General features: G+C 56.3%; 52 protein-coding genes (2 of these 52 running past the window's edge). 30 read left to right on the forward strand and 22 right to left on the reverse strand.

Features of this window, described 5'->3' with window-relative positions; all coding sequences use genetic code 11:
• Positions 1-504: the 5' portion of an ABC transporter ATP-binding protein gene (locus LBW89_RS10500; RefSeq protein WP_148453500.1), read on the reverse strand. The gene continues 552 nt to the left of window position 1, outside the view; the window shows 504 of its 1,056 coding nt (coding positions 1-504); its start codon is at positions 502-504; its stop codon lies beyond the left edge, outside the window.
• Positions 505-856: 352 nt separating this feature from the next.
• On the opposite strand from LBW89_RS10500, the gene LBW89_RS10505 reads away from it, so the two are divergent.
• Positions 857-1,618: a DeoR/GlpR family DNA-binding transcription regulator gene (locus LBW89_RS10505; protein ID WP_148453502.1), complete on the forward strand. Its 762-nt coding sequence runs from the start codon at positions 857-859 to the stop codon at positions 1,616-1,618.
• A gap of 406 nt (positions 1,619-2,024) precedes the next feature.
• Here the strand turns inward: LBW89_RS10505 and LBW89_RS10510 are convergent, their stop codons facing one another.
• Both LBW89_RS10510 and LBW89_RS10515 read right to left on the reverse strand, forming a co-directional pair.
• Positions 2,025-2,588, reverse strand: a complete 564-nt coding sequence (locus LBW89_RS10510) for a class I SAM-dependent methyltransferase (protein ID WP_225039130.1) — start codon at positions 2,586-2,588, stop codon at positions 2,025-2,027.
• Between the two features lie 1,033 nt (positions 2,589-3,621).
• Complete coding sequence (locus tag LBW89_RS10515; RefSeq protein ID WP_225039131.1) at positions 3,622-5,238, reverse strand: bifunctional metallophosphatase/5'-nucleotidase; 1,617 nt, start codon at positions 5,236-5,238, stop codon at positions 3,622-3,624.
• A 192-nt stretch (positions 5,239-5,430) separates the two neighbouring features.
• Between LBW89_RS10515 and LBW89_RS10520 the strand changes: the two genes are divergently transcribed.
• The 4 genes from LBW89_RS10520 to phnE (LBW89_RS10535) all read left to right on the forward strand — a co-directional run bounded on the left by LBW89_RS10520 (position 5,431) and on the right by phnE (LBW89_RS10535) (position 8,982).
• Complete coding sequence (locus LBW89_RS10520) at positions 5,431-6,432, forward strand: phosphate/phosphite/phosphonate ABC transporter substrate-binding protein (RefSeq protein WP_412066998.1); 1,002 nt, start codon at positions 5,431-5,433, stop codon at positions 6,430-6,432.
• A 131-nt stretch (positions 6,433-6,563) separates the two neighbouring features.
• Positions 6,564-7,367 (forward strand): phosphonate ABC transporter ATP-binding protein, encoded by an 804-nt coding sequence (gene phnC, locus LBW89_RS10525; RefSeq protein ID WP_225039132.1) that lies wholly within the window; start codon positions 6,564-6,566, stop codon positions 7,365-7,367.
• Positions 7,364-8,176: a phosphonate ABC transporter, permease protein PhnE gene (gene phnE / locus LBW89_RS10530; RefSeq protein ID WP_225039133.1), complete on the forward strand. Its 813-nt coding sequence runs from the start codon at positions 7,364-7,366 to the stop codon at positions 8,174-8,176. The genes phnC and phnE (LBW89_RS10530) overlap by 4 nt, the downstream gene beginning before the upstream one ends.
• 2 nt (positions 8,177-8,178) lie before the next feature.
• Positions 8,179-8,982, forward strand: a complete 804-nt coding sequence (gene phnE / locus LBW89_RS10535; protein WP_225039177.1) for a phosphonate ABC transporter, permease protein PhnE — start codon at positions 8,179-8,181, stop codon at positions 8,980-8,982.
• A 127-nt stretch (positions 8,983-9,109) separates the two neighbouring features.
• On the opposite strand, the gene LBW89_RS10540 is transcribed toward phnE (LBW89_RS10535), so the two are convergent.
• Entirely contained in the window at positions 9,110-9,586 is a 477-nt protein-coding gene (locus LBW89_RS10540) for a glutathione peroxidase (RefSeq protein WP_148453510.1), read from the reverse strand.
• A gap of 183 nt (positions 9,587-9,769) precedes the next feature.
• Here LBW89_RS10540 and LBW89_RS10545 point away from each other — a divergent pair, with 183 nt between their 5' ends.
• The 8 genes from LBW89_RS10545 (at position 9,770) to LBW89_RS10580 (ending at position 19,228) form a co-directional block, all read left to right on the forward strand.
• Positions 9,770-10,204, forward strand: a complete 435-nt coding sequence (locus LBW89_RS10545; RefSeq protein WP_148453512.1) for a MarR family winged helix-turn-helix transcriptional regulator — start codon at positions 9,770-9,772, stop codon at positions 10,202-10,204.
• Between the two features lie 63 nt (positions 10,205-10,267).
• On the forward strand, positions 10,268-10,450 hold the full coding sequence (locus LBW89_RS10550) for a DUF2524 domain-containing protein (RefSeq protein WP_148453514.1): 183 nt from the start codon (positions 10,268-10,270) through the stop codon (positions 10,448-10,450).
• 128 nt (positions 10,451-10,578) lie between these two features.
• A complete protein-coding gene (locus LBW89_RS10555) occupies positions 10,579-11,049 on the forward strand; it encodes a hypothetical protein (RefSeq protein ID WP_148453515.1) in 471 nt (156 codons plus the stop codon).
• Positions 11,027-11,428 carry a helix-turn-helix domain-containing protein gene (locus tag LBW89_RS10560; RefSeq protein ID WP_148453517.1) on the forward strand — a complete coding sequence of 134 codons (402 nt, stop codon included), beginning with the start codon at positions 11,027-11,029 and terminating at the stop codon, positions 11,426-11,428. The genes LBW89_RS10555 and LBW89_RS10560 overlap by 23 nt, the downstream gene beginning before the upstream one ends.
• A gap of 89 nt (positions 11,429-11,517) precedes the next feature.
• Positions 11,518-12,525: an ABC transporter substrate-binding protein gene (locus LBW89_RS10565; protein ID WP_225039134.1), complete on the forward strand. Its 1,008-nt coding sequence runs from the start codon at positions 11,518-11,520 to the stop codon at positions 12,523-12,525.
• Between the two features lie 211 nt (positions 12,526-12,736).
• A complete protein-coding gene (locus LBW89_RS10570) occupies positions 12,737-13,936 on the forward strand; it encodes an MFS transporter (protein WP_211373323.1) in 1,200 nt (399 codons plus the stop codon).
• A 671-nt stretch (positions 13,937-14,607) separates the two neighbouring features.
• Positions 14,608-18,729: an AAA family ATPase gene (locus LBW89_RS10575; RefSeq protein WP_148453521.1), complete on the forward strand. Its 4,122-nt coding sequence runs from the start codon at positions 14,608-14,610 to the stop codon at positions 18,727-18,729.
• A 121-nt stretch (positions 18,730-18,850) separates the two neighbouring features.
• Positions 18,851-19,228, forward strand: coding sequence for a DUF5684 domain-containing protein (locus LBW89_RS10580; RefSeq protein ID WP_225039135.1), 378 nt, complete (start codon positions 18,851-18,853; stop codon positions 19,226-19,228).
• Positions 19,229-19,295: 67 nt separating this feature from the next.
• Here the strand turns inward: LBW89_RS10580 and LBW89_RS10585 are convergent, their stop codons facing one another.
• The 10 genes from LBW89_RS10585 to LBW89_RS10630 all read right to left on the reverse strand — a co-directional run bounded on the left by LBW89_RS10585 (position 19,296) and on the right by LBW89_RS10630 (position 32,106).
• Positions 19,296-19,772, reverse strand: a complete 477-nt coding sequence (locus tag LBW89_RS10585; RefSeq protein WP_225039136.1) for a DUF2798 domain-containing protein — start codon at positions 19,770-19,772, stop codon at positions 19,296-19,298.
• A 158-nt stretch (positions 19,773-19,930) separates the two neighbouring features.
• Positions 19,931-22,255 (reverse strand): alpha-xylosidase, encoded by a 2,325-nt coding sequence (gene yicI / locus LBW89_RS10590; protein ID WP_225039137.1) that lies wholly within the window; start codon positions 22,253-22,255, stop codon positions 19,931-19,933.
• Between the two features lie 52 nt (positions 22,256-22,307).
• A complete protein-coding gene (locus LBW89_RS10595; protein ID WP_225039138.1) occupies positions 22,308-23,297 on the reverse strand; it encodes a 2-hydroxyacid dehydrogenase in 990 nt (329 codons plus the stop codon).
• 46 nt (positions 23,298-23,343) lie between these two features.
• A complete protein-coding gene (locus tag LBW89_RS10600; protein ID WP_148453532.1) occupies positions 23,344-24,177 on the reverse strand; it encodes a carbohydrate ABC transporter permease in 834 nt (277 codons plus the stop codon).
• Positions 24,177-25,106 (reverse strand): carbohydrate ABC transporter permease, encoded by a 930-nt coding sequence (locus LBW89_RS10605; RefSeq protein WP_148453534.1) that lies wholly within the window; start codon positions 25,104-25,106, stop codon positions 24,177-24,179. The genes LBW89_RS10600 and LBW89_RS10605 overlap by 1 nt, the downstream gene beginning before the upstream one ends.
• An 82-nt stretch (positions 25,107-25,188) precedes the next feature.
• A complete protein-coding gene (locus LBW89_RS10610; RefSeq protein ID WP_225039139.1) occupies positions 25,189-26,445 on the reverse strand; it encodes an ABC transporter substrate-binding protein in 1,257 nt (418 codons plus the stop codon).
• 215 nt (positions 26,446-26,660) lie between these two features.
• Complete coding sequence (locus LBW89_RS10615; protein WP_148453538.1) at positions 26,661-27,695, reverse strand: LacI family DNA-binding transcriptional regulator; 1,035 nt, start codon at positions 27,693-27,695, stop codon at positions 26,661-26,663.
• Positions 27,696-28,720: 1,025 nt separating this feature from the next.
• Entirely contained in the window at positions 28,721-29,788 is a 1,068-nt protein-coding gene (gene rlmN / locus LBW89_RS10620; protein ID WP_148453540.1) for a 23S rRNA (adenine(2503)-C(2))-methyltransferase RlmN, read from the reverse strand.
• A 156-nt stretch (positions 29,789-29,944) separates the two neighbouring features.
• The gene (locus LBW89_RS10625; RefSeq protein ID WP_148453542.1) at positions 29,945-31,426 is read right to left on the reverse strand and encodes a sensor histidine kinase; all 1,482 of its coding nucleotides are present in this window, start codon (positions 31,424-31,426) and stop codon (positions 29,945-29,947) included.
• Positions 31,417-32,106 carry a response regulator transcription factor gene (locus LBW89_RS10630; protein ID WP_148453545.1) on the reverse strand — a complete coding sequence of 230 codons (690 nt, stop codon included), beginning with the start codon at positions 32,104-32,106 and terminating at the stop codon, positions 31,417-31,419. Before LBW89_RS10630 ends, LBW89_RS10625 begins: the two co-directional genes overlap by 10 nt.
• Positions 32,107-32,256: 150 nt before the next feature.
• On the opposite strand from LBW89_RS10630, the gene LBW89_RS10635 reads away from it, so the two are divergent.
• Positions 32,257-32,607 (forward strand): heme oxygenase, encoded by a 351-nt coding sequence (locus tag LBW89_RS10635; protein WP_148453547.1) that lies wholly within the window; start codon positions 32,257-32,259, stop codon positions 32,605-32,607.
• A gap of 71 nt (positions 32,608-32,678) precedes the next feature.
• On the opposite strand, the gene LBW89_RS10640 is transcribed toward LBW89_RS10635, so the two are convergent.
• A complete protein-coding gene (locus tag LBW89_RS10640; protein ID WP_148453549.1) occupies positions 32,679-33,425 on the reverse strand; it encodes a Bax inhibitor-1/YccA family membrane protein in 747 nt (248 codons plus the stop codon).
• Positions 33,426-33,965: 540 nt separating this feature from the next.
• Here LBW89_RS10640 and LBW89_RS10645 point away from each other — a divergent pair.
• Positions 33,966-34,637, forward strand: coding sequence for a DUF559 domain-containing protein (locus tag LBW89_RS10645; protein WP_148453551.1), 672 nt, complete (start codon positions 33,966-33,968; stop codon positions 34,635-34,637).
• A gap of 305 nt (positions 34,638-34,942) precedes the next feature.
• Here LBW89_RS10645 and LBW89_RS10650 read toward each other — a convergent pair whose 3' ends face one another.
• Positions 34,943-36,394 carry a hypothetical protein gene (locus tag LBW89_RS10650; protein WP_225039140.1) on the reverse strand — a complete coding sequence of 484 codons (1,452 nt, stop codon included), beginning with the start codon at positions 36,392-36,394 and terminating at the stop codon, positions 34,943-34,945.
• Between the two features lie 218 nt (positions 36,395-36,612).
• Between LBW89_RS10650 and LBW89_RS10655 the strand changes: the two genes are divergently transcribed.
• The 6 genes from LBW89_RS10655 to LBW89_RS10680 all read left to right on the forward strand — a co-directional run bounded on the left by LBW89_RS10655 (position 36,613) and on the right by LBW89_RS10680 (position 43,563).
• Positions 36,613-38,754: an S-layer homology domain-containing protein gene (locus LBW89_RS10655; RefSeq protein WP_225039141.1), complete on the forward strand. Its 2,142-nt coding sequence runs from the start codon at positions 36,613-36,615 to the stop codon at positions 38,752-38,754.
• A gap of 144 nt (positions 38,755-38,898) precedes the next feature.
• A complete protein-coding gene (locus LBW89_RS10660) occupies positions 38,899-39,267 on the forward strand; it encodes a GntR family transcriptional regulator (protein ID WP_148453557.1) in 369 nt (122 codons plus the stop codon).
• A gap of 5 nt (positions 39,268-39,272) precedes the next feature.
• Positions 39,273-40,175: an ATP-binding cassette domain-containing protein gene (locus tag LBW89_RS10665; RefSeq protein WP_225039142.1), complete on the forward strand. Its 903-nt coding sequence runs from the start codon at positions 39,273-39,275 to the stop codon at positions 40,173-40,175.
• On the forward strand, positions 40,150-40,857 hold the full coding sequence (locus LBW89_RS10670) for a hypothetical protein (RefSeq protein WP_213507115.1): 708 nt from the start codon (positions 40,150-40,152) through the stop codon (positions 40,855-40,857). The genes LBW89_RS10665 and LBW89_RS10670 overlap by 26 nt, the downstream gene beginning before the upstream one ends.
• Positions 40,858-40,935: 78 nt before the next feature.
• Entirely contained in the window at positions 40,936-42,330 is a 1,395-nt protein-coding gene (gene thrC, locus LBW89_RS10675) for a threonine synthase (RefSeq protein ID WP_148453563.1), read from the forward strand.
• A 651-nt stretch (positions 42,331-42,981) separates the two neighbouring features.
• Entirely contained in the window at positions 42,982-43,563 is a 582-nt protein-coding gene (locus LBW89_RS10680; protein ID WP_225039143.1) for a DNA-3-methyladenine glycosylase I, read from the forward strand.
• An 84-nt stretch (positions 43,564-43,647) separates the two neighbouring features.
• Here the strand turns inward: LBW89_RS10680 and LBW89_RS10685 are convergent, their stop codons facing one another.
• Together LBW89_RS10685 and LBW89_RS10690 are read right to left on the reverse strand one after the other, a co-directional pair.
• Positions 43,648-44,430 (reverse strand): DODA-type extradiol aromatic ring-opening family dioxygenase, encoded by a 783-nt coding sequence (locus tag LBW89_RS10685; RefSeq protein WP_225039144.1) that lies wholly within the window; start codon positions 44,428-44,430, stop codon positions 43,648-43,650.
• The gene (locus tag LBW89_RS10690; protein WP_225039145.1) at positions 44,427-44,819 is read right to left on the reverse strand and encodes a DoxX family protein; all 393 of its coding nucleotides are present in this window, start codon (positions 44,817-44,819) and stop codon (positions 44,427-44,429) included. Before LBW89_RS10690 ends, LBW89_RS10685 begins: the two co-directional genes overlap by 4 nt.
• Positions 44,820-45,009: 190 nt before the next feature.
• Here LBW89_RS10690 and LBW89_RS10695 point away from each other — a divergent pair, with 190 nt between their 5' ends.
• The gene (locus LBW89_RS10695; protein WP_225039146.1) at positions 45,010-45,564 is read left to right on the forward strand and encodes a helix-turn-helix domain-containing protein; all 555 of its coding nucleotides are present in this window, start codon (positions 45,010-45,012) and stop codon (positions 45,562-45,564) included.
• 167 nt (positions 45,565-45,731) lie between these two features.
• A complete protein-coding gene (locus tag LBW89_RS10700; RefSeq protein WP_412066999.1) occupies positions 45,732-46,310 on the forward strand; it encodes a hypothetical protein in 579 nt (192 codons plus the stop codon).
• A 72-nt stretch (positions 46,311-46,382) separates the two neighbouring features.
• On the opposite strand, the gene LBW89_RS10705 is transcribed toward LBW89_RS10700, so the two are convergent.
• Positions 46,383-46,667, reverse strand: coding sequence for an alpha/beta-type small acid-soluble spore protein (locus LBW89_RS10705; protein ID WP_225039148.1), 285 nt, complete (start codon positions 46,665-46,667; stop codon positions 46,383-46,385).
• A gap of 390 nt (positions 46,668-47,057) precedes the next feature.
• The gene (locus LBW89_RS10710) at positions 47,058-47,993 is read right to left on the reverse strand and encodes a helix-turn-helix transcriptional regulator (RefSeq protein WP_225039149.1); all 936 of its coding nucleotides are present in this window, start codon (positions 47,991-47,993) and stop codon (positions 47,058-47,060) included.
• A 127-nt stretch (positions 47,994-48,120) separates the two neighbouring features.
• Between LBW89_RS10710 and LBW89_RS10715 the strand changes: the two genes are divergently transcribed.
• From LBW89_RS10715 to LBW89_RS10735, 5 genes are all read left to right on the forward strand, one after another.
• Positions 48,121-49,008 carry a sugar phosphate isomerase/epimerase family protein gene (locus LBW89_RS10715; RefSeq protein WP_225039150.1) on the forward strand — a complete coding sequence of 296 codons (888 nt, stop codon included), beginning with the start codon at positions 48,121-48,123 and terminating at the stop codon, positions 49,006-49,008.
• Positions 49,009-49,027: 19 nt separating this feature from the next.
• Complete coding sequence (locus LBW89_RS10720; RefSeq protein WP_225039151.1) at positions 49,028-50,086, forward strand: Gfo/Idh/MocA family protein; 1,059 nt, start codon at positions 49,028-49,030, stop codon at positions 50,084-50,086.
• 403 nt (positions 50,087-50,489) lie between these two features.
• Positions 50,490-51,557, forward strand: a complete 1,068-nt coding sequence (locus LBW89_RS10725; protein WP_148453579.1) for a stalk domain-containing protein — start codon at positions 50,490-50,492, stop codon at positions 51,555-51,557.
• Between the two features lie 1,453 nt (positions 51,558-53,010).
• Positions 53,011-53,541 carry a DsrE/DsrF/DrsH-like family protein gene (locus tag LBW89_RS10730; RefSeq protein ID WP_225039178.1) on the forward strand — a complete coding sequence of 177 codons (531 nt, stop codon included), beginning with the start codon at positions 53,011-53,013 and terminating at the stop codon, positions 53,539-53,541.
• A gap of 90 nt (positions 53,542-53,631) precedes the next feature.
• A complete protein-coding gene (locus LBW89_RS10735) occupies positions 53,632-55,122 on the forward strand; it encodes an aminotransferase class V-fold PLP-dependent enzyme (protein WP_225039152.1) in 1,491 nt (496 codons plus the stop codon).
• Here LBW89_RS10735 and LBW89_RS10740 read toward each other — a convergent pair.
• Positions 55,103-55,693 carry an NAD(P)H-dependent oxidoreductase gene (locus LBW89_RS10740; protein WP_148453585.1) on the reverse strand — a complete coding sequence of 197 codons (591 nt, stop codon included), beginning with the start codon at positions 55,691-55,693 and terminating at the stop codon, positions 55,103-55,105. The genes LBW89_RS10735 and LBW89_RS10740 overlap by 20 nt on opposite strands.
• A gap of 119 nt (positions 55,694-55,812) precedes the next feature.
• Between LBW89_RS10740 and LBW89_RS10745 the strand changes: the two genes are divergently transcribed.
• Complete coding sequence (locus LBW89_RS10745) at positions 55,813-56,241, forward strand: MarR family winged helix-turn-helix transcriptional regulator (RefSeq protein WP_225039153.1); 429 nt, start codon at positions 55,813-55,815, stop codon at positions 56,239-56,241.
• Between the two features lie 67 nt (positions 56,242-56,308).
• On the opposite strand, the gene LBW89_RS10750 is transcribed toward LBW89_RS10745, so the two are convergent.
• A complete protein-coding gene (locus LBW89_RS10750; RefSeq protein ID WP_148453590.1) occupies positions 56,309-56,668 on the reverse strand; it encodes a winged helix-turn-helix transcriptional regulator in 360 nt (119 codons plus the stop codon).
• Positions 56,669-56,813: 145 nt separating this feature from the next.
• Between LBW89_RS10750 and LBW89_RS10755 the strand changes: the two genes are divergently transcribed.
• On the forward strand, positions 56,814-57,671 hold the 5' portion of the coding sequence (locus LBW89_RS10755) for an MFS transporter (RefSeq protein ID WP_225039154.1). It continues 390 nt past the right edge of the window; 858 of the gene's 1,248 nt are visible here — the first part of the coding sequence; the start codon lies at positions 56,814-56,816; its stop codon lies off the right edge, out of view.

Below are 57,671 nucleotides of genomic sequence, written 5' to 3' on the forward strand. Positions count from 1 at the left end.
CAGCTTCGCATCCAGGTTGGACAGCGGCTCGTCCATCAGAAAGACGGACGGCTTCTTGACCATGGCGCGGGCCAAGGCGACGCGCTGACGCTGGCCGCCGGACAAATCCGACGGTTTGCGGTCCAGATATTCGGCCAGCCCGACGGTTTCGCAAATACTTTCGATGAGGCGTTTCCGCTCGGCTTTGGGCACCTTGTTGTTCTTCAGGCCGAATTCGATATTTTCCCGGACCGACATCGTCGGGTAGATCGCATAGTTCTGAAACACCATCGCCACTCCGCGCTGGCCGGGAGGAATCCGCGAAACATCTTTTCCATCGATCAGGACCCGGCCCGACGTGTGGGGGCCGATCCCCGCGATCATGCGGAGCAGCGTCGTTTTGCCGCAGCCGGACGGCCCCACGAGCACCGTAAACTTGCCGTCCTCAATCGTCAGGTTCAGGTCGCGGATCACGGCCTGTTTATCAAACGTCTTCGATACGTCCACAAATTGTATGGATGCCAAGTTCCATCCCCCTCATTGATAACTTCATTCCAAATGCGCACAAAATGAACAATTATTGATCATTTTTGCTCATTTGCATTTAATTCGATTGTAATTCCGGTTCATTTGCGTAGTATTAGCCGGATATCAAGCGGATGTAATGATTTCCCGGGAAAACTTTGCCTGGAGAGCGGTCCATTTAACACCCGCTTGATGTTCTTCCTTTACTATAATGAAGGAGAATGTAAACGACTCGCCCTGGGACCGACTGGCGCAGAATGGACTTAACTCAAGCCCCCCATGAGCAGAATTGCGCAGGGATACGCATCTTGAATTTCTAATGCGCCATTCCTGCCCGAAAGGATGAACCAGCGTGCTGGCAGCGGAAAGAAAAAAACGAATTGTGGAGTATGTCCGGCAATACCGAACGGCGACCGTGGCCGATCTGGCCAAGGAATTTCAGGTTCATGGAGCCACTATCCGCCGGGACCTGGCGGAGATCGAACAGGAAGGACTGCTCAAGCGGACGCATGGCGGGGTCATCATGGAGCAGTGGACGCGCGATGAGCCTTCTTTTCACGAACGGACCCACCAGCATCTGGAGGAAAAAATGCGCATCGGCAAAATGGCCGCTTCCCTCATCGAGGACGGGGAAAATATCATCATCGATTCGGGGACGACCACCCTGCATATTGCGACTCATCTGGTGAACCGGACCGATATTACCGTCATCACCAACGATATGAACGTAGCGGTCCAGCTTCGGGACGCCTCGGGCGTTAAGGTCATCCTCTCCGGAGGCGAGCTGTACCCTTCCAGCTACATGCTGAACGGGATGTTCACCGATCATGTGCTTAAGTCCCTGCATGTGGAAAAGGCCTTTATCGGCACGCCGGCCCTGCATCCCCAATATGGCCTGATGCATCCCGAGGCGCTGCTGGTCCCGGCCAAGCAAGGGATGATCGCCGCGGCGGGGGAAATCATCGTCGTCACCGATCACAGCAAAATCGGCAAATTGTCGCTGCATACCGTCGCGCCGAACAGCGCGATTCATACGCTCATTACCGGAACCGAAGCTTCCGAATACGACGTCAAGCCGTTTAAGGATCGGGGGATCACGGTGTATCAGGTATGAGGGAGCTAGGCGAGCGAGAGCGGGGGAAGCGAGAGGGAGTAAGGATGAGGAAAGGGGTAGCACGAAGACTGATCAAGCTTTGAGATTTGAGAATTCTTGCAAATCCGCAGGCTTCTGCGGCGGGAATCGCGATTTGCCCGCAATGCGGGATAAATACCTGCACGTATGCATCCTTTTGCCGGGATGGGCCCTGCACGGCCTAAAATACCTGCACTTTTGCATGTATTTTGGCTAGGTAGCCTCCTCTTGCGGTTAAATGGCAAATAAGGGCCTTCCCGCCGCGGCATCAAATGCCGTATTGGAAAAGCCCTATCCTGGACCCGCTTCTTTACTTTTTTTAATTCACCGGATATGTCTCGGATCACGGATCAGCCCTAACATTAATCTCGGCGACTTCCCGGTCATTTCAATAATTTTTGGAACGGTACACGTATATTTTCGTCCGGTACAGATCCCCGCAGGTGACCACCCGTTCCGGCGTCCAGCCGGGAAGAGCAAAACAAATACTGATAATCCGAGCTCCCGGTTTCACCCCTTGGCGAAAAATTTCGTCCAGCCGGGTCATGGCACCGGGATACAGATAACAGACCACAACATCGGCTTCCCCGTACGGATGCGTATAAAGATCCTTTTTATGAAACATTACATTCCGAAAAGAACCCCAACGCGCCAAGCAACGAGACACCGCCCAAGGCAGGGGAGAATTCTCGATCCCGATGACCTGCAGGTCAGGCCGGCTCCTGGCCGCCTCCAAAGCCAGCGTTCCCCAACCCGACCCGGCCTCGATCATCACCTTGGCCGCCGGGATCCGCTGCAGCTCGGCGACTACCTGCCGCCGCACCGCCGGAGATGTCGGCATCGGCGAAATTCCGTTCCGCCAGCTGGAATAAACAATGGAGCCGGCGGCCAGCAGGAACAGCACGATAAAAGCAGCGGATAAAATGGAGTTCATGGTTGCCGTGGTTGTCATCCTCTTTTAGTCTCCTTTGCTCCATTTTACAAGGAATGCAAAGGAAGCGGAAGGAGAGAAAACATGCCCGCTCCCTGCCGACGACGGCAGCTTTCCGGCACACGTCGGCCGCCGTCGTGATAGTGGCCTTTTTGGAAGCTATTGTGGCCCGATTCGGCTTCGCAGGAGAAATAGATGCCGGAATGAGCCTTATTTCGCCAGGGGAGAGGTCAGATAGCTCGTTCACCAGGAGACGCCCTTGGTCTAATATAACCGCATCTGGCCCCGATTTTGACTTGGCCGAGCCCGTCCAAGCACAAGCTTGCTTCAACTTCCTACCGTATCTAAATACCGCAGGCCAATCATCATATTACTCAACTAACTTATCCTTCAACTGAGTTGCTTCGAACTTCCGGAGCGGAGCGTGCTGTTCTGTCCGGTGGTTCCCTCAAATTAACGGGATTTCCTCCCGTTAATTTCGCTCACCCGGCGGTGCCTCGCCCAATTACCTGGAATTTCTCCCGCTAATTAAGCTCATTTCGGCCAATCCGGCCCGATTTTGACAAATTAGCGGTACTTTTTCCAGGTATTTCTCGCCCATGGCCACTCGCGAGTGAATTAACGGGAAGTTTTCCCGTTAATTCACCGCCCAGGAGAAGTGTGTGTGGTTCGGTCCGGTCGTTCATCCTTCACCTGAGTGCTTCGAACTCTGGAGCATGCTGTACGGTCCGGTCATTCCCTCAAATTAACGGGATTTCCTCCCGTTAATTTCGCTCGCCCGGCGGGCCTTCGCCCAATTACCTGGAATTCCTCCCGCTAATTCTGCTCATTTCGGCCAATCCGGCCCGAATTTGGAAAATTAGCGGTACTTTTTCCGGGTATTTCTCGCCTCTGGCCACGCGAGGGTCGATTAACGGGAGATTTTCCCGTTAATTCACCGCCCAGGAGACGCCCTTCGCTCAACTATGGCCGTGCGCCCGCACATTTTGGGCTTAATGGCGCCTCTTTTCGCCGCTACCGCTATTCATCCCCTCGGCAGGTGCGCGGTTTTACTTCACCCCTCCACAATCACCTTCCAATTATGATTGCAGACCGTCGAAATCGTCCCCCGCTCCGTAATATACGCCTCGATTAAATCCGCCGTGTCGATTTGGATTTCGCGGACGACCTCTTTGCCCTTGAACATGTCGTAGTCTCCGCCGCCCCCGGCCCGGTAGTTGTTCATCACCACATCGAGCACCAGATCGTCCGGCAGATCCTCCCCCCTGTATCGTAAAAACCTGACCCGACTGCCAGCCGACTTGGCGATATTCAGGACGTATTCGATCCCTTCCCACATGTCATAGTTGTAATGCTGCGCCTTCGGCTCAAGATAGGCCGGGTTAACGGCCGGCTGTCCGTCCGGACCGACGATAAAATAATGCGCCGTCTGCTCCAGCGCGGCCCGGATATCCGCCCCCGTCAGCCGGAGTACGGCCAGCGTGTTCGGGTACATGAAGTTGGTGAGCACGTCCCGTCGCGTGATCACCTCGCCGAATCCGGCGGAGGCTTCGTTCAACAATGCCGTGCAGGACACGGAAGCGCCGGCGGCTTCCATCTGGACGCGGTTGACGAACTCGATGAACGGATGCTCCGCCAGCCGGCAGGCCAGCGGGCTGCTCAGCCGCAGGCCGCCGTCCGTGCGGCCGATCGGCTCATCGAGCCACCGCTGCGTCCGCTCCTCCAGCGTCCGGCATAGCGCCAGCACCGCGGCATCCGGCGCTGTTTCCGCCTCCGGCTTCAGCAGCTCGGCGCGCTTGCCGCGGATCGCCCAACGGCGGCCGGCCTCATCACGCTCCAGCTCCAGCTCCAGCGTGATTTTCCCCAGGGCCTGCCCGTTGCAGCCCGGCTGGACGATCGCCACGCCGTTCACCTCGCTTGCCTCCAGCCGGTGCTGATGCCCCGTGATCAGCACGTCGATGCCCTCCACCTCCGCGCACATGGCGTAGGCCTGATTCTCTCCGGTCAGTCGCTCGGCCGGTTCGCCGGTCGCCAGGTCCCGCTCGAATCCCCCATGGTAGGCGACGATCAGCACATCCGGCCGCACATCCGCCCGGATGCGCGGCACCCACCGCTTCACGGTCTCCAGCGCATCGCCGAACACCCAGTCCCGAATATGCGCGGGGTTTTCCCAATGGGGAATATAATGCGTGGTCACGCCCAGGACCGCCACCTTAACCTCCCCTATCTTTTTTACGATATAAGGAACTCCGAACGCCGGTTCCCCCGCTTTGTCCGTAATTCCGGCCGACAGCCAGGGGAACGCGGATTCATTCATCACCCGACGCAGCAGGTCCGGCCCATAGTTAAACTCATGGTTGCCCGGCACGGCCGCGTCGTAGCCCAGTTCATTCAGCGCCGCCACGGCGGGGTGCGCCCCCTCCCCCCGCTTGACCGCGTATGCCGCGAGCGGTGAACCCTGGATCAGATCTCCATTATCCAGCAGCAGCAAATCGGGATCGCCCAGACGTTCCTTGCGGATCAGCGTCGCCAGCTTGGCCAGACCGAGCGGGCGCTCCTCTTTGCTCCGGTAATCGGTAGGGTAAATATAGCCGTGGATATCGCTTGTCGCCAGGATCGTCATCGTTTGGCGCCGCTTTTCCTCTTGCCTCATATCCATATTCATTTCCATTTCGTCGTAATCCCCTTTGATGGCATGCTTAATCTATTGTTCCTCCATCGATTCTAGCAGCCAATCTTCAGAGCCATATTAAATTTCCACCCGTTTACAAAAAATTATCATTTCTCTAACCGCCCGTTAATAGTCCCTCCTTATAGTGGAACAAGTAACGATAAACTATTAAATATTTGGAGGTCATCCCGTTTGAAAAAGCTTACGAAATTGTTTATGCCCTTGTTCCTGTCCATCGCCGTCATCAGCGGCTGCGGATCCAATGAGGCCGCCACGAATACCGGAAGCAAGGCCGCGGCCAATTCCGGCCAGCAAAACGCGTCGCAGGGCGATGCCGCCAAGACCGATCCGGCGCCGGAGAATACCGGCTATGTGCCCGAGAAGCTGACCGTCCAATTCGTTCCTTCGCAAAACGCGGATACGCTGGAAGCTAAAGCTAAACCACTCGAAAAACTGCTGTCCGACAAGATCGGCATCCCGGTTGAAGTCAGCGTATCCACCGACTATAACGTCATCGTCGAAGCGATGGCATCCAAGCAAGTGGATGTAGGCTTCCTGCCTCCAACCGCTTACGTCCTGGCCAAAGAAAAAGGAGCCGCCGAGGTGATCCTTCAGGCTCAACGCTATGGCGTAAAAGACGAAACCGGCGAACCGACAGAGGAGCTGGTCGACTTCTACAAAGCGATGATTATCGTAAAAAAAGACTCCCCGATTCAATCGGTGGCCGACTTGAAAGGGAAGAAAATCGCTTATCAAAACGTGACTTCCTCGGCAGGATACGTATGGCCGGCGGCCTCCCTCATGGATGCCGGACTCGATCCGCTGAAAGATGTGCAGCCGATCACCCTGAAAGGCCATGACCAAGCGGTTCTGGCTGTCCTGAACGGCGACGTTGACGCCGCGGCGATTTTCCAGGATGCACGCAACGTAGTAAAGGGCGACTACCCGACGGTGTTCCAAGATACGCGCGTGCTGACCTACACGGAGAAAATCCCGAACGACACGATCAGCGTACGTTCCGATATGAGCAAGGAATGGATCGAGAAACTGCAGAACGCGTTTATTGAAATCGGGAAGGACGAAGAAGGACACAAGATCATTTCCGAGATCTACACGCACGAAGGCTACGTTAAATCCCAGGACAGCAATTTCGACGTTGTCCGCGAATACGGCGAAAAGGTAAAAACCGAGTAGTCCGACATTTCGCAACTCGGCCCCTCTTTCCAGCCAGATCGGCAAGACACGATGCAAGCCAGTCGGAGTGCCCCGCACCCGGCTGGCTATGCGTTTTTTTACGATAAACTTTCAAAAAGGATGATCTCTACGTGATAGAACTGCGCAATGTATCCAAAACCTATCCCAACGGTACCAAAGGGCTGGACGGCATAAATCTGAAGATTGAAAAGGGCGAATTCGTGGCCATCGTCGGCCTGTCGGGCGCCGGCAAGTCGACCCTGCTCCGCTCGATGAACCGCCTCCACGATATTACCGACGGCGACATCCTCATCGACGGCAAATCGATTACCCAGGCCGCAGGCAAAGAGCTCCGCACGATCCGCAGGGACATCGGCATGATCTTCCAGAGCTTCAACCTCGTCAAGCGGTCCTCCGTGCTGCGCAACGTCTTGGCCGGCCGCGTAGGGTATCATTCCACGCTGCGTACGCTGTTCGGGGCGTTTCCGAAAGAGGATGTCGAGCTGGCGTTCCAGGCGCTGGACCGGGTCAATATCGTCGAAAAAGCCTACGCCCGGGCCGACGAGCTGTCCGGCGGCCAGCAGCAGCGGGTCGCCATTGCCCGGGTGCTGGCGCAGGAAGCCAAAATCGTATTGGCCGACGAGCCGGTCGCCTCGCTCGATCCATTGACGACCAAGCAGGTCATGGACGATCTCAAGCGGATTAACCAGGAACTCGACATTACGACCATCGTCAACCTGCACTTCATCGATCTGGCCCGGGAATACGCCACACGGATTATCGGGCTGCGGGCCGGCCAAGTGGTGTTTGACGGCCCCGTGTCGGAAGCGACGGACGAACGGTTCGCCGAAATTTACGGACGGCCGATCGATCAGGACGAGCTGCTGGAGGCCCGGCTGGCCGACATCGCGGCCGCAAAGGAGCCGGTCCGATGAACCTGAACGCCAAACCCGATCTACAGCCCCAGCCGTTGAACCGTCCCAAACCTCCGGGCAAGCTAAAACACTATCTTACGGCGGCGTTCATCCTGATCCTGGTCTGGGGCAGCGCCGTCCAATCGAAGGCCGATTGGGGAAAACTGATCAAGGGAGCCCCCAATATGCTCGAACTTCTCAAAGAGATGTTTCCGCCGAACTGGGGCTACTTCGACAACATCGTCGCTGCGATGCTGGAAACGATCCGCATGGCCTTGATCGGCACGACCTTCGGCGCCATCCTGGCCGTTCCCGTGGCGCTGCTCTGCGCCAGCAACCTCAGCCGGACCGCCTGGATCTACCAGCCGTTCCGCTTCGTGCTGAACCTGGTGCGCACGATTCCGGACCTGCTGCTGGCGGCCATCTTTGTCGCCGTCTTCGGGTTGGGGCCGCTGCCCGGAATGCTAGCACTATCGATCTTCTCCTTCGGGCTGATCGGCAAACTGACGTATGAGGCCCTGGAGACGATCGATCATGGCCCGCTGGAGGCGATGACTTCGGTCGGGGCGAATTCCGGCCAGCGCGTTATTTTCGGCGTGATTCCGCAAATCCAGGCGCATTTTATGTCCTATGTGCTGTATACCTTCGAGATCAATGTGCGGGCGGCCGCGGTGCTCGGTCTGGTCGGCGCCGGCGGGATCGGCCACTATTACGAAGTGACGCTCGGATTTTTTGAATATGACAAGACCTGCATGATTATTCTGTTTACCCTGGCGGTGGTCCTGATCATCGACTACTTGAGCACAAAGCTGCGGGAGAGACTACTATGAGCATGACCCATTCATGGCAAGACAAGGTGAAAAAACCGAAGAAAAACCGTTATCGCCCCCTGATTTATGTCCTGCTCGCGCTGGTATACGTTTGGGCCTTTGCCGGCATCCCGTTCGAGGGCATCAAAGAAACGGCAGGACAAGTGACGAAGGCGATTTTCAGCGGCATTTTCTCCCCGGATTGGGACTACGTCTATCTGCCCGAAGGCGAGGATTTGCTGCGGGGATTATTGGATACCCTGGCCATTTCGATCCTGGGCACTGTGGTTTCGACCGTGCTCTGCGTCCCGTTCGCCTTCTGGGCGGCGGTGAACATGAGCCGGTCGCGGTGGATTTCCGGGTCGGGCAAAATGCTGCTGAGCTTCATCCGCACCTTCCCGGAAATCGTTATGGCCCTCCTGTTCATCAAGGCCGTCGGCCCGGGTTCTTTTGCGGGCGTGCTGGCGCTCGGCCTGCACTCCATCGGCATGCTCGGCAAACTGTTTGCCGACGAAGTGGAGAACATGGACACCGGCCCGACGGAAGCGCTCATCGCAGCGGGAGCCACCCGGCTGCAGATTCTGTGGTTCGCCGTGCTGCCGCAAGTGCTGCCGGGCTTCCTTTCCTACACCCTGTACCGGTTCGAGATCAATCTGCGCTCCGCCAGCATCCTGGGGATCATCGGCGCCGGCGGGATCGGGACACCGCTTATTTTTGCGCTCAGCTCGCGAAACTGGGACCGGGTCGGCATCATTCTGCTCGGCATCATCGTCATGATCACCCTCATCGATCTGATTTCCGGCGCGATTCGCAAGAAATTGGTGTAATGATGGGAGACTACGCTGGTTTGGTCCGCTATTTCATATCAATGGGCCAAATTCAACAAAAACGCGCCTAAAAAAGGCCCCTATTCTCCTTCCTGCCAAGGGAGGGAATAGGGGCTTTTAATTGCTCTCAGAGCAGCTTCCGAACATGCTCCTCGATTTTCGCCGGCTCTTCGGTCGGCGCGAAGCGTTTGACCACGCGTCCATCACGGTCCACAAGGAACTTTGTGAAGTTCCATTTTATTTGCTTGGAGCCCAGTATGCCGGGCGCTTCCTTGGCGAGCAGTTGAAACAGCGGATGAGCTTTTTTGCCGTTAACGTCGATCTTCGCAAAGAGCGGGAAATTGACTCCGAAGTTCAACTCGCAGGCCTGAGCGACCTCTTCATCCGTCCCCGGCTCCTGATTGGCAAATTGCCCGCAGGGGAAGCCGAGCACCGCGAATCCCTGCTCCTTGTAAGTATCATGAAGCTGCTGCAGACCTTTGAACTGCGGGGCGAAGCCGCACTTGGTCGCCGTATTCACAATCAGCATCACCTGCCCGCGGTAAGGCTCCAACGTCTGCATTTCGCCCTTAATCGTTTTGACTTCCATATCATAGATGGACATATGTAACGCCTCCATATTTCGCATTAATAGTATATAATTAAATTGTATACAATTTAATTCGACGTGTCAAACTTGGTATGCGAAACGGCCGCTCTTCGTCTTTTGACGCGCAAATCCAGCCAGTGCTATAATTACCGAACAAGTCTAAACAAATTGTATACAATTTCATGGCAGGTGACCGATATGCAGCCTCAAGAATATATGAAACTGGATAACCAGCTTTGCTTTGCTTTTTATACCTGCTCACGGGAAATGATGAAGCTGTACCGCCCGCTGCTGTCTCCGCTCGGGCTGACTTATACGCAGTACATCACGCTGCTCTCCCTCTGGGAGCAGGACGGCGTAACCGTCAAAGAGCTCGGCTCCAAGCTGTTTCTGGATTCGGGCACGCTGACCCCGCTGCTGAAGAAGCTGGAGAATATGAACCTTATTACCCGAACGCGGGATAAGGCGGACGAACGCAGCGTCTTGATTACCCTGACCGACCGGGGCCGGGAACTGCAGGAACAAGCCGCCGAGGTGCCGCTCAAGCTGTACGGCGAGACCCGGGTTACCAAGGAAGATATCGCGGCTTTGCACAAGCATATCCAGGCTTTTTTAAGTAAAATCGCGGAATAAATCCAGCCAAAATCTCCATAATAGGGAAGGTACATCCCAGACCTATGGAGGCGATTTTCGAATATGCTGGACCATCTGGAAAGCAATTACGACTGTGCCCGGGCCGGCGACGATCTGCATCAGCTCAAGCAGGAGCTTGCCGCTTTACGGGGACAAGGAAAGGAAGACCCCCAAACCCAAGAGCACATCCATCGTTTGGAAAACCAGATCTCTTTTATTATGAACAAATGCGACATTAACAACTAGTTGACGCGAAAAATCAAAACACCCGATCCGTTCCATATATAAGGTCCGGCGGGTGTTTTGCGTTGTCCGCCGTTCGGGCTCCGGTTACAATGGTACTGTTCCTGTTTCCATCACCATGAAGAGAGCGGGTGATTCCCATCCTAGACCTTAATGAATTAGCCAGACAAATGTCCGTCGGGGCCGTCGACATCCATGGCGTCTATCTCACCAGCCTGTGCCCCGGCCGCTATTTTGGCCACACGCCTTCCCAGCCGACACCGTATGCCGGGTTTGTGTTCGCCCTACGGGGACAAGCCGTGTTCACCTTTAACGGTACGCCTTACGAGCTGACCCCCGGCCTCGTCGCTCACGGAGCCAAGGGGATGACGCTGCGGGTCGATGTCGGGTCGTCCGGTTTCGATTACGCGTTGGTCCATTACACGTTGAGCGCTCCACCAGAAGAACCGGAAGGCTACACAGGGGCGCATTTCGTGCTGGAGACCGGAATAAATCCGAGCATCACCGAACTGCTTCATATGCTGGAGAGCTCGGTCACGACACCCGGGCACCTGCAGGCGGGCTGTCCGCACCAAGGAATTGTTTTACAGCACGATCTATGAAACGTTCAGCTGCGCCCGCAACCGGATGAACCGCGAAAGCCGAAACGCGGTGGAGCATGTGCTTGATTATATACATACTCACTACACGGAGCCGCTGAACCTGGAGAAACTGGCCGGCCTGGCGGGAATGGACATCAAAAAGTTTGCTTACGCGTTTCATAAATACGCGGGCGTCTACCCGATCGATTACCTGATCCAACACCGGATGAGCCGTGCCCGTGTATTGCTGGCCACCAGCAGCGCCGCCGTAAAGAATATCGCGGAGAGCATCGGCTATGGAGACGCTCATTATTTCAGCAGGCTTTTTAAAAAATACACCGGGTGCAACCCCAGCGAATTTCGCACACGAAACGGAAATAATCCACCTCTCATTGAATAATTGTCTATTCTCAATCCCAGCCCTCCATCGCTATAATTTAACTTGAAAATGAAAATCATTATCAACTAATCGAAGCGAGGGATAGACAAGTGCAAACAACGTTCAAAACATGGGGGATCCTTCCCTTCATCGTTATTTTGCTGTTGATCACGGCGGCCTGCGGAAATGCGACGGCGGGCAACCCGTCCGGGAATGGGAGCAACAAACCGACAGCCGAATCCCAAACGGCGCCGAATTCATCCGGAAACTCCGCCGGAGACGCCGATAACGCGGCCAAATTCCCGATCACCATCCAGCACGCCAAAGGGGAAACCGTCATTCAAGAGAAGCCGAAAAAGGTCGCGGTCACCTACTTCCCATATGCGGATCACCTTTTTGCCATCGGGGAACAGGACGTTGTAGCGGGTGTGGTGGGCCTGAAGTCTTTACAAAACTTCCCGGTCTACGACACGTTCACGAAGCAGGGCCGGATCGCCGATCTGGGCGACACCCTAAATTTGGAGAGCATTCTGGCGCTGGAGCCCGACGTGATTATCGCTTGGGAGGATGATGTGAAGAATTACGACCAGTTGGCCAAAATCGCCGATACGATCGTCATTCCGCAGTCAGAAAACTGGCAGGACACGATTACCAAGGTAGCCTCGGTTCTCGGCGAGGAAGCCAAGGCGGAGCAATATATCGCCGATTACAACGCGAAGCTGGACAAGCTGGCCGGGAAAATGGACCAAACCGGGGCCAAGGGCAAAACCGCCATTTTCATGATGACCTGGGGTAAAGGCTTCAACTACTATGGAGGCGTCCGGATGGAGCCTTACTATGACCGCCTGGGCTTCGCCAAATTCCCCGACATGAAGGATTGGAGCGAGATCAGCCTGGAAGGCGTGGCCGACATCGACCCGGACTATATTTTCCTGGGAGAGGATTTCACCAATTCGGCGGAGTTGACCTTGGAGGAGCTTGGCAAAAGACCCGTCTGGAACAATCTGAAGGCCGTCAAGGGCGGCAACCTCCACGTGATCGATACCGAAATCGTCGGGCCTCTGGCCATGGGCCAGTCGAAAGGGCTGGATGTCATCGAGGAAATTCTGCAAAAGTAAATCTGGCGGAAGGCTCATAAAACCGGTTTAAACAAGGGATGGCTGCACCTGGAAAAGTATGTTACGATCGTTTTGTTCGTTGTATCTTTACGCATCACTCAAGATCATTCCACCAGGAGGGCATCCCTTGAAAGCTCAGTCGCAAACCGCAGCGGAACAGACGGGATCTTCCGTCGGCCGTCCGGCTTCCGCCAAACGATACTTACTGCCTATGGCTACCGTTTTTATCGGTTTTTTGATATTTGGCTTTTCCGAAAATGTGAAGGGGCCGGCCATTCCCCGCATCCAGACCGACTTCCTTCTGAACGAGATGCAGATCGGAACCCTGCTGTCCCTGAATTCGCTAGGCTACTTGCTGGCCTGCTCCTTTACGGCGTTTCTCGTCCGCAAATGGGGGGTCAAATGGGTCAGCCTTCTTTCTTTTGGACTGATGGCCCTTACGGGCGTCTTGATCTTCTATTCCCGGACGTACCCTGCGCTGTCGGGGTCCTATTTCCTGATGAACATCGGCAACGGGATGCTGGAAATCGCCCTGGCGGTGCTGGGGGCGCAGATTTTCACGCGGAATACCGGCACGATGATGAATCTGGCCCATTTTTTCTACGGGCTCAGTTCCACGGTCGCCCCTATGCTCGCCGCGGGCCTGATGACGGTGTCCGTCGGGGGTCATGTACTGGACTGGCGCGGCATGTACATGGTCGTACTGCTGCTGTCGGTGATCCCGATGATCCCCGCCTTCCTCGGCAAGTTCCCGGAGAAGGCGCTGGCGGACGAAGAACGTATCCCGGTCAAAACGCTGATGCGCGACCCGGTCATCTGGCTGGTCGTGATCGTTCTGGCCTTCGGCGTGATTTCGGAGATGGCGGTCGGGGGCTGGCTCGTAAATTTCCTGGAAAAAGCCTACGGCTGGACCAACAGCTCTGCGTCCGGCATGCTGTCCGCCTTCTTCCTGTGCTTCACGTTCGCCCGGCTCGTCGCCGGCCCGATTACGGATAAGATTGGCTACACGCTTTCCTTGATCCTGTTTGCCGGCTTTACCGGGGTCTGCACGTTCGCGGCGATTCTGGCCGGCGAGCCGGGAGCGGCCCTCTTCGCCGTCGCGGGAATCGGCATCGCGCCCGTTTACCCGACCGTCATGGCGCTGATCGCCGACCGGTACCGCCAAAACAGCGACACCGCCATCAGCTTCATCGTCACGCTGATCGGCGTTGGCACCGTGGCCGGCAATTATCTGATCGGCGTCATCACCGACGGGATCAAGCGGGTTTTCCTCGCCAGCCAAGGGCCGGAAACCGGCCTGCTGCGCGGGCTGCAAGCGGGCTACGGCTTCATCGGCTTCTGCGCGGTCATCTGCTCCCTCGCCAGTCTGGCGCTGTACGTTTATTTGAAGAAACGCAAGGAACTGCTTTAAGTTATTAATGCGAACCGCTGAGGAATATCCCTCGGCGGTTCGCATCCTGCACCTAGCCCTGCCACCTTACTAACAGCGCCCCAAAAGGCCCTAATCCGGCCCATTGGAGAAATGGCAGGACACCGCCCCCGTCCGGCCCATCATCAATGAGGGTATTCTCTGCGGCATTTCCCGAGGGCCCCCCTATCCCCGCCGCCCTCCTTTTTCCGAATCTCGTCCATGGTCAATCCGACCTAGCCGAACGGCTCTATCTTGCCGGCGAAAACCGCAAAAAACGATTCCCGACACCACTCATATGTTCCCTCAAATTCCACGGCCATCAAGGTGCCTTGCACACTTCCCCCCCCCCTTCCAACTCAAAAAGATGCAAATCTGCAGGTATTTCGGCCGAATCCCGAGTGGATGCGAAAAAAGATGCAAATCTGCAGGTATTTCTAGCGATTTTAGAGAAGCGAGCCGGTTTCGTCGGAAATTCCTGCAGAATCGCAGGAATTTTCAAATTTTGCCCTCCGCACAAGAAAAAACATGCAGATTTGCAGGAATTCTTATGCTAACAAGGTTGTCTGATAGGGCCCAAAATTCATATTGTCATTTCTAACCAGCGGCCCTATATTTGAGATATCTATTCTATCTCGGGATACAAGAACCCCCGGAGTAAGCGAGGTTTGGTCATGATTCAAACGATCGAGGTAACCAGTTATGTACCGGAGCTGCTGCTGCGGAAGTGGAACGCGCCCGAATGGGACCGCCTTTCCCCCGTAGAAGACGTTCATTCCGGCGCGGTGCTGTTTGTCGACATATCCGGCTTTACACTGCTGAGCCAAAAGCTTGCCCACCAAGGGACGATCGGCCTTGAACAGGTTACGGGCATCCTCAATGCCTGTTTTGACACCATGATCGACCGGATCTCCCGGGCCGGCGGCAAGGTCGTCAGCTTCGCCGGCGACGCCCTGCTGGCGACATGGAGCGAAGGAAGCTGGCAAGCCACCGAGGAAGGCCGCCAGCGCCTGATCCGCCAGGCTGCCGCCTGCGGCCTGGACCTCCAGCGGGAATTGCATCAACGGGAGATCATGGACGGCGTAAACCTGTCGCTGCGGGTCTTTGTAGGCGGAGGCGGCTACACCGTCAGCTATGTCGGCGGTACGGGCGGGCGCTGGGAGCTTGTTTTGCGAGGAGACGCGATCCTGCAGTTAAAGGAATTCGCGGACTCCGCCGAAGTCGGCAAGGTTCTGCTGTCTCCGCAGGCTTTTGCGCAAATCGAAGCGTATGCGGCCGGCCTGGAAACTCCGCTGGAGAACGGGGCGGTGTTTATCTCTTCCTTGCTGCCCGAGGCTTATCCGTCTTCCCCCGGAATCACTCCGGGCGAAGGCGATTCGCCAACCGGACTGGACCCCTCGATGCTCCCGTATCTTCCCCCCGCCCTGCTTGCTTCCGCAGCGGCCGGGGATCATGACTGGTCCGCCGAGCTCCGGCGGATTACCGTAATGTTCATTCATCTTCCGGAGGTGCTGGGGAAGAGCAGCCTGGAGCAGCTCCACCGGATCACGGAACGGATTCAGGCGAGTGTGCAAGCCTACCAAACGGCCATCAACAAGGTGAATCTTGACGAAAAAGGCATCTCCGTCATCGCGGCCGCCGGCCTGCCTTCCCTGACCTACGAGAATGACGCGGCGCGCGCCTTAAAGACGGCGCTGCGCATTCAGGCGGAGCTGCGGGAAGCCGGCATTCCGCACGCGATCGGCGTCGCTACGGGCACGGTGTACTGCGGGTCCGTCGGCAGTGCCTTGCGCCGGGAATACACGATGATCGGCGACACGATGAACCTGGCGGCCCGGCTCATGCAAGCGGCCGAAGACGGCGCGATCTTGTGCGACGAAGCCACCTATGCGGCGGCTTCGGGGGCCATCCGGTTCCAGGCCGGGGAACCGAGGCAGTTCCGCGGCTTCGCCGGCGCCCGCGCGGTCTACGAGGCGCTGGGCATCGGCGCCGCCGAGCGCTCCCCTGCGGGCCGGCGCCGGGGCCGGGCGCAGCAGCCGCAAGCGCTGTTCGGCCGTGACGCTGAACACGGCGCGCTGCGCAGCCACGTCCTGCGCCTGCTCGAGGGCGGCAGCGGCTGCGTCTTCCTCCGGGGCGAAGCCGGTATGGGAAAGACCAGCTTGCTGGGCGAGCTGCAGCAAGAAATTCTCGGCTACGGCCTCCCCTTGTACAACGGTGCCGGGGAAGCCATCGAGCAGCAAACGCCGTATTACCCCTGGCGTAGCATTTTTTGGAACCTGCTGGGGTTGGACCATGTCCCCGCTGCCGAAGCGGACCGGCGTGCGCATGTCCAGCGGATTATTCAGGAGCAGCTGCCGTCCTGGCAGCATCTGTTCCCGCTGCTGCAGCCAGTCGTGCCTTTGGAGATCGCTGACAACGAGTGGACGGCCTCCATGTCGGGCCGGATTCGGGCGGAGAACACCCAGGCGATCTGCCTGGAGCTGCTGCAAAGCCTGATCGGAGGGCAGCGGACCGCCCTGTTTATCGACGACGCCCACTGGATCGACCCCTCCTCCTGGGCGCTGCTGCTCAGCCTTACCGAGCGGCTGCCTTCCGTGCTTATTGTCGCGGCTTTGCGTCCGGATGAAATTTCGCAGCCGACGGAGTCCCGCCAGCTGCAGGATCGCCCCGGCACGGAAACGGTCGACTTGTCGATGCTGGACGGCGGAGAAACGCTTCAACTGATTCAGGATCGGCTCGGGGTGACCTCGCTCCCCAAATCGGTGGTCAACCTGATTTTGGACAAATCGGAAGGCCATCCCTTCTATTGTGAAGAACTGGCCTATACCCTCCGCGATTACGGGTATATCGGCATCGAAAACGGGGAATGCCGTCTTTTGAAGCCGGAGCATGAATTCATGAAGCTTGATTTCCCTCACTCGATCCACGGCATTATCGCCAGCCGCATCGACCGGCTGCCTGCGGAGGAACAGCTCGTTCTAAAAGTGGCCAGCGTGATCGGCAGACATTTCACCTATTCCGCGCTCCAGGGGATTTTGCCGGTGCCGACCGCGGACAACGCGCTATACGGCCGGCTTGATACGCTGGAACAGGTCAACCTGACTCTGCTGGAAAGCAGGGAGCCCGAATTAATGTATATTTTCAAGCATATTATCACGCAGGAAGTTACTTACAATCTGCTCCTGCACGCCCAGCGCCGCCAGCTTCACCGTGAACTGGCCCTGTGGTACGAACAGCAGTATCCGGACGCCCCGGCTTATTACAGCGTGCTGGCTTATCACTGGTCAAGAGCCGAGGACACGGCAAGAAGCATGCACTACCTGGAAAAGGTCGGACGCCTGGCCCTGCAGAGCGGTGCTTACCAAGAAGCGGTTCACGTCCTGTCCGAGCTTGTGGCCAAGGCCGAAGCCGCCGATACGCCGAAAGCGGACCGGGCCAAATACCGGCGCCTGCTCGGCGACGCTTATATGGGGGTCGGAGACATGGAGCAGGCGGTCCCTTGTCTGGAGGAAACGCTCGATTTGCTCGACATGCACTCCGCCAAGTACACCGAACGCATCAAAAAGCAAATGTCCCGCCAAATGGTGGTTCAAGTATGGCACCGCCTAAAGCGGTCGGTGGGATTCACCCCCACCTCGAAGCCTACGCCCGCCGTGGCCGAAGCGGTTCATTGCTATCACTGTCTGGCGGAGATCGCGTTTTTTAACAATCAGAACGTGCGGAACCTGTACTATTCGCTCCATGGACTGAATCTGGCCGAGACGTTCGGCGCTTCCAAGGAACTGGCTATCATTACGGGGAATATGTGCGTCACCGCGGGAATCATGGGTTGGCGAAGACTGGCCCGCTCTTATGCCAAGCAGGCGCTGGACGCGGCCGAAGCGCTCGACGATCTCTCCACCAAAGCCTGGGTCTACATGGACATCTCGCTGAACAACATCGGCAGTGGAGTATGGGAGACAGCCGGCGACTTGGCGCAACGGGCCATGGCGATTTACGAGAAACTCGGGGACCGCCGTTACTGGGAGGCCTCTTCCTACCTCTATGTAAAAACACTCGCTTATCATTTTTCCGATTACGACGCCAGTATGGCCCTGGCCTCCGATATCTATGAGTCCGGGGTGCAAAGCGGGAATGCCCAAGCGAAATCATGGGGACTCATGGCTCTTTCCGAAGGGCTGCTGTATTGCGGCCGCATTCCGGAGGCTGTCGAAAGGCTGGAAGAAGCCGTGTCCCTCATTCCGGTCAACATCGGCATGACCGAGGAGCTTCGCGTCTACGGTCTGATGGCGTTAGCCCGACTCAAGGAGGGGCGGCCGGAGGAGGCGCTAACTTATGCGGAAAAAGCGCTCGCCCTCATCCGGCAGTCCTCGCCCGCTGCATACTACTCCTTCGACAGTTATGCGGCTGTGACGGAAGCATTGCTGACGCTGTGGGAGAAGAAACTGGGGGGAGGCATTGATCTCGGCCGGGAAGCCTGGAAACTGCAAAGTCTGGCGGAAGAAGCCTTGAAAGGACTTCAGGCTTTCGCCGGCGTCTTCCCGGTCGCCAAACCGCGCGCCGAATTGCTTACGGGGGTCTACCAGCGGCTGAAGGGCTTCCCGCAAGTCGCCTTCCGCTGCTGGAGTCGCGGCATCAAGGAGGCCAAGCGGCTCAAGATGCCTTACGAAGAGGCGCTGGTCCAGTTGGCGATGGCCCGGGCTCTCGCGCCCGATTCGCAGCAAGGTGCGGATTGCGCCGCCGCGGCCCGGCAATTATACAGCAAGATGGGAATTCCTTATCCGGAGGAGCAGTGACGGCGGGATTCCACACTCTGGGGTGCTTGCAATGAAGCAAGCAAGCGAGCAAGCAGGAATAACAGGTCCATCTGTCGAATAACAGAGGGGAATAATCTACTTCTAAGGGGGATGCAACAACATGCTTTTTGTTTTTCTATTCGCCGCGGCCATGTATGTTCTGTTCGCGGGGGCCTACTTCTCGCTGGCCAAAAAAGCGGGGCTGGACGATATCGCCTGGTTTGCCTTTGTCCCGATTCTGAGCAACATTCTGCAGTTGAAAATGATTAAAGAAAGCGGCTGGTGGGTCTTGATGTACCTCGTGCCGATCGCCAATCTGGTATTCACCATCATCTGGCAGGTTCGACTGCTTAACGCTTTCGGCAAAAACGGCGCCTACGTTCTTTTCGGTATTTTCCTTTCGCCGGTGTACGCCATTTTGTGGCTCGTCTGGGGATATTCCAGCAAAACGATGTATGTGCTCGATTATCGGGTTCCACCGCAAGGTTATATGGCTTAAAATAGGCCGCAGCATATCAAAAGACCGGGGCTATTCTGGCGTCCCCGGTCTTTTTGTTGTTGTTGATTTAAGATACCGCTTGAGCTTTCACAAACTTGGTGAACAACCCCCGCACCAACGGTCCCATCACCAGCAGTTGCAAAGGATAGGCCATCACGAAATTCTGGCAGAACGTTCTGAGGTAACTCATGACCAGAGAACCTTCTCCCGGACTGCCAACGAGATTGGACATCACCAGCCCGAACAGAGACATGAAAAACACCATGCCGATCACCATGCAGGACGAAACGGCAAGGATGACCTGCACCTTCTTGGTCTTATTGATCGGCAGCTTGAACGCCGCCTTTCTGGCAAAGGGACCTACGATGAACATTTCCAAAGCCATCGCGACCACAAACCCGGCTAAATACTGAATGATCATGTCGGCAAAGCTTAAGTTTCCGATCATGTCATGAATCAGCAAATTATAAGTTGTCATGCATACAACCATCCCGAAACACATCATCAAACCAAAGTACAGCGCTTCTCTCTTTGTAGTTGGCACTCCGCTCCACCTCTCTTTTTATTCGGCTTGATCAGTATATCGATTTCAAACTTTGTCTCGTAAGTGAACAAATTGTGAACTTTCTTTGACACACACTAAAATAGGGGGTCTCCGATCGAATCGGAAATCCCCTTTTGGAGTTCAGTGCAGTTCAGTGCTTACAGCTCAATCGTCATCTGCCGAATGGACGGGTGCGCAGCCACCCGCACGCCCTGCGGGCCTTCCTGCGGGTCCCCGCCTTCGACGGAGGCGATTCTGCTGATGCCGCGAAGCACCAGCTCCCATGGTTTACCCACCGTCCCCTCGACGATGACGGCAAGCCGCTTGCCCGTCCGCTCCACCCGTACCTGCAGCTCGGTTCGGCCTTTGTCATTGCATACCGATACGGTAGCCGTACGTCCCTCGTCCAGTTCAAACAGATGCAGGGCCACGCCGTCCGCGTAATCGTAGTCCGGCCGCAGGTTGTTGGCTCCCACCGCGATCAGGCTGCCCGGGCGCGCCATCAGCGGCAGGCTGAAGTAATCGTGCCGCTCCTGCACCCATCTTCCCCCTTCGATCACATCGCCGCTCAGGAAGTTCGTCCAGCGCCCTTCCGGCAAGTAATATTTGGCCGTTCCTTCGCCGTTGAAAATCGGTGCGACCAGGAAGGCGTCGCCGAGCATATATTGACGGTCCAGCGTTTCGCAGGCCGGATCTTCCGGGAATTCCAGAACCATCGCGCGCATCACCGGCACGCCCGTATGGGTCGCCTCTACGGAAGTGCTGTACAAATACGGCATCAGCGTCGATTTCAGCTTGGTGAAAAACCGCAGCACATCGCTCGCTTCCTCGTCAAACAGCCAAGGCACCCGGTAGGACTGGCTGCCGTGCAGGCGGCTGTGCGACGACAATAGTCCGAAAGCGGCCCAACGTTTGTAAAGGTCCGGGGTCGCCGTATTTTCAAACCCGCCGATATCATGACTCCAGAAGCTGAACCCCGACAGCCCCAGCGATAATCCGCCGCGAAGCGTCTCCGCCATCGAAACGTAGGTCGCCGAGCAATCGCCGCCCCAATGCACCGGATACTGCTGGCCGCCGGCCGTGGCCGAACGGGCGAAGACCATCGCTTCGTTTTTCCCCTTCGCCTCCTCCAGCACCTCAAACACCGCCTTGTTGTACAGATGCGTGTAGTAGTTGTGCATTTTTACCGGGTCCGATCCGTCATAATAGACGACATCCGTCGGAATACGCTCGCCGAAATCGGTTTTGAAGCAATCGACGCCCATGTCGATCAACGCCCTAAGCTTATCCTGATACCATTTCACCGCGGCGGGGTTGGTAAAGTCCACGAGCCCCATGCCCCCTTGCCAGCGGTCCCACTGCCAGACGTCGCCGTCCTTCGTTTTGACCAGATACCCGTTGGCCTTCCCCTCATCAAAGAGATACGATTGCTGGGCGATATAGGAGTTGATCCAGACCGAGATGTTCAAGCCCTTGCTTTTCAGCCGGTTCAGCATGCCCTGCGGATCGGGAAACACCTCCGCGTCCCATTGAAAATCGCACCAGTGGAATTCCTTCATCCAAAAGCAGTCGAAATGGAACACATGCAAAGGAATGTCGCGTTCGAGCATCCCGTCAATGAAGCTGTTGACCGTCTCTTCATCGTAGCTGGTCGTAAACGAGGTGGTGAGCCACAGCCCGTAGGACCAAGCCGGAGGCAGCGCCGGTTTCCCCGTCAGCTTCGTGTAATTATTCAGCACTTCCTTCAGGCTGGACCCGCCGATAATGTAGTATTTCAACGATTCGCCGGGGACGCTGAATTGGACCTTGGACACGACTTCGGAAGCCACCTCGTACGAAACGCGTTCCGGGTGGTCCACAAACACGCCGTAGCCGTAGCTCGACAAATAGAACGGCACGTTTTTGTAAGCCTGCTCGCTGCAGGTTCCGCCGTCTTCGTTCCATAGGTCCACGACCTGGCCGTTTTTGACAAACGGCGTAAATCTTTCGCCGAGCCCGTAAATGTATTCCCCGACGCCGAGATCCAGCTGTTCCCGCATGTACGTGGACTGGTCGGGCATTTTAAGGTGTCCCGGACTCTTGTAGCCGCTGCCGGTCAATCTTTTGCCGTTGTACATAAAATGCGTGCCCCAGCCCTCGTTCTTGCGCACTTCCACGCTGAGCCTTCCGCTGGTCAAGCTGGCAATCTCCTCGCCGTTCTCGATTTGAACCTCCACCGCTTCGTCGACATGCTTGGCGAATTCCGGCCCCTTCGGCAGCCTTCCGCCGTGATGGACCAGTTCCACCGCTATTACGTCGGGCATCGGCGAAGTGTAGTTGACTGTCAAAACCGCGGTGTTGAGCGTGTCGCCGCGGGTGATGATTTTTTTGCAAGAGGCCAGTATGGTCAGCTTCTCCGGCGCGGTTCGCACGCCGCGTACCTCCACCGGATAGTTCAAGGTTACTCCAGGTCTTACGTGCCAATATCCATCCGTAAATTTCATCCCTGTTCCTCCACCTGTCTATATTTATATTTTTTATCTTGTATCGCTCTTTCTACTGTCCAGCGTCCAGCCTACCGCCCAGCTCCGGCACGACATCGGTCGGCCCCCGGCCCGTCAAGGCGTTCACCAGATTGGTGACGGCGGACATCGCCATCCGGTTCCGGGTTTCGGCGGTGGCCGAACCGATATGCGGCAGCGTGACCACGTTGTCCATGCCCAAAAACGGGTGCCCCGCTCCGATCGGTTCCTGCTCATACACATCCAGCCCCGCGCCGGCGATCAACCTGCCTTCCAACGCGCGGATCAAGGCCTCCTCCTGAACGGTTTCGCCACGGGAGACATTGACGAAAACCGCGCTCCGCTTCATAAGCTTAAACCGCTCTTCATTCATCAAATGCCGGGTTTCGGGGGTGAGCGGGGTCAGGAGCACCACGTAATCGGACGTTCGAAGCAGTTCCTCCAGTGAGGAGTAGCCTACACCGAGCTGTTGCTCGACCTCCGGCTTGCGACTGCGGCTGTAATAGACGACGTCCATTTCAAAGCCGAGGCGGGCCCGCCGGGCCACCGCTTCGCCGATCCGGCCCATGCCGATGATGCCGAGCCGCTTATGGTGCACATCCAAGCCGAACAACTGCTCATCCATTCCCGATACCCAGCGGCCTTCCTTGACCAGCCGATCCAGCTCGGCCACCCGGCGGGCCGACGAAAGAATCAGCGCCATGGCGAGGTCGGCCACCGTGTTGTCCAACACGTAAGGGGTGTGCGTGGCTAAAATGCCCCGTTCTCGGAAAGCCCGCAGATCCAGATTGTTGTAGCCTGCCGACAAGTTGCTGACGACCCGCAAGGCCGGGCCTGCCTTGAGTACGCTCCCGTCGATCGGCGTCCCTGTCACGAGGAGACCCTCCGCGTCTCCGATCCGCTCCGCCAGCGTATCGGCGTCGATCTCACCCGGGCCCCGCCAATAGGAACATCGGCAATGCCGTTCCAGAAAAGCGGCCGCCGGTTCGGGCAAGCTTCTTGCAATGTATACCTTCGGTTTCATCAGGCGTTTCCCGCCTCCTTTACTTGCCGAAGAATCGGCTATACGATTAGTCCTTCATCGCACCCGCGGTCACGCCGCCTACGACGTACTTCTGCATCGAAACGAAAATCACGATGATCGGCAGCGCCGCCAGCGTAGCGACGGCCATCAGATTGTTCCACTCGGTGCCGTATTGCCCGATAAAGCGGTAGAGTCCGAGCGTCAGCGGGCGGACTTCATTGCTCGACGTCAAGGTCAAGGCAAAGATGAAATCTCCCCAGCCGAACAGGAAGCAGAACGCGCCGACCGTCATAAGCCCCGGCTTTACCAGCGGCAGAATAATTTTCGTGAACGAAGTGAATTTGTTGCAGCCGTCGATTTTGGCCGCCTCCTCCAACCCGCCGGGCAAGGCGAGGAAAAAGGGACGGAGCGTAATGATGGCAAAAGGCAGCGAGTGGATCAGATCGGCGAAGATGAGTCCCGCAAAGTTGTCGATCAGCTGCACCTTCGAGAACATCATGTAGAGCGGCATCGCCATCATAATCCCCGGCAGCATCTGAATGGACAGCACCGAGATCATGATCAGCGCCTTCCCTTTGATCGACAGCCGGGCCAGCGCATAAGCCGCCGGGATCGAGAGGAGCAGCGAGAGCACCATCGTGCCGGTCGCGATAATAAAGCTGTTGCCGATATAACCGATCATGTCCTGATTGCGGACAAAATTGTTGATGTAGGACTCCAACGTTGCGCCCACCGGCAAAATATGCGGCGGATTATGATACAGCTCGGTCACCGGGGTCAAGGACGTTTTGACCATCCAATACACCGGAAAAAGAAACACGATCATGATGACGACGCTGATGAGAGTCGCACCGGCCAAACGCCATTTTTGGCTGCGCATTAGTGCACCTCCTCCTTACTGGACATTCTCAGGTACACGATCGAAATGACGACCAGGATCAGGAACATGATCATCGATACCGATGCGCCCTGGCTGAACTCCAAAGTCGTAAACGACAGCTGGTACGCATAGATCGGCAATACGGTCGAAGAAGTCACCGGTCCGCCCTGCGTCATAATAAAGATCAAATCGAAGACCTTGAAGGTGTTGATAATGCCCAAAATCAGCAGCACGAGAATGGTCGGACGCATCAGCGGCAGCGTAATATGCCGGAATTGGACAAGCCGGTTGGCGCCATCCAGTTTGGCCGCTTCGTACAGATGATCGGGCAGCCCCTGCAGCCCCGACAAAAGAATGATCATATTGAACGGAATCCCGATCCAGATGTTGGCGACTACCGTGCCGAGCAAGGCCGTGCTTCCCTCGCTAAGCCAGTTGATCGGCCGATCGATGATTCCCAGCGTTTGCAAGAAGTAATTGATGACCCCGAAGTCCCCCGACATCATCCACTGAAACACGGTACCGCTGATGACCACGGGCATCATCCAGGCCAGCAGCATTAGAGAACGGAACAGATTGCGTCCCGGGAATTTCAAATTGAAAAATAAAGCCAAAGCAAAGCCGATCGTAAATTGGAAAAAGATACTCACCACGGTAAACACCGCGGAATTCTGCAAGGCCGTATAGAAAACCGGGTCCTTCAACGATTTGATATAGTTGGAAAAACCGACGAAATCATGCTCACCGCTCAAGTTATAGACGTTCACGTTTTGAAAGCTCAGCAGCAGATTGTAAATCAGCGGAAATCCGATAAAAATGACCATAAACACGAGCGCCGGCAAAACGAACAAATAGTTGTTCCATGACGAGAACCATTTTGCCCGGCGGGATAAGGCGTAGCTCCCGTTCGCTCCGGATTTGTGGGACATGACTTCTCCCCCTGTTTCTTTGGAATGGGGGATGCCGGCTCGGCATCCCCGGTGACAAACTAAACTTTGGTGGTTCTTATTCTTATTTCTTCACCAGCGGATCGATTTTGCCGGCCGCTTCCTGGACGGCTTGCTCAGGCGCTTTGCTGCCCGTGATGACTTGCTGCAGCATAATTTGAACAGCCTCGGACATTTTCGGATATTCCGGACCGTAGGCTCTCGCTTTGGCCACTTCCATCGCATCCGCAAACACTTTCAAGTCCTTGTCGTCCTGCCAGAATGGATCCTGCAGCAGGTCGGAGCGGCTCGGGAGCCGTCCCGCCGCCTGTACAAACGCTTTCAAACGATCGGGCTCGTTGGCGAATTTGATAATGTCGAAGGCGATGTCTTTGTTTTTGGAGGCGTTGGTAATCGCCCAGTTTTCGCCGCCGAGAATCGTTCCGCCCTGCTTGTTGACCGGCAGCTCGACGACGCCCCAATTAACTTTTCCTTCTTTTTTGAGCAAAGGAATCTGCCAGGTGCCGTTCATCATCATCGCTACCTTGCCGGTGGAGAACTGAACGACGGTGTCGGACTGCTTCTGGTTGATGACTTCCTTGGACATATAACCGTTCTTGACCATATCGGAGACCAGGGTCGCCGCTTCGATCGTGCCCGGGCTATTGAAGTTCGTCAGGTCGGACCCGGCCTGGTACATCAGTGGAAGAAATTGGAATGTGCCTTCTTCCGTTTTGACCGCGGTCATCGCAAAACCATAAACATCCTTGGTGGTGAGCTGTTTGGCCGCTTCCTTCAGCTCTTCCCAATTGGCGGGAGGCGTCAGGCCTTTCGCTTCAAACATATCCTTGTTGTAATAGAGCGCCAGATTGTTGCTGCCGATCGGCACGCCATAGTTTTTGCCTTCATAAACGGTAGAAGACCAAGGACCTTCGAAGTACTTATCCGCCTGGCCCCACTCCTTGATCGGCACGGTCAGGTCCGCGAGAATGCCGGCCGCGGCAAAAGCCTGGTGGTCCGGGTTATCGATCCAGACGATGTCCGGCATGTCGTTACCGACGGAACCGAGGAGCAGCTTGTTCTTGATATCCGCAAAAGAGATGTAGGTGCGTTCGATTTTGACGTTCGGATGGGCCGCCTCATACTCGGAAATGATCGTTTTGATGGCGCCTTGGGTGGCGTCGCTGGTCATGGAATCCCACCACTTAATGACGACCTTGTCGCCCTCTTGGCCGGAGCCGCCGGACCCGCCCGAACCCGACTCCGTTTTTGGAGCGCACGCGGACAATACGACGAGAGCAGCCACCATTAACATCATGAGAGCCCTTACATTTTTGAACATTGCCTTTCCCCCTAGTCTTCTTGGTTTGTAAGTTTGTATTTGCATGCACTGCCGTTTTCGTTTTGGAGTTGCTCTAGTTTAAAAACGGAGGCAGTAATACCGATTGTGGGTGAGTCGAAGTGAAGGCATCAAATTAAAGCTACTTATTTCATCATAAAATGATGTACGTACATCATTTTTGCGGTAAAAAACTGCGTTATTACGCAGGGCGTGGTTTAGATGTAATAACGCGCGTTTTCCTTGGTCACCAATTCCAGCTTGGTGATGTTTTCTTTCAACCCGACTTTGTGGCCGGAAACCAGGTGGTCGAACATCGCCTTGACCGTCAGGTAGCCCTGATTGACCGGATCCTGGCAAATCGTCGCGGTGACGATCCCCCGCTTCATGTATTGGTAGGTTTCCTCCGTCATATCATGGCCGATGAGAACCGGGCGGTGTTCCAGTTCAAGCTCCTCCAAATGCTTGGCGACTACATCCAGGCGGGCGCTGGACACGTAAATTCCGTCCACTTCCCGGAAGTAATCGGCAAACGCGTCGGGCGAGTCGTAATCTTCCTGCCGGAGCTTGAGCGGACCGACCATTTCAATGTGATCGTACTCGCTCACCACTTCGCGGAACCCGGTAATCTTCTGCTGCATTTGAAAGTTGGTGTATGACATCACCAGCCCTACCCTCGTCTTCCCGCCGAGGAACTTGCACAGCGCGTCCGCCGCCAGACGGCCGGCAATCCGGTAGTCGCAGCCGACGTAGAACAGCCGCTTGCTCAGCGGCGAATCGCTGTTAAACGTACAGACCGCCACCCCCTGATCCATGCCATGGTCGATCAAATCGGCCATTTCCTGAGGATCGTTCGGCGACAGCGCGATGGCGTCGTAATTCCCCGAATCGATCAGTTCCTGTACAATCTTCTTCTGCGGCTCCAGTTCGTATTTCTCGGAACGGATGATGCTGACGTGAAGCCCGTAATCGCGAAACTCATCGATGGCGATCTGCACGCCTTTCTCCACCTGTGTCCAAAAATACTCTGGAAGCTCCGGGAATACCATCGCCATATGATAATCATTCTTCCGCGACAGAAAGCTCGCCGATTTGTTCGGCATGTAGTTCAATTCCTTGATCTTCTCCATCACTTTGTCATAAGTCTGGCGCTTCACATTTCCCCGGTTGTTCAACACCCGGTCCAGCGTAGCCGCGGATACCCCGATCTGCTTCGCCAGTTCTTTCAGCGTCAATCGTCTCTCTTGTCCCATACTCTATCCTCTGCCATTTCTTTTTTTCTTGGCTTTTATGGTCCCATCATATCAACCGAACATTTTTATGTCAACGCTTTCATGATATTTGTTTGACTTTTTTTGATTTACGTACATCATTTATTTATTTGGCGAGACGCCGGGCAAGTTCCAACGGGCGTAGGCCCCGTAGCGCCTAGAGCCAGTTTAACAACTGGTACTGGTATGGGGTGCCGTTGGCGGTGCTGTACTCGTCAGCACCACATTGGGCTTTTGCGGCGTGCTGCAAACTTATCGGCAGTCCGGGGCGCTCAGGAAAGATAAGGGCCAAATGAGGCGCTATTTTGTCGAATTTGCCTCTTCGGCGTGAAATAGCGGTCATTTGAGGCCTTATTTTAGAGGAATAGGGCAAAAAAAACGATTTTCGAGCCCGTACCGGGAAAATAAGCCCCCTTTTGACCGCTATTTTCCCCGAAAAAGCGAATCTGGCCGAAATAACGGCCCGAAACGCCGCTATTATAACGGGCGGCAAGAGGGATAGCGGATAGGCCGCACCCTGTCGGGGGTTTAGTGCAACGACAGTCCGGGCCGCAAGGCCGCTAACTTCAGGCCGTGGGCCGGATTTGGCCGGCTCCTTCCTGCTGTAGCTCCGGATTTAAATGCTTCTTCCTGCTATAGCTCCGGATTTAAATGCTTCTTCCTGCTATAGCTCCGGATTTGAATGCTCTTTCCTGCTAATTCTGATTTAGCCAGCCCCAGCCTGCTATAGCCGGATTTTAGCCTTCCTCATCCTGCTATCTCCGTTCCACCCAAGCGCCGCTTTCCCGATTTCGGCTGAACTAGCGTAAAGTTTTCCGCCGATTTCCGAAGTTTTCCGCCGATTTCCGAAGTTTTCCGCAGTTTTCCGGTTTCCCGCGATCCCCCCTTTGCTTCCGGGCAGCTTCCTCACGAACAGGACGGGGGGTGGGGTAAATCCCCGCTAACTCGCGCCAAAAAAACCGCCCAAAAAGCGCGCGATAAAGCTCGCGCTTCCGGGCGGTTCACGATCAAGCGTGCTCCAGCCGCTTAATCTGCTTGCTGCGCAGCTGGCCGCAGGCGGCATCGATGTCGGTGCCGTGCTCGAGGCGGATGCTGCAGCTGACGTTTTGCTTCTTCAGCGCATCGTAGAAGGCCAGCACGGCTTCCTGATCGCTGCGCTGATATTGGCTGTGCTCATCGACGGGGTTGTACGGAATGAGGTTCACATTCACGTACGGCCTCCGGTCCCCGATGAGCTCCGCGAGCTCCAGCGCCTGCTCCCGCTGGTCGTTCACTTCGCGCAGCAAAATATACTCCAGCGTAATCCGCTGATTCGTTTTCTCCAGGTAGTAATCGATAGCCTGCATCAGCGTTTCGATCGGAATCGCGCGGTTGATCTTCATGATCCGCGTGCGCAGCTCATTGTTCGGCGCATGCAGCGATACCGCCAGGTTGACGCGCAGGTTCAGATCCGCGAACTCCCGGATCTTGTCCGCCAGGCCGCTCGTCGAAACGGTGATATGTCTCGGTCCGATCGCCAGCCCTTTCGGATCCATCACCGTCCGCAGGAAATTCACCAGATGCGTGAAGTTATCGAACGGCTCGCCGATGCCCATCACCACGATGTGGCTGACGAGCTCCCCTTGTCCCGATTCGTCCAGGAACAGCTGGACCTTCATGATCTGCTCCGCGATCTCGCCGGAGGTCAGATCCCGGCTTTTCTTAAGCAATCCGCTGGCGCAGAAGCTGCAGCCGATATTGCAGCCGACCTGCGTGGTCACGCAGACGGACAAGCCGAACTTGTGCCGCATCAGCACCGTCTCGATCAGGTTGCCGTCGGCCAGCCGCAGCAGGAACTTAACGGTCCCGTCCGCGGACTGCTGCTTCGTATGCACTTCCAGCGTTTGCAACGAAAAATGCGCCTCCAGCAGCTCGAGCGTCTCCGGCCTAACCTCGCTCATTTCCCCGAAATTTCTGGCCCGCTGCCGATAAAGCCCTTCCCATACCTGCAAGGCGCGCGATTTCTTCTGCCCATGCTCCTCCAGCCAGGTACCGAGCTGCTCTAAAGTCAATCCATAAATGGATGGTTTATTCATAGTTCTGCCTCTTTCTATGCGCAAACTCTGCAATGGTTCAATCTGTTCTATTGTCCCAAATTTTCAATATGAACACAAGCAAGTTTCACGTGGCAGATTCTATAAGTTAAACTATTGATTTACTCGTAAGCCAGCCGTGTGAAATGTTCTTTCCGATCACTGCCTGCCCGCGCCTGCGGCCGTTTCGTCTTTCCGGCCCTCTCCCATCGGAAGCGTCACCGTGACGACCGCGCCGCCGTCCTCACCCCGGCTGGCCGCGATCTCCCCGCCATGTTTGTCGACGATGGTTTTGGCAATATAGAGGCCAAGGCCCGCATGTCCCTTGCGCCGGCTCACGCCCGTTCCGCCCTGGTAAAAGGCCTGGAACACCTCCGCCTCCTTACCCGGCTCAAATCCGGGGCCATTGTCGGCCAGTACCAGCTCCAACCGCTCCCCGCCGATCCGCGCGGTCAGCCGGATCTCTCCCCGCTCCGCAAACCGGAGGCTGTTGGAGACCAGATTGTCCAGCACCTGCGAGAGGCGGTCCGGATCGGCAAGCAGTTTGGGGCTTTCCGGAGTTTCCCTGGCATCGGTCATCCGGCATACGAACCGGACGCCTTCTTTTTCGCACCAGGATTCATATTCACCGGCCTTCTCCTCCAAGTACTCCGCGGGATCGAACGCCACCTTGCCGAGTTGAAAAGAGTCCTGCTCCAGCACCGCCGTCTGGTTCAAATCCCGCACCAGCTTGACCGCCCGATCGACATTCGCCTTGATGACATGCAGGTATCGGTCGAACCGGTCGATATTCCGCCGCCTCGCTTCCTCCAACCCTTCCACGTGCCCCTGAATCACAGTCAGCGGTGTGCGGATATCATGGGCCAGGGCCGCGATCATCTCTTTGCGATCCTTCTGCAGCTTCCACTCCCGGTGAAGTGAATCCGCCAGCTCCTTCCGCATTCGCTCGAACGCTCCGGTCAAGTCGCGGATCTCCGTAATCGTCCCGCCCTGCGTCAACGTAAATTGCAAATCCTGCTGCCGGATGTGGCCCGTTGCGGTGATCAGCTGATCGAGCGGCCCCTTGATTTCCCGGTCAAAACGGCGCACGAACAGAATCGTAAACAGAACGATATAAACGAAAGGAATGCAAAGGAAGAGGGGAACTCCCGCTTTGACCAACAGGGAATCCGAAGCGCGGATCGGCGTGACTTTCAGCTTGTAGGACAACAGGAGGGCCCCGCCCATTTGATCATGCCCGTCAAGCAGCGGGACATATTGGATATAGTCGTGTTCCGATCCCCGCGCGACCTTGTTTAAACGTTCCATAAGCTTCGCCGGCGGCACATCCGACCGATCCGGGTAAGTACCGTAGAGAAACTCCCCCGATTTGTCGACCACTTTATATTTGAACCCCTCCGGCGGAATCACGGCATCCAGCTCGGAAGCCGCCGCGGGATCGAGCACACGTCCCCCCTCCTCCCATAAGCGTTCCTGGATGCCGGGAATCATCCGCTCGTAATAATTCTCGCTATTGACTCTCGATTGCCCGATCAAGAGCATGACGCACCAGGTCAGCAGCGTGCAGACGAGGCTTAACGTCAAAATCCAGACGATCATCCGGTGCAGCCGGGTACGAATCGATACGGGCTTCATTTCCATTTGTAACCGACTCCCCACACGGTCTGAATGTAATTATCATCCGGCGAAACGGCCTGAAGCCGCGCCCGGATTTTTTTGATATGCTCCGTTACCGTCGAGTCGTCCCCGTCGGCTTCCAGGCCCCATACCCGTTCATAAATATGCTCCCTGGAAAAAACATGCCCCCGATTCAACGCCAGCAGCCAGACGATCTCGAACATCTTCGCGGTCAACTCGACTTCCTCGCCCCGAATCCGCACCGTACGCCGGTTATAGTCGATCGTAAGATCGCCGAACCGGAGAATTTCCTCCTCGCGGGATTCCGATTGGCGGCGCTCCCGGCGCAGATGGGCGTGAACGCGGGCTTTCAGCTCGGACAGGCTGAAGGGCTTAACGAGGTAGTCGTCCCCTCCGACCACCAGACCCTTAATGCGGTCCGCTTCCTCCTGGCAGGCGCTCAGAAAAATAATCGGCCCATGCACCGCAGACCTGATCCGCTCGCACACCTCAAAGCCGTTCATGCCGTCCATCATGACGTCGAGCAGCACGAGCTGCGGTCCTTTTTCGGCCTGGCGAACCGCCTCTTCTCCGTTCCGTGCCGTCAACACCTCATAACCTTCATCCTCCAGCGCATCGCGTAAAAAGGACACGATGTCCGCTTCGTCATCTACAATCAACACCGTTGTGTCCGGCATGTCCATCACCTTTTTCTTCTAATCGTATCGTTTAATTCTAACAAAATCATAACCCGTCGGTTACGAACTTTTCTTCGCGCCGCAAAAATTTTATACTGGTCCTAAAGCATCGCCTGTCCCACAAAGTAGAATCCCAAGCAAAGGAGCTGTTCAAACATGGTCGTAGTAACCAACCGCATCCGCGTCAAAAAAGGCATGGCCGCCGCCATGGCTCCCCGGTTTACCGCCCCCGGTCCCCTGGATACGTCCAAAGGGATCGTCAAGGTGGAGGTGCTGCTGACGCAGAACCTGAGCGATTACGATGAGTTGAACGTCAATACGTATTGGGAAACGCTCGGAGATTTTGAAGCCTGGAAGAATAGCGACGCCTTTAAGGCCGCGCACCAGCGGCCCGCGTCCGGGGCATCCGGCGCATCTGGCTCAGGAGAGGACGCGAAAAAAGAATCGCCGATTCTGGGCAGCGAACTGATCATCTATGAAGTGGCTTCGGTCAAGGAAATCGGCTAGACGCACGTGAAAAAGGCTGACGGGAAAAGTTCCCGTCAGCCTTTTGTTGTTGTTTAAGCAGGCGTTCCGTATTAATCCCGGCTGGCCGCCAGCTTGGCAAGCAAGCGGATAATCTCCAGATACAGCCATACCAGCGTGACCATCAGGCCGAACGCGCCGTACCACTCCATATATTTTGGAGCGCCTTGCGCTGCGCCGTTCTCGATAAAGTCGAAGTCCAGCACGAGGTTCAGCGCGGCGATGATCACGATCACGACCGAGATACCGATGCCGATCCAGCTGCTTTCATGCAGGAACGGAACCTGCATCCCGAAGAATCCCAGGATGAAGTTGATCAGATACACCAGCGCGATGCCGCCGGTAGCCGCAACGACACCCAGCTTGAAGTTCTCCGTCGCCTTGATCAATCTCGTCTTGTAGGCGATCAGCAGGGCGAAGAACACCCCCATCGTCAGAAGGATGGCGTTCAGCGTAATACCCGGTTCGATCCTTTGTTCAAACTGAGCCGAGATGGCCCCCAGGAACATCCCTTCCGCAACCGCGTAAACCGGCACCAGGAACGGCGCGGCCTTTGGCGCGAAGCTAACGATCAAGGCCAGAATCAGCCCGACCAGGGCACCGCCGATCGCCATTGGGACCACATTGTAGCCGTCAAAATACAGCATCCATGTGCTAAATGCGCTGCCGAGAAGGATGATCAGCGTAATAAACGCCTTGTTGACGGTTCCTTCAATCGTCATCGCGTTCATTCCGGAGAACGTCCCCGCTCTCTCGAATGTACTTTCTTTCAAAGTAGGATTACCACTGCGTCCGATCAAGCAAAAATCACCTCATTTATGTATTTGTAATCATAATACCACAATTTAGGAAGATAATTAGAACTGATTTTGGGACAACGCAAATATCGGCCGGGAGGGGAGAACGCCTTAGGTAGCTGAGTTCCGGCATGGCCGTTTTGTAACAGGCGGAACCCCGGGAGGCGCTGCAAAGGTGGCCAAGTTCCCTCTCGGTTCGCTCATTAGCGGGAAAAACTCCTGTTAATTTGGCGATTTCGGCTGGATTCCAGCATTTAGCTGGAAAAAAAGGAGCTAATTTTGCGCGCAAGGCCAGTTTGACGGGAGGGCGACTAAAATAACGGGAGATTTTCCAGCTAATTTTCCGCTCTAGCCATTCTATTCAAAATTAGCGGGAGGTTTTCCTGTTATTTTTAGGGGAAGGAAGGCCGAACCGAAAATGGATGTGGTCAGCACCGCCAAATTCGCATATACTTGTTTCATAAGAGACGAAGAACGTCCCGTTTTACTCCACAGGAGTGAGGCGGGGCGTTTTTATTTTTTTGCGAAAGGATGTATGAAAATATGGATTTCGAGGAGAGTCACGCGTCATGGCTGGGGCACCACTTATCGGCTAGAAGCGGCGAGCGCAGGGGGCGGCTGGAAAGAGGCCATCTTCATGCGGAAAAACGCTTCCTGCAGCAGGTATGGTGGCCGCTTCGGGGGAATCTTGATCAGCTTCATCCCGAGTATGAGGTGCCCGATTGGCGGGGGAGGTCGTATTTTGCCGATTTCGCCTGGCTGCCGGGCTATGTCAAGTTGATTATCGAGGTTAAAGGTTACGGCCCGCACGTCAGGGAGATGGACCGGCTAAAATACTGCCACGAGCTGAACCGGGAAACCTTCCTCTACGCAATGGGCTATCATGTGCTTTCGTTTGCCTACGATGATGTGGATCAGCGCCCCGACGTATGCCTGACCCTGCTGCGAATGGTAATAGCCCGGCTGCAACCCGTCCAAGAACCTGCCAAGCGTGCTCTATTCGCCGAAAAAGAGTTGATCCGCCTGGCGGTGCATTTGGACGGCGAGATTCGGCCGAAGGACGTGGAGCGCCACTTCACCGTGGATCACAAAACCGCGGTACGCATGCTCCGCAAGCTGTGCGACAAAGGCTGGCTACATCCCTGCGCCCGCGGAACCGGCCAACGGCTGGTGCGGTACGGCCTCGTACGCGGGATGCTGGAATACCTGGATTAGGTATTGCGCGAAGGGGCACACCGCAATTAGCGGGACAAAATCCCGCTAATTTACCCCTCAGGCGCCCTCGTGGGCCAATTAGCTGGAATTTCTCCAGCTAAATTTTCCTCAAAGGAGCGCCTGGGCTGATGGCGGGCTTAAATAACGGGAGATTTTCCCGTTATTTGAGCCCGCAACAGCTTATGCGTGAAATTAACGGGAGGAAATTCCGTTAATTTCGCTGCCGACAAGAGCTGCGCGGGGCGGGCGGGCTTCTCCCGCGCAGCATCCGGTGCCGCACGGGCGGGCGGCCAGGCCGGACGCGGTCAGAGCAGGAAGATGGCGACCAACGTGGTCGCCGCCAGCCCGGTCAGCACCGGCACCAGGTTGCGCCGGGCGAGCTCGAACGGGCTGACGCCGCAGATCGCGGCGGCCGGGATCAGCGCCCACGGGATCAGCGTGCCGCCGCCGACCCAGATGGCGGCGATCTGGCCGAGCGCGGTCAGCGTGGCGGCGTCGGTTTGCGTCGCGACCGCGAACAGCTGCGCGACCGACCCGGCCAGGGAGATGCCGGAGAAGCCGGAGCCGTCGAGGCCGGTGATCGCCCCGACCGCCGCCAGGGTGACGGCGCCGACGGCGCCGTTCAGGGGGACGCTCCCCGCCAGCGCGGCCCCCAGGTCGTTGACGATCCCGTGCGAGCCCGCCGGGAGCGTCTCCCCGAACAGGTCCGTAAACGCGGAATCGCCGAGATAAAAAAACGCGGCGATCGGGATGACCGGACCAAACACCTTAAAACCGAAGACGAAGCCGTCGATGAGGTAGGACGTCGTCTTTTCAAGCCCCCTGCCGCGGTGCGCCAACAGGGCGACCGCGATCAGGATCAGCACGGCGGTGCCGCCGACAAGCGCCGTGGCCTGCCCGCCCTGCAGATCCAGCCAAAACATCGCCGCCACATCGGCGAGAAAAAGAAGCGGGATCAGCAGGGCGAGCGTTTTTTTCACGGGTCCCGAAAGCGAGACCCGCTCCTGCTCCGCCTCCTGCCGTTGCCCGCGCCCTCCCTCCTCGCTCCCGGCTTCTCCGCCGCTCAGGACGCCTGCCGCCCCGGGCTCCGCGATCCGTCCGTCGCGCCACGTCCCCCGCTTCTGGTCGCGGCGCATCAGCCAGTAGGCCATGACCGTGGTCACCACGCCCATCACCGCCACCAGCGGCACGCTCGCCGCCATGACCTCGCCGGCCGACAGTCCCGCCGCGTCCGCCGTCAGCTTCGGGGCCCCCTGAATGATGTAGTCCCCCGACAGCGCGATGCCGTGGCCGAACAGGTTCATCGCCACCGCGGCCCCCAGCGCGGGTAAGCCGACCCGCAGCGCAACCGGCAGCAGCACGGCCCCGATCAAGGCAACCGCCGGGGATGGCCAGAAGAAGAACGAAGTGATCATCATAATTAGGCCAATTCCCCAGAACGCGACGGCGGGCGTGCGGATGAAGCGCATCAAGGGCCCCAGCATCGTTTCGTTAATCCCCGTCAGAATCAGCACCCGGCTCATGGCTACCACGATCGAGATAATCATGATCGTTCCCATCAATTCTTTTGTCGCATAAATGAAAGCATCAAAGATCCCGGAAACCGAACCGCCCAGCTTCCCCGTCGCCAACAGCCCCAAGAGGAAAATCCCGGCCACACAGATGATCGTCGTATCTCTTCGCCGAATCAACAGGGCCAATATGCCGGCAATACAAGCCAAATATACGTAGTGAATCGCCGTGAGCTGAATCCCCATCCCGAACCCCATCCCTTCCCGCTCGTCGACTGGTTTTATATGCTATGCAATGGCCCGTTGGCGGGTTCGAAACGCCCGCGACAACGCCTTAAATTTTCTTATTTAATTTTTAAAGAAAAATAATTACAAACCCAAGGTCATCCATTATGATATAAGTAAATTTTTTCGGAGTTATAGCCGGAGAGATCATTCGATGTATAAGGGGAATGGGACAAGGGATGAAAAAGAAATCACTTACCAAGGTCATGACCACCGCCGCTCTGATGAGCGCGCTGTCGCTTCCGGCCTCCGCGGCGGCCGCCACGTTGAGCGACATTAACGGCTCCTTCGCCAAAGATGCGATTTTGGAGCTGGCGGAGAAAGGGATTATCAACGGAAAGGGGGACGGGAAATTCGATCCTACCGGCAACATATCACGCCAGGATTTCGCGATCATTCTCGCCAAAGCCATGAACCTTGATCTGAGCACCGCTCCCGCCACGGCTACCTTCAGCGATGTTCCAAGCTCTCATTACGCCTTTGCGGCCGTGGAAGCCGCAGTCAAAGCCGGATTAATCAAAGGTACGGGCAACGGGGAGTTCGGATTCGGACAGAACCTTTCGCGCCAGGACATGGCGGTTCTTTTCGTTCGGGCCTTGGGCCAGGAAGCCTTCGCAGCGGGGAAAGGATCGGGGCTTAAATTCAGCGATGCCCATCAAATCTCCGATTACGCCAAGGACGCCGTGGCCGCCGCCGTTGAGCTGCGCTTGCTCAATGGGACTCCGAACGGAATGTTTAACCCCACCGGATCGGCGGAACGGCAGCAGGTCGCTTTGGTCGCCTCCAAGTTCCTGAAGAAATCGGACGAGTTGAAGAATCAAACCCCGGCAACTCCTTCACCGGAGGGGACAAAAAATCCGCCCCCGGCCCAACCGCAAACCCCGGAAGCGCCGAAGCCCCAAACACCGGTATCCACCTCGGGAGGATCGAGCAGCGGAGGCAGCAGCGGGGGCGGAACCACGAACCCGGACCCCGTGACCACGGAGATGGCGCAGCCTGCCGTTTCTTTTGCCGATGGCAAAACGCTCGTTCTGGCTTACGGCGAAACGCTGGATAGCCGTTATGTTCCGGCAGCGGAAGACTTTCAAATCACCCGCAGCCTGGAGGGGCAAACATCTCCGGTCGGTCTCAAAAGCATTCAGATCAAGGATAATTCCATCATCCTAACCACCGACACCATCCTGCCGCTCGATCAATCCGTAGAGCTTGCTTACCGTTCCTTGTCGACCGGACGGACGATTCGCAGCGCTGCCGGTAAGGTATCGCCGGCGATTTCCGCCAAGACTGTCACTTACACGGTGGCTGATCCGTCCGCTGTACTGCGAGGGCTCGTCGACAAGGCCAACGCCTTGTTGGATGGAGCTTACGGGAAATATCCCGCGTATGAAATCCAACACCTTTGGACGGCCGCTCAGGAGGCCGATGCCGAGCTGAGAGGACCTGTGACGCGACCGGAAATGGTCAAAAACTACGTGTACACGTTACAAGTTGTCATTGACCGGTTTGAAAGCTCCAAGTTCCAGCCGTTAACGGCGACCCTAAACCCTGAAGTTCCCTTTGTGCTGAACCCCGGCATCATGGGAATGGAGTATTCGATCGATCTGGCGGACGACAACGTTATAGGAAACGATCCGGCAACTTATAAATTGCGTAATATCAACGATTTTCTCAAAGTGTCCCGGGGAACCGATTCGCCAACCGCCAATCTGGTTTTCGACGAAGCGGCCGATAGCGGTCATTTTAAGATCATAATCGATGACTTTACCGTCGGAAGTGTGAAGATCGAGTCCACCGATCCGAACATTCAAATCAGCAAAGAATCGGACCGGGTCAAACTGAAATTATTGGCGGCCGACACCGTGACCCAGCCGGCACTCCGGTTCAACATTTACGAAACCGGCAATCCGGAGCCCGTGCAGGTGCTCGAGCTACCGATGACGCTGGATAACAAGCCGCCGGTTTTCTCCGTCACCGAGAGCACGTATGGCGACGGCGTGATTACGCTCGTGGCGGACGAGCCGATTTGGGGCCCGGATCCGTACGTGACCCTGCAATATATTCCGGACAGCCTCAACGAAGGTGAATTCGCCGGACATCCTGTTCCATTCGATCGGGTGAATGACTTCACCCATAATTATCCGGCCGGCGGCAACCGGCTCATTCTCACCTTGACGGAGAACGGCAACGCGAAAGTCTCCAACCTGCCATCCGGCAAATTTAAAATCGGCGTGAGCGGAATTACGGACTTTGCCAAAAACGGGAAGGATACCTATACCATCGAAATCCCCGTTCTTTCTTTCCCGCCTCGCATCTATAATTAATCGTTTATCGGAGAACGGCCCGTGAAAATTCGGGCCGTTCTTTTTGATGTCCGGGCCTCTCGCGCATTGACATTGATTTCACCGACATATATAGTTATATACATGACTATACAACCATAGAATATTGGAAGGAGGTGACTCCACATGAACGGCTCTTTTGACAGCGGTAAACCCCTGTTTTTGCAAATTCGCGACCGGATCGAGGATCAGATCGTCAACGGACAACTCAGAGAGCACGAGCAGATTCCTTCCACGAACCAACTGGTCCATTTTTATAAAATCAATCACATCACTGTGTCCAAAGGAATTAATTTGCTTGTCGATTCGGGCGTCGTTTACAAAAAAAGGGGGATCGGCTTGTTCGTCGCCGAAGGTGCCCGGGATCAACTGCTGACGCAGCGCAAATCGGCCTTCGCCGAGCAATATGTGTACCCGATGCTGCAGGAAGCCGGCAAATTGGGAGTAACCGAGGAAGACCTCCTCCAAATGATCCGAGAATACAAAGGGATGTGATTGATGTGATATGGGATGTCAAATTTGATCAGGTTTACGTAAAATACGGGGGCTTTCCCGCGTTGGATAACCTCTCTTTTTCCTTGGAAGGCGGCAAAATCTACGGGCTGATCGGGCGGAACGGTGCCGGGAAAACCACGCTCCTCTCCCTGCTCGCCTCTTATATAGAGCCTACGTCGGGCACCGTGTTGGTTGGCGGGGATGTCCCGTTTGAAAACGAGACGGTGATGGAGCAGGTGACGTTTGTCCACGAGACGGATTACCGCAATGAGACGGATACGGTAAAAGACATGCTGGAAGGCTCCAAGCGCTACCGCCCGCACTTCGATGCGGACTACGCCGCCAAGCTGGTGGAGCGCTTCGGCCTTCCGCTGCACAAAAAGATCGGCCAGCTGTCCAAAGGCATGCAGAGTGCCCTGAGCGTGACGGTCGGTCTCGCGAACCGCTCCCCCGTGACCCTTTACGATGAAGCGTACCAGGGGATGGACGCGCCGACGCGCGAAATTTTTTACCGGGAACTGCTGGAGGACCAGGCGGCCCATCCCCGTACCATCCTGTTCTCTACCCACTTCGTTTCGGAGATGGATTACCTGTTCGACGAGGTGCTCATTTTGGACCGGGGCAAGCTGCTGCTGCAGGAAAGCTATGATTTACTGATTCACCGGGGCGTTTCGGTAACCGGCTCGGCGGAGTCCGTGGATGAATTTACCCGCGGTCTGCAGGTGCTGAATGTGCAGCGGCTGGGCGGTACGAAATCGGCCATGGTTTACGGCGAACTGGACGACGGGCAACGGCGGGCCGCCAAACAGCTTGGCCTGGAGCTCGGGCCCGTACCGCTTCAGGATTTGTTTATCCATCTTACTCGCGGGGAGGAGGTTCCTCATGAAGACGAAAACCAGCATCTCTAAAATCGGCCTGGACTTGTACCTGAATCAAATGAAATGGACGCTTTGGTATTTTGCCTTCGCTCTCGTGCTCAATGCGGTTGCCCTGTTCGGCACCTCGAGCGAAGCACATGATCCGGTTCTTTTTGCATATCGGCCGACCAAAACCTATCTGCTCATCCTCGGCATCGTCGCCGCAACATCGTTTTTGACCTTTTATGTAAAATCCGGCGTCACCCGCAAAAAGTATTTCTGGGGCACCTTGTCCGCTGCTCTCGGCCTTACTCTGACCATCACGCTGGTGCTCACGGTCGCAACCTTGCTGCTGCAAGCTTTTCCCGGCCTGAATGGCGCGGGATTACAGTCATCACAGTACCTCCTGTTCCAGGAAAACAGCATCGATGCGATTATGACCGCCTGGATCAATCTCCTGACCTTTTATCTCGCCGGTTGGCTGATCAGCGCAGGTTTCTACCGATTTAAGGGCGTCGTCCGCATGGGCTTTATCGTGCTGGCGATCGTCACGATCGGCATCACCGACTTTTTATGGCAGTATGAGTTGCGGGGTCTGATTGACCGGGTCATCCATTGGGAGCCCTCCCTGGTGCCTGGATACGCATCATTCCTGAGCTCCGCCGTGCTGCTGAGCCTCGTTCTGTGGCTCATCCGGGGAGTCACGAGAAGGGCTCCGGTGAAGCTTAAATAAATTTGGTCCCGACCGGTTGGGAAACCGTTCATTTTTTGTTACAATGATTGAAAATCGTTGAATGCAAAGGGGATCATTATGGAATTCATCAGCACTAGGGGGAAAGTGGCAGGCATCGGTTTCATCGACGCGGTCCTCATGGGATTGGGCGACGACGGCGGCCTGCTCGTTCCGAAGCATATCCCGCATATTTCGGAAGATACGCTGGCGAAGTGGCAGCAGCTCTCTTACCAGGAACTGGCGCTTGAAATTTTCAAGCTGTATATCGACGGAGAAATCCCGCATGACGACCTGAACAAGCTCGTTAACGACAGCTATGCGACGTTCCGCAGCCCGGAGGTAACCCCGCTTCGCCGCGTGAAGGACGGCCTCCACGTGCTGGAGCTTTTCCACGGGCCGACGTTCGCTTTTAAAGATATCGCCCTGCAGTTCCTTGGCAACCTGTACTCCTATATCGCCCGCGAGAGAAATGCGACCATTCATATTTTGGGCGCCACTTCCGGCGATACCGGAGCCTCGGCGATCGAGGGCGTACGCGGCAAGGAAGGGATCAAAATCTGCATTCTGTACCCGCACGGCAAAGTCAGCAAGGTACAGGAACTGCAGATGACCACCGTGGACGACGCCAATGTGCTGAACCTGTCCGTCGAAGGCAATTTCGACGACTGTCAGCGCATTATCAAGGAGCTGTTCGCGGACGTGGCGTTCAAGCAGGAGTCCCATCTGCGCGCGATCAACTCCATTAACATCGCGCGGCTTCTGCCGCAAACCGTCTACTACTTCTATGCCTACTTCCAGTTGGCCAAGCAAGGCCTGACGGCCGGCGCCCAGGTTAACTTCAGCGTGCCGACGGGGAATTTCGGGGATATTTTTGCGGGCTATCTGGCCAAAAAAATGGGCCTCCCGATCGGCAAGCTTATCCTCGCCACCAACGAGAACAACATTCTCGAGCGCTTCGTGAACGAAGGCCTCTACCAGCCGGGTGAATTCCATATGACGTACAGCCCGTCGATGGATATCCAGGTGGCGAGCAACTTCGAGCGCTATCTCTACTACTTGCTGGGCGAGAACGCGGCCGAAGTGGCGGCCCGAATGGACGGCTTCAAGCAGGAAGGCCGAATCGCCGTAACGGATGAACTGCGAGCCCAGGTGCAGCGCGATTTCGTCGCCGCGAGCGTCGAAAATGACGACTGCCTGGCGACGATCGGACAGGTGCATGACGACTTCGGCTACCTGCTGGACCCGCACACCGCTTGCGGCGTGGCCGCTGCGGACCGCCTGGCCGGCAAAGGCGAAGTGACCGTCGCTTTGGCCACGGCGCACCCGGCCAAGTTCAATGAGGCGATCGAGCTGATTCAAATCGAGCAATCGTTCCCGCCGCAAATCCAGGCGCTGTTCGACAAGCCGCAGCACCAAAAGCGGGTCGAAGGCTCGAACGAGGCCGTGAAGGCGGAGCTGCTGAAGTTTTTCTAGCGGCGACGTAAGCGGCGACGCAATGCGATAAAGCCGGTGACTCCCCCTTCATCTCAGGATGACTGGGGGGCCGCCGGCTTTTTTGTATGACCTGGAGGGCGGAGGCCAGGTTCGCTGCGGGTGAGGGGCCAGAGTCGGTGGGGGGCTCGCCGGTAGGATAGCCAGCGTCGCATCCGCCGGGGGTGGGCGGAGAAATTAGCGGGAAAACCTCCCGTTAATTTAGCTTAACGGGCTTGCGCGTAGCAATTAACTGGAAAACCTCCCGCTAATTTGTGGATGCCAGGGCGGTTTCCCCGTATTGGGCAAAATTAGCGGGAGAAATTCCAGCTAAATCGGGCTCCGGAGGGGAAATGGGCTGATTTAACGGGAGGTTTTCCCGTTATTCTCCCGTGCAGGCCGTGAGCAGGCCGGTTGCAGGCTCCGTTCGGGCTGACGGCCTGTCCGGCTTGCAGCCGGGCAACTGACACTCACATAGCTCACAACCGCACAGCTCGTAACCATGCAGTTTGTAACTATGCAGTTTGTAGCCATACGGTTTGCAACCATCAGCAGGCTGGCGGTCAAGCCAAGCTAGGATTTTTTTGCCGAATGGGATATGATGGATGGTATCATCCGTTATACAAACAAATGTTCGAGAGGAGTTGGCCTGACGTGACCGTAAATCCAACCGATGCCCTTACGCGCTGTGCCTGGGTTAACGCCGATCCCCTGTATATCGCCTATCATGATGAAGAGTGGGGACGGCCGCTGCGCGACGACCGGAAGCTGTTTGAGCTGTTGATGCTTGAAGGAATGCAGGCCGGGTTGAGCTGGTATACGATTCTGAAAAAACGCGAGAGCTTCCGGGAAGCCTTCGACGGCTTCGATCCGATGAAGATTGTGGAGTATGGACCGGATAAGGTCGAAGAACTGCTGCAGAACCCCGGCATTATCCGGAACCGGCTCAAAGTGCAGGGCGTCATCACCAATGCCCGGGTCTATCTCGACATCGTCAAGGAGCATGGCGGTTTTGCCGATTACTTATGGAGCTTCGTGGACGGTACACCGGTCGTCAACCAATGGGAGCGGATCGACCAGGTCCCCGCCTCCACCCCCCTGTCCGACGCCATGAGCAAAGCGCTGAAGAAGAAGGGCATGAAATTCGTGGGAACGACGATTATCTATGCCTTTATGCAAGCTTCGGGTATGGTGAACGACCACACACTGAACTGTTTTTGCCGGAGCGGAAACTAAAATCCGATTTCTCCGACCAAACGCAAAAAGAAAGAGGTCGCTCCGAGCGCGGAATCATGTCCGCCCGGAAACAACCTCTTTTTTTTATTGGAATTCCCAAGCACTGAGGCTCAGGGTCCCCCATTGATAGCTCTGATGCAGCCGCCGGGCCTTTCGCCCGGCATCGCCCGCCCCCATCGCCAGCAGCAGCGGGATGAAGTGTTCGCTGGTCGGCACGGACTGAGCCGCAAAAGGAGCCAATTCACGGTAACGGAACAGTTCGTCCGTGTTCCAGTTCTCCAGCCGACGGGCGACCCAGGCGTCAAATTCCCGCGGCCAGGCCTCCACATGATCCGGCCCGGCGTTCCAGTGAATTTGCCGCAAATTGTGCACGATGCCCCCGCTGCCTATAATCAACACGTCCTGCTTGCGTAATTCTCCTAACGCTTTGCCGATTTCGTACTGCTGCTCGCTGCTCAAATCACGGTTCACCGACATCGCGACGACCGGAATATCCGCCTCCGGAAAGAGCAGATTCAATACCGCCCAAGCTCCGTGGTCCAATCCCCGCTCCGTGTCATGTTCACTCGTGATTCCCGCGTCGGTGAGCAACGCGGCCACTTTGCCGCTTAATGCCGCATCCCCGGGAGCCGGGTACGTCATTTGGTACATTTCCTCCGGAAATCCGTAGAAGTCATGGATCGTATCGTAAGTTTCCACCAAACCGACCTGCTGCACCGGGTTTTCCCAATGGGCGGAGAACATCACGATTCCTCTGGGCCGACGCGGCAGCGTTTGGGCAAAGTCTTTAAGAAAACGGGTGTACCCGTGATCCTCCAATACCAACGAAGGCGCGCCATGCGCGAAAAAATACGCGGGGAGACTCATGCCCGTTCACTTTTTCTTGCGGTCAACCAACGGTCCAACGACCAGCCCGCCGTATCCGCCAGCACGAAGAAGATCGCCATGGACAGCAGTGCCAGGTCCAGTTCATAACCGTTCAAAAGGCCGGCGGACAGCTTGGCGGTAAAGATTGCCCCCAGCATCACAACCGCAAGCACCGCAGAAACATACCGCGTAAACAAACCGACGATCAGAAGCAGCCCGCCGATGAGCTCGATCGGACCGACCAGATAAGCTGCAAAACCGGGAAGATGAATGCTCTCAAACCAGGCCGCCACATTGCCCAGCCCCATCTTCATCTTATCCATCCCGTGCGCCAGAAACACAACGCCCAGCACCAACCGCAGAATCGTCATTCCCCAAATTTGCTTCATCTATGTTTCCTCCTCAAAAAAAATATTAGTAATATGAATATTTTATTCACGGGAATTAAATTACCTTAGTTCATCTGGATTGTCAACAAAAATATTGTTATTATTAAACTATGTTTTGTATTACTAATATCACATCGTATTAGCGGGCGCCCTGACTTTGAGATCGTTCGCAAGCAGGAGGGATATGCCTATGGATATCGGGTCCACCATCCGGTCGATCCGGAAACGCAAGAACATCACCATTGCTCAAATTTGTGAAAAAACCGGCCTTTCCCAAGGCTTTATGAGCCAGGTCGAGACCAACAAGACCTCGCCGTCCATCGCTACTTTGGAACATATCGCCGGAGCCTTGGACGTGCCGCTGGCTTATTTGCTGCTCAAAAAAGAGGAACGGATGCAAATCGTCCGCAAAGAAGAGCGTATTCTGACCTCGAGCGGACCCGAGCAATTGAGGGTCTTCCATCTCGGATCCACGCAGCATATGCGGATGATGATCGTGGAAATCCCCCCCGGCGCTTCAACCGGTGAAATTCCGCACGCCCATGAGGGGGAGGAAGTTCATCTCGTTCTACAAGGTAAAATATATGCCGAACAAGGCGAGGACAGCGCGATCTTCGAGGAAGGGGATTCCTTCAGCTGGAACGCTTGCACCCCGCATCGGGTACGGAATGACGGAGAGCACCCGGCCCTGGTGCTGATCTCCGTTTACCACGACGCGCAGAAAGACACAGGCTGGATGGGGTAATTGAACGAAGATAAGATATCTCCCGCTTCATTCCGGTCCTACCCATTTTCCGGGTTCCCCGGCACTTACCCTGCCCGATCCGCCAATGCCGCATATGCTTAGTTAAAAAGGGAGATGTTCAGGTGAAGGTGAAAGCGAAGGAGAAACCACCGAAATCCCGGCTCACCATTATTCTCGAAAAAGGAAACCGGCGCATCATCACGCGCACCCCTTTACCGGGGGTGGATAAAGTCGTGGTGGTCGTCAACCGCCAGTTTACCAATGCGCCCAACACCACGCAGATCACCAGCGGGGCCGGCCGGAGCAGCGCATCCGGCAACAACGCGGCGATTTTGTCGCCGCTGACCCGGCAGCAACAAAGCGTGGGCGCCGGCGGCCTGGCCAAAAACCTCGAGGCCAAAGGCCGGCGAAAAGGCAAGCCCGCCGCTTCCGGGCTGCCGCTTTACCCCGGCGTCCCCGGCAAAGAGGTCGTGATCATCATCAACGACCAAATCGTCAAGCTGCCGAGGGGCTTTACGAACGCCTCGGCGACGCAGGTGTCCAGCGGAGCCGGGGCGTACAGCACGGGCGGAACGAACTCCGCCATCGAAAGCCCGGGCACTCGGCAGCAGCAGGCCGTAGGCGGAGGGCCGGGCAGCGCCGCGCTCAACAAATGGTTCGGCCGGGAAACCCGGCGGCAGCGAACCGGACGATCGCGGCGGCTCAAACGCAAGCCCTCCCGCGGAGCCAGGGGGCGCCGGCGTTAAGCGCACGACAAACCGCCGCCGGGGAGGAGGGTCCCCCGGCGGCGGTTTGCGTCGGGCGCTGCATCGCCCCGATTATTGCGGCCCCCGCTCCGAAAGCTGCTGCTGGGCTAAGCGGATCATTTCGCGGACCATGGTTCCGCCGATTTTGCCGCCAACCTGTCCGACCGATTCCGTGGTCAGGTTCCCGTTTTGCCCCGGCCGCAGCGGAACGCCCAGCTCCCGGGCGACCTCAAACTTCACGTCATCCGGCCGGTTCGGGTCAACGTCATATCCTTCGCGCCGCATCACTTCGGCCTTGAACCTCTGCATCCCTTGATCGGCTCCGGGCACCGCGTACTTCCGATTTCTTCTGGACAACGAGCTCCACCCCTTCGACTGGTTTTACCCTAAGATGCCCGGGGACAGCGGGAACTATCCCGGTGATGTTTTTACCAGTTGAACATCGTCGTAGCCCGCCCCGGTATTCGGCCAGCGCGCCGACCAGACACCGAGATTACAAAATGTACCTCTCTGTTATTATCGGGAGTCCGCCACCTGATGGACCGTCTAACGGAAATAATAGCCGCTATTTGACCGATCCACGATAATGCTCACCCCGAAGGAGCACAATAGGCGCTATTGTGTCCGTTAGAATCTTAAATGGGCGTTTATCCCGAAATAGCAGCTATGGCGTCCGTTAGAAGTTCGGTCCAATCGGTTTAACCTATTCCAGACGGTTCAATCGGTTGAAGAACGATTCAACCGTTGTTAATCCTCCCTATCTCCTTCCAACGTCAGGCTTACTTCAGCGGCCGGCCCGCCCTGCTTTCTGGTTTGCGACGGGGTCATGCCGATGTACCGTTTATACAGCCTCGTGAAATAGTTGGCGTTCCCGCATCCGACCCGAGCGGCGATCTCGGTGACCGACATCCCGCTTTCCTGCAGCAGCCGCCTCGCCTCGTTCATACGGCAAACATGGATGTATTCGACGAAGGTCCGGCCCGTCAATTGCTTGAACAGCCGACAAAAGTAAAAAGGCGTCAAATTCAGAAAACGGGCGGCCTCCTCCACCGACCAGGCCTCCCCCGGATGCTCCTCGATCCGGCGGATCAACCGCTTAAAAGGCTCCCGGTTGGGGAAATAGGCCGCATGCGCTGTTTTTTCCGGCCCCTCCTCCATCCCCGCCCTCGCCAGCAGCGTGAAGTACAGATGGAGTTTTGAGGTAACGACCAATTGGTACCCCTGAGGTCTTGCCGACAATTCTTCCACCGCCTCCTCCAGCCAGACCCGGCTCTGATCTCTCCGGCGAGGATCTTCCGGCTTGACCGGAAAGTGCCGTCGGCCCTCCAAATAGGGGACGATCAGTTGGTTATGCACCGGATCATGCATCCAAGGATTGAAGAGCGACGGATTCAAAACGATGCAATCGAAATCCACGTCGCCTTCATCCAGCGCATATCCGACATGCAAACTGCCGCCCGGAATCAGGATAATCTCTTCCGCCCCGGCTTCATATGGACGGCTGTCGATATGAAAAACGGCGCGCCCTCTCCGCATCAAAATGATCTCCATATGCTCATGCCAATGCAAATACAGCACGCAATCCCCCGGGTTGACTCGGGAGCACCGATTGGCAAAAAGCTGTACGGGATATATTTTTTGTTCCAGATAAGTCTCTTCCCTAAGCTCTTTGGGATTGGTCATTGTAAACATCTCACCACCGCAAGATCGGACTAATAATGCACAAGATCGCATAGAGCAGCCGGCGATCCTCCTAGCTATAATGAAGCTGTTAGGACCACTATATGACAATATTGGAGGGATGGGAAGCATGGAACACTTCCTGCGCATCGGCACGTTGGTCGGGGGCGGCGACGCCGACCGCATCATTCCGCAAATCGTCCGGCATGGCTTCGAATCGTTTAATTTGACCTTTTGGCAGACCACCGGGAAAACGAACCTAGAGGAGTTGGCCAAACGGGTGCAAACCCTTGCCGAAGAACATGACTTTGTGATTTCAGCCCTAAGCATATTCGGCAACCCGTTGACCGGAGAAGGCGACAACGCCGATACACTGGCCAGCTGGGAACGGCTCATCGACCATGCCCATTTGTTCGGCACCGATTTGGTAACCGGTTTCACCGGAAGGCTTCCCGGACAGCCGATCGACGAATCGATCCCGAAATTCCAGGAAGTTTTCGGTGAACTGTCGCGCCGGGCGGCGGACCGTGGCGTACGCCTCGCTTTTGAGAACTGCGATATGGGCGGGACGTGGCAGAACGGCGATTGGAACATCGCTCACAACCCTACCGCCTGGGAATTGATGTTCAACGCCGTACCGGCGGACAATATCGGACTGGAATGGGAGCCCTGCCACCAGATGGTCAGCCTGATCGATCCGATCCCGCAGCTGAGAAAGTGGGCGAAGAAGGTGTTTCACGTTCACGGCAAGGACGCCACCATCGCCTGGGACGTCGTCAAGGAATACGGCGTACACGGCAAACAGCCTTACGTCTGGCATCGGACGCCCGGTTTCGGAGACTGCAACTGGGCGGATATCATCACGATTTTGCGCCAGAACGGATACCGGGGAACGATCGATATTGAGGGGTGGCATGATCCCGTTTACAAGGATGAGCTGGAAATGACCGGGCAGGTTCACGCTCTCCGCTATTTAAAATTTTGCCGGGGCGGCGACATCGTCCCCAACCCGGTTTAACAAGGGGGCTTAAGCTGCAATGACCCGTTTAACGAAAAAGCACCGTGTCCTCGTGGCCGGCTGCGGCGGCATGTCCCACATTTGGGTCGATTACGCGCTAAGCCGCAGCGATACGGAAATCGTGGGGCTTGTGGACCTGAGCCTCGAAGCCGCCGACGCGTTGGCTTCCCGGAAGGGGCTTTCCTGCCCGCGATTTACCGATCTCCGCGAAGCGATTCTCCAGGCGGACGCTACCTTGGTATTTGATGTGACCATCCCCGCAAGCCACTATGTCATCGGCAAAACGGCGATGGAAATGGGCTGTCATGTCTTTGCGGAGAAGCCCCTGGCCGAGAACCTTGCGCAGTGCCTGGATCTGCTTGAGCTATCGCGGAAAAGCGGCAAAATCCATGCCGTCATGCAGAACCGCCGCTTTGACCCGAACATCCGCGCGCTCCGCCGCCTCGTCGGCGGGGGAACGATCGGGCGGCCCGGCTTTATCGGCGCGGACTTTTTTATCGGCCCGCATTTCGGCGGATTTCGCGATGCCATGGACAGCCCGCTTCTGCTCGATATGGCGATCCACACCTTCGATCAGGCCCGCTATATTCTGGGCGCCGACCCCGTCTCGGTGTACTGCCATGAGTTTAATCCACCCGGCTCCTGGTATGCCGGAAACGCGATGGCCGTCTGTATTTTTGAAATGTCCGACGGTTCGGTGTTCAACTATCGCGGCTCCTGGTGCGCCGAAGGGGCGTCCACTTCGTGGGAAAGCTCCTGGAGAATCACCGGCGAGTTCGGCACGGCCTTATGGGACGGACAAGGCGAGCCCTATGCGGAAATTGTGGCGGAGGGGGGCTCCGCCGACCGATTTATCCGCGAAACGAAGCGCGTCGCCGCCGTTCCCGTGAACATGGCCCTGACCGGCCACCAGGCTTGTCTCGCGAACATGTTCGATGCGCTGGAGACCGGGGCCCGGCCGGAGACGGATTGCAGCGACAACATCCACAGTATCGCCATGGTATTAGGGGCGGTGGAGAGCGCCAGGTCGGGGAATAAGGTCCATTTTGCCAAGTTTATGAGAAATGGGTGGGCCTAGTGCCTTCCGCCGACGTCGAAAATCGTATTTAACTCATGGGGGCTAAGGGGCCACGCGCATTTTCCACCCCTGCCACTCCAAAAAGATGCAAATCTGCAGGCTTTTAGATCGATTTCACGAGCGGATGCGAAAAAGGATGCAAATCTCCAGGCATTTCTAGCGATTTTAGAGTAACAAGCCGATTTCGTCGAAAATTCCTGCAGATTTGCAGGAATTTTATATTACCAAGCTGGCTGATGGGCCTTTTGAAGCAAAACCGCCTCTGCTCTATACCCGATAAGAACCAGGCCTGAGGCAGTGATAAAATTTTATTTTCCATATTTTTCTGCACAACTCTCATCTCCCAGACTCGTCCAACTAAGTGAGCTATATAATTTATTTTAATTCTTGGGAGGATGACCTCATGAAAAAACCGAAAAAGAAACACGCCCTCCTGCTTCTGCTTAGCGCGGGACTTCTTACCACCGCGGTTCCGGCCTATGCCGCCGAGTCCGCAGCGCAGGGTTCGGCACCGCAGCAGACGCCGCCGGTGAACATTGTGTTGGACGGGAAGCGGATTCAACCGGTCGCGGATCCAAAAATCGTGGACGGCGCCGTGCTCGTTCCAATGCGCGGTCTGTTTGAGGCGCAAGGCGCGAAGCTCGCTTGGGACGGCGCCACCAAAACGGTGACAGCCACCAAAGGGGATGCGAAGCTCACCTACCGGTTGGGCGAAAGCTTGGCCGAGCTGAACGGCCGGACGCTGCAGGTGGATGTTCCGGGGCAGGTGGCGGACGGCCACACGCTGGTTCCGCTGCGTATGGTAAGCGAAGCCCTGGGCAGCACCGTCGTTTGGGAAGAGGACGCCCGAACCGTCCGCATTACGTCTGCCGCCCTCATCGGCAAAGAGGCGTCGATCCGCTGGGGCGTGAATCTGCGGAGCGCTCCGGACGCGGAGAGTGAAGCCGCGGAGGAACTGCTTCCGGCCGGCGCCAAGGTCACGGTTCTCCGCGAAGCCTCGCCGTTCTGGCTGGAAGTCAGCACGGAGGACGGGCGGACCGGCTACATATCCGCAAAACCGAAATACACCGACTATACAAGCTCTGCCCTGCGGGACAAGCAGGCGGATGAGCTGCTCGCCTATGGCATGACCTTTGCCGGCACCCCGTATGAATTCGGCGCGTCGCCGGATCAAACCGCCACCTTTGACTGCTCGTCTTTCGTCAAGCGGGTATTTGCGGATACGTTGGGGATCGAGCTGCCCAGGGTATCCTATGACCAAGCCAAAGAAGGACAAGAGGTCAAAATCGAGGATCTCCGCAAAGGCGATCTGCTCTTTTTCGGGGCGCGCGGTTTGGATATCGGCCATGTCGGCATCTATGCGGGGGATAACCAAATTTTGCACACGTACTCGAAAAAATACGGCGTTCGCCTGGAGGCTTTCTCCGACAGCTGGAAAGAGCGGTTCGTGACCGCGCGCCGGGTGTTTTAACGGCCACGAATGGTGAACGACACGGGGAGCAGGCTACGAGGGCTGACGGGGGATGGTGGATGACACGCGGAACTGGCTACGGGGGCGAACAGCGGACGGTGGATGACACGCGGAACTGGCTACGAGGGCGAACAGCGGACGGTGCGTTGGGTGGCGTATCAGGTAGTGCGCCAAGCGGCACGTTAGGCTGCGCATCACGCGGCACGTCAGGCCGCAGGTCATGCTGCGCACCAGGCGGCGCTTACATTAGCGGGAGAATATCCCGCTAATGTAAGCGGACGGCGGGACCGGACACTACACTCAGAAGATCGAGGCACTCAGGTGAAGGATTAGTTAGTTGAGTAATATGATTGGCCTGCGGTGTTTAGTTACGGTAGGAGATAAAAGCAAGTTAGAGTTTGGACATGCTAGGCTGGGCGAGGTTACACCAAATGAGCAATATTAGCGGGAGAATATCCCGCTAATGTCAGCGGACGGCGGGACCGGACACTACACTCAGAAGATCGAGGCACTCAGGTGAAGGATTAGTTAGTTGAGTAATATGGTTGGCCTGCGGTGTTTAGTTACGGTAGGAGATAAAGGTAAGTTAGAGCTTGGACATGCTAGGCTGGGCGAGGGCAGGCCTAGCCTTGGGGTCGGGCGCGGCGATGGATGGGCATGGATGGGCTCTGGTTGGGACCTGAGCGGCAGATTAACGGGAAAAACTCCCGTTAAATGACGCGCGAATGGCCAAGTGCGAGGATTACCTGGAAAAAATCCCGCTAATTTGCCGTGATTGGGCCGGACTGGCCAAAAGGAGCTGAATTAGCGGGAGGAAATCCAGCTAATTGGATGAGGTTACACCAAATGGGGGAAATTAACGGGAGGAAATCCCGTTAATTAGTAGAACAGGATCGAGCGCCATTGAGCTAATGCCTCCCTGGACATCGGAATACGAGAAAAAAACAATGCGCTGCTTAGCGTTGACTTGGCGTGAAACTCCCGATAAGCACGCAGCCCCACGCCTGCCAACATCCCTAATCGTATTTAGCCCACGGCGATCAAGATGACAACGCAGTTCCAACGCTCCAACTCAAAAAAGATGCAAATCTGCAGGCATTTTGTTCGATCCACGCGCGAATGCGAAAAAAGATGCAAATCTGCAGGCATTTCTAGCGATTTTAGAAAAACAAGCCGGTTGCTTCGAAAATTCCTGCAGATTTGCAGGAATTTTTAAATTTTGGCCCCGAACCAGAAAAAAACATGCAGATTTGCAGGAATTTTATTTACCAGTTTGTTTGATGGGGGTACTGGCTTCTTCCTCCTATAAAGATCTGTTAAGTAGCGGCGGTTAAAGCCTCTCCACCTCATCAGCGCCGCCCGAAAATGACGATTCCATGAACCGGGAATACCCTGCCCTTCTCTGTCCATACTAATCCCATCCAAAACAACCCGGAGGCGGATCGGAATGGCCATGGAGGCGGAAAAGGAAGTCAGGGCGGGCATGGAAACAGGGCTGCAAAAGGAAGCCGGCAAGAAGATGAGCCTGCTCATGTTCAGCGGGGAGTACGACAAGGCGATGGCCGGGCTGATTTTGGCCAATGCGGCGCGGGATATCGAGGTCGAGGTAACGATGTTCTTCGCTTTTTGGGGGTTGTTTTTGCTGCGGGATCCCGAACGGATGACGCAGGAGGACAAGACGGTCTATGAGAAGCTGCTCGGCTGGATGTCGCCGAAAGGCGCGGAGGACCTTCCCTTGTCCCGCATGAATTTCAGCGGCTTGGGAAAGTGGATGCTGACGGAGATGATCGAGGATCAGGAAGCCCCCAAGCTGATTCATTTCCTAAAAGGGGCGCGTAAAAAAAACGTCAAATTCTACGGCTGCCGATTGTCTCTGGAAATTATGGGCATCCGGCCCGAAGAGCTGATTCCGGAGCTTGAAGTCGTGGACGCCCAAACGTATCTCCGCGACGCGCTCGCTTCCGATGTGCAGTTGTTTATTTGAATTTCAAATAATGTTCACGGCTCCCTTTGGAACGCCATCGGGCATCCCAGCGTACCCTAAACCGATCAATCGAACGGAGGGCACACGCCTATGCTCAAGGCCAACATCGGGAGCCTTGTTTATGATTTGCCGGGCTCCAGTGAAGCATTCTTCAACCGGTACCGGAAAAATACGATCGGCGAGGGCCATACCTTCCTGTCTCCCTACGGCCGCAAGCCGCTCCTCTATGCCGACTGGGCGGCCAGCGGCCGGCTGTATCGCCCGATCGAAACGAGGCTCGCGGAGGAGTTCGGCCCCTGGATGGCCAACACGCATACCCGCTCCACCATCACCGGCCGGACCATGACCCTCGCTTACGAGGAAGCCAAAGCGGTCATCAAGCGCCATGTGAACGCAGGTCCGCAAGACATGCTGGTGTTTGCGGGAACCGGCATGACCGGGGCGGTAAACAAGCTGCAGCGGCTGCTGGGACTGAAAGTTCCCGAGCGGTTTAAATCCCGCATCCGCTTAACCGAAGCGGAACGGCCCGTCATCTTTATCACCCACATGGAGCATCACTCCAACCAGCTCTCCTGGGCCGAAACGATCGGCGAGGTCGTCGTCGTTCCTCCCGGGCCGGAGGGGAACGTGGAGCCTGAACATTTGGAGCGGTTATTGCGGCGTTACCGGCATAGACGCGTCAAAATCGGCGCCTTCACCGCCTGCTCCAATGTGACCAGCTTCGAAACGCCCTATGACGAGCTGGCCCGAACGATGCACCGGCACGACGGCAGGTGTTTCGTCGATTTCTCCGCTTCCGCGCCGTATGCGCGCATCGACATGCATCCCGCCCCGCCTCTGGAAAGACTGGACGGCGTCCTGTTCTCCCCCCACAAGTTTCTCGGCGGGCCGGGGACGAGCGGCATTCTCGTCGTCGACAAATCCTGCTGCGACAGCGACGTTCCCGACCAGCCCGGCGGCGGTACGGTGTTGTGGACCAATCCGTGGGGCGAGTATCACTATGTCAAGGACGCGGAGGCGCGGGAGGACGGAGGGACACCGGGGATTATGCAAGCCATCCGGGCCGCTTTGTGCATACGACTGAAGGAAGAGATGGGCACTTCCCGCATGAGAGCGCGGGAGAAGGAGTTAACCTCCCTTCTGCTGCATCAACTTGCGCGAATTCCCGGCCTCCGTCTTCTCGGAGGAAGCCGCCGCGATCGGCTGGGCATCGTTTCATTCACGTTCGACACCATCCATTACAATTTGGTGGTCCAACTGCTCAATGACCGCTTCGGCATTCAGGCTCGCGGCGGTTGTTCCTGCGCCGGAACCTACGGCCATCACTTGCTGGGCATCGGCCTGGCGGACTCCCGCCATATCGCCGGGCAAATCGCGGAAGGCGACCTATCGGGCAAACCGGGCTGGGTCCGCCTCTCTCTGCATCCGATGATGACGGATCGGGAAATCCGCTACATCGCCGCCGCCATCCGGGATGTGGCCGAACATATCGCGGAATGGAAAAAAGACTACATCTTCGATCCGGGCACCGGCGAATGGCTTCATCGCTCACACAAAGGAACTAGTGCTCCAGGTTTTTAAAATACGTGTAAACCTTGTTCAGCTTTTTCTCATGGCGGCCTTTGGGGCTCTCCATGCTTCCGAACTCAAAGAACTTGACCGGCCGGATGCCGACATAGCGGAGCAGCGCCCTTCCCATCAATACTTTATGGGCGTTATTCAGATAGAACCAGGGATAAATCCGCTCGGGCCCCTTCATGGTGGAAATGCAGACGGCGGATTTCCCTTTCAAAAGACCTTCCGGCAGCAGCCGGCCGTTGTCACGGTACCCGAAACCGGAGGAGAACATCCGGTCGATGTAGCCGAGAAGCATGGCCGGAGGACGCCCCCAAAAGATCGGATACACGAACACGAGCTTATCCGCCCATTGAATCTGCTCGCGGTATTTGGCCAAGCTGGGCTCACGGTGCATATCGCGCCTCCGCTTTTCCTCGTTGTACACCAGGACAGGATCGAAAGACTCCGCGTATAAATCCAACACCTGAATCCCGGAAATTCTCGGATTTTCACGGCTTCCTTCCAGCACTTTTTGCAAAAAAGCGTAACTCAAACTTTGATGATTCGGATGAGTATAAATGACCAGCAGGTTCACAGCTAACACCCCATTTACTTATCATTTGATAAATAAATCCTATATGACAACCTATTAGTTGTCAAATGATAATTGTTTTTTGATAATGAGTTTGCTATTGTCGAAGATGAGGTGGTTTTGTGGACAAAACTGAGCTTTTTCAACGATTCGTAGCCTTTACCACTGCCGTACATGAAGTCAAACACGACATCACCAAGGGCTTGAAACCGGAGGGAATCACCCCGGTCCAATACGACATTCTGGAATATATCGCGGTTAGCCAGCCGGTAACCCTGAGCCAGATCAGCGATTGCCATCATATTTCGATGCCTAACGCCAGCCGCGAAATCCGCAAACTCCGGGAAAAACAGCTGTGCGAGAAGGTGTCCGCCGAAGGGGACCGGCGCGTGCAGCTGATCCGCCTGACCGAAGCGGGACAGCGCCTCATGGACGGGGTGTTCGGACAGATCGAAGCCCGGTTTCATCAGCGGGTCGGCCATCTGTCGGCATCCGAAATCAAGGACATCGGCAACGCGCTCCATCTGCTTCACACGAAGGTGTTCTCCTGAACATACAAAAGCCTGGCTTCCCTTTTTACGCAAGGTGATGCCAGGCTTTTTTTCCGCTTGTCTCGATTTACCGGTTCAGAATGCTGTCTTCCAAGACGGCGCTCTTATCTCCGTATTCCTTGATGATATGCTTCTCGCCCCAGGCGCATAAGGAATCCAAAATCCCCTTCAAGCTCCACCCGTATTCCGTCAGTTCATACTCGACCCGCGGCGGCACTTCATTGTAGCTGATCCGGTTGACGATCCCGTCCTTCTCCAGCTCTCTCAGTTGCTGGGTCAGCATTTTCTGCGTGATCCCGGGCATCAGACGTTTCAAATCGCTCGTTCTTCGTTTTCCATACGTGAGATGGCACAGAATGACGCACTTCCATTTTCCCCCAATGACCTCCAGCGTGGCTTCCACCGAGATATTGTATTTTTTCGCCAAAGCGCCTTCCTCCCTTTATTTATACATTAGGCACTTTTTAGTACCTATATCACTTTAAAGTACGTACTGTTCATGACCGCCTCGATAAATGATAATAGCATATGCCGGCCGGCGGCGACAAATCGCAAGAGGAGTGGAAGAACCTGTGACTATAGAAAAAAAACGAAGTATGCTGGCGCTTCTGGCCCTCGCCGTCAGCGCCTTTGCGATCGGGACAACCGAGTTTATCAGCGTGGGACTGCTTCCCTTAATCGCTGGAGACTTTGATATATCCGTCACTACGGCGGGACTCACCGTCACTCTGTATGCCCTGGGGGTCACGTTCGGCGCTCCGGTGCTGACCTCGTTAACCTCCGGGGTTTCCAAAAAAACGCTGCTGCTCGGCGTGATGATCGTCTTCATCATCGGCAACAGCCTGGCCGCCATGGCGGGCAGCATCGGCGTCTTGCTTGCCGCCCGTGTGATCTCGGCCCTCGCGCATGGCGTGTTCATGTCGATCGGATCGACGATCGCCGCGGACCTCGTACCCGAGAACCGGCGGGCCAGCGCGATCTCCATTATGTTCTCGGGTCTGACCGTAGCCACGGTCACGGGCGTGCCGCTGGGCACGATGGTGGGTCAGCAGTGGGGCTGGCGGACGGCCTTCATCGCCATTGCTCTCATCGGCGTGGTCGCTTTCCTCGCCAACCTGATACTCGTGTCCGGCGGGAATTTACGCAAAGGCGCAAAAATCCGGTTCAGCGATCAGCTCAAACTGGTCGGCAACGGGCGCCTGCTGCTGGCTTTCGCCATCACCGCGCTGGGATACGGCGGCACCTTCGTCGTCTTTACCTATTTATCCCCGCTGCTTCATGAAGTCACCGGATTTCCCGAGGAAACGGCCGCGGTGATTCTACTGATGTACGGCATCGCCATCGCGATCGGCAATCTGCTTGGGGGGAAAGCGGCCAACCGCAGACCGGTCAGTGCCCTGTTCTACATGTTCGGCGTTCAGTCCCTCGTG

The sequence above is a fragment of the Paenibacillus sp. alder61 genome (assembly GCF_020179875.1).
Taxonomy (GTDB): Bacteria; Bacillota; Bacilli; order Paenibacillales; family Paenibacillaceae; genus Fontibacillus; species Fontibacillus faecis.

What these genes read in the sequence shown, in the direction of transcription:
- LBW89_RS10510 (WP_225039130.1), bottom strand. Translation starts at nt 2,588, where the DNA reads ATGACAACCACGGCAACCATGAACTCCATTTTATCCGCTGCTTTTATC.
- LBW89_RS10515 (WP_225039131.1), bottom strand. Translation starts at nt 5,238, where the DNA reads ATGGAAATGAATATGGATATGAGGCAAGAGGAAAAGCGGCGCCAAACG.
- phnE (WP_225039133.1), top strand. Translation starts at nt 7,364, where the DNA reads ATGAACCTGAACGCCAAACCCGATCTACAGCCCCAGCCGTTGAACCGT.
- phnE (WP_225039177.1), top strand. Translation starts at nt 8,179, where the DNA reads ATGACCCATTCATGGCAAGACAAGGTGAAAAAACCGAAGAAAAACCGT.
- LBW89_RS10540 (WP_148453510.1), bottom strand. Translation starts at nt 9,586, where the DNA reads ATGTCCATCTATGATATGGAAGTCAAAACGATTAAGGGCGAAATGCAG.
- LBW89_RS10545 (WP_148453512.1), top strand. Translation starts at nt 9,770, where the DNA reads ATGCAGCCTCAAGAATATATGAAACTGGATAACCAGCTTTGCTTTGCT.
- LBW89_RS10550 (WP_148453514.1), top strand. Translation starts at nt 10,268, where the DNA reads ATGCTGGACCATCTGGAAAGCAATTACGACTGTGCCCGGGCCGGCGAC.
- LBW89_RS10570 (WP_211373323.1), top strand. Translation starts at nt 12,737, where the DNA reads ATGGCTACCGTTTTTATCGGTTTTTTGATATTTGGCTTTTCCGAAAAT.
- LBW89_RS10575 (WP_148453521.1), top strand. Translation starts at nt 14,608, where the DNA reads ATGATTCAAACGATCGAGGTAACCAGTTATGTACCGGAGCTGCTGCTG.
- LBW89_RS10580 (WP_225039135.1), top strand. Translation starts at nt 18,851, where the DNA reads ATGCTTTTTGTTTTTCTATTCGCCGCGGCCATGTATGTTCTGTTCGCG.
- yicI (WP_225039137.1), bottom strand. Translation starts at nt 22,255, where the DNA reads ATGAAATTTACGGATGGATATTGGCACGTAAGACCTGGAGTAACCTTG.
- LBW89_RS10595 (WP_225039138.1), bottom strand. Translation starts at nt 23,297, where the DNA reads ATGAAACCGAAGGTATACATTGCAAGAAGCTTGCCCGAACCGGCGGCC.
- LBW89_RS10600 (WP_148453532.1), bottom strand. Translation starts at nt 24,177, where the DNA reads ATGCGCAGCCAAAAATGGCGTTTGGCCGGTGCGACTCTCATCAGCGTC.
- LBW89_RS10605 (WP_148453534.1), bottom strand. Translation starts at nt 25,106, where the DNA reads ATGTCCCACAAATCCGGAGCGAACGGGAGCTACGCCTTATCCCGCCGG.
- LBW89_RS10610 (WP_225039139.1), bottom strand. Translation starts at nt 26,445, where the DNA reads ATGTTCAAAAATGTAAGGGCTCTCATGATGTTAATGGTGGCTGCTCTC.
- LBW89_RS10615 (WP_148453538.1), bottom strand. Translation starts at nt 27,695, where the DNA reads ATGGGACAAGAGAGACGATTGACGCTGAAAGAACTGGCGAAGCAGATC.
- rlmN (WP_148453540.1), bottom strand. Translation starts at nt 29,788, where the DNA reads ATGAATAAACCATCCATTTATGGATTGACTTTAGAGCAGCTCGGTACC.
- LBW89_RS10625 (WP_148453542.1), bottom strand. Translation starts at nt 31,426, where the DNA reads ATGGAAATGAAGCCCGTATCGATTCGTACCCGGCTGCACCGGATGATC.
- LBW89_RS10630 (WP_148453545.1), bottom strand. Translation starts at nt 32,106, where the DNA reads ATGGACATGCCGGACACAACGGTGTTGATTGTAGATGACGAAGCGGAC.
- LBW89_RS10635 (WP_148453547.1), top strand. Translation starts at nt 32,257, where the DNA reads ATGGTCGTAGTAACCAACCGCATCCGCGTCAAAAAAGGCATGGCCGCC.
- LBW89_RS10645 (WP_148453551.1), top strand. Translation starts at nt 33,966, where the DNA reads ATGGATTTCGAGGAGAGTCACGCGTCATGGCTGGGGCACCACTTATCG.
- LBW89_RS10650 (WP_225039140.1), bottom strand. Translation starts at nt 36,394, where the DNA reads ATGGGGATTCAGCTCACGGCGATTCACTACGTATATTTGGCTTGTATT.
- LBW89_RS10655 (WP_225039141.1), top strand. Translation starts at nt 36,613, where the DNA reads ATGAAAAAGAAATCACTTACCAAGGTCATGACCACCGCCGCTCTGATG.
- LBW89_RS10660 (WP_148453557.1), top strand. Translation starts at nt 38,899, where the DNA reads ATGAACGGCTCTTTTGACAGCGGTAAACCCCTGTTTTTGCAAATTCGC.
- LBW89_RS10670 (WP_213507115.1), top strand. Translation starts at nt 40,150, where the DNA reads ATGAAGACGAAAACCAGCATCTCTAAAATCGGCCTGGACTTGTACCTG.
- thrC (WP_148453563.1), top strand. Translation starts at nt 40,936, where the DNA reads ATGGAATTCATCAGCACTAGGGGGAAAGTGGCAGGCATCGGTTTCATC.
- LBW89_RS10685 (WP_225039144.1), bottom strand. Translation starts at nt 44,430, where the DNA reads ATGAGTCTCCCCGCGTATTTTTTCGCGCATGGCGCGCCTTCGTTGGTA.
- LBW89_RS10690 (WP_225039145.1), bottom strand. Translation starts at nt 44,819, where the DNA reads ATGAAGCAAATTTGGGGAATGACGATTCTGCGGTTGGTGCTGGGCGTT.
- LBW89_RS10695 (WP_225039146.1), top strand. Translation starts at nt 45,010, where the DNA reads ATGGATATCGGGTCCACCATCCGGTCGATCCGGAAACGCAAGAACATC.
- LBW89_RS10710 (WP_225039149.1), bottom strand. Translation starts at nt 47,993, where the DNA reads ATGACCAATCCCAAAGAGCTTAGGGAAGAGACTTATCTGGAACAAAAA.
- LBW89_RS10715 (WP_225039150.1), top strand. Translation starts at nt 48,121, where the DNA reads ATGGAACACTTCCTGCGCATCGGCACGTTGGTCGGGGGCGGCGACGCC.
- LBW89_RS10720 (WP_225039151.1), top strand. Translation starts at nt 49,028, where the DNA reads ATGACCCGTTTAACGAAAAAGCACCGTGTCCTCGTGGCCGGCTGCGGC.
- LBW89_RS10725 (WP_148453579.1), top strand. Translation starts at nt 50,490, where the DNA reads ATGAAAAAACCGAAAAAGAAACACGCCCTCCTGCTTCTGCTTAGCGCG.
- LBW89_RS10730 (WP_225039178.1), top strand. Translation starts at nt 53,011, where the DNA reads ATGGAGGCGGAAAAGGAAGTCAGGGCGGGCATGGAAACAGGGCTGCAA.
- LBW89_RS10735 (WP_225039152.1), top strand. Translation starts at nt 53,632, where the DNA reads ATGCTCAAGGCCAACATCGGGAGCCTTGTTTATGATTTGCCGGGCTCC.